The organism is Actinomadura sp. KC06 (assembly GCF_004348735.1).
Taxonomy (GTDB): domain Bacteria; phylum Actinomycetota; class Actinomycetes; order Streptosporangiales; family Streptosporangiaceae; genus Spirillospora.
The window spans coordinates 1-49872 of record NZ_SMKT01000055.1; the positions used below are offsets into that span (position 1 = coordinate 1).

Consider the following 49872-nt stretch of genomic DNA (forward strand, 5'->3'; position numbering starts at 1 on the left):
CCCGAGGCGCGCGGCGCCGACGTCGCCGGCACGCGCGTCCACTCGGTCCGGCTGCCCGGCTTCGTCGTCGCCACCGAGGTCGTCTTCGGCGGCGACGGCGAACGCCTGGTCATGCGCCACGACCCCGGCCTCACCCCCGACCCCTACGCCGCCGGCACCCTCCTGGCGATCCGCCGCGTCGCCGAGACCCCCGGCGTCCGCCGCGGCCTCGACACCCTCCTGTTCCCCGCCGACGCCCCCGAATGACCCACCGGCCCGGCTAGAACCGATCCGGCGGGACGCGGCCCCCGGATCGGTACAGTGGGCGACCGCCCATCCGACCGCCTGGCCCACGGGGAAAGGGGGGCGCTGTGCCGACCGGGGTGCACATACGCGACGTGCGCGAGCAGCTGTTCGGCGCCGCCGACCGCGTCCTGCTCCGCGCGGGGCCGAGCGCGCTGACCAGCCGCGCCGTCACCACCGAGGCGGGCTGCGCCAAGGGCGTCCTGCACCGGCACTTCGCCGACTTCGACGACTTCCTCGCCGAGTACGTGCTGGCCCGCGCCCACCGCATGGACGCGCAGGCCGCCGCCCTGCGCCGCGCCGCCGGGACCGGCACCGTCACCGGCAACCTCACCGCCGCGCTCACCGCCCTGTTCGGCCCGGCCGCCGTCGCGATCGTCGCGCTCGTCACCTTCCGCGACGGGCTGCGCGCCCGCCTGCGCCGCACCTGGCCCGCCGGCGTCCCGGTCCTGACCGAGGCCGCCGGGATGATCGCGTCCTACCTCGACGGCGAGCGGGAACTGGGCCGCCTGGACCCCGCCGCCGACGTCGACACGCTCGCGGGCACGCTGATCGGGGCCGGGCACATGCTGTTCGCCGACCGGCGATCCGCCCCGCCGGACGCCGAGACCGTCCGCAAGACGGTGACCGCCGTCATCGCCGCGGCCCTGACGCCGCAGCCCCCGCCCTGACCCGGGGTGAGCGGCGGCCGCCGGGCGCCGGTACCCTGCTCATATATCGGATCATCGACCTGTCTCCCTGTCGCTCCGTCCAACGGAATGCCCACCCCGCAGACGCACCGCGACGAGGAAAGGTGACCGATGAACGAGCACGGCGCGCTGGCCGAGCGGTTCGAGGCGCACCGCGGGCGGCTGCGCGCGGCCGCCTACCGGATGCTGGGCTCGGCCGGGGAGGCGGACGACGCCGTCCAGGAGGCCTGGCTGCGCCTGTCGCGCACCGACCCCGCCGGCATCGACAACCTGGAGGCCTGGCTGCGCACCGTCGTGTCCCGGCTGTGCCTGGACATGCTGCGCGCCCGCACCGCCCGCCGCGAGGAACCCTACGGATGGCACACGCCCGTCCAGGCCGGCGACGGCGACCCCGAGCGCGAGGCCGAGCTGATCGACCAGGTCGGACGCGCCATGCTCGTCGTGCTCGACACCCTCGGACCCAACGAACGCGTCGCGTTCGTCCTGCACGACGTGTTCGCCGTGCCGTTCGAGGAGATCGCCGCCATCGTCGACCGCACCCCCGCCGCCGCCAAGAAGCTCGCCAGCCGCGCCCGGCACCGCGTCCGCGGCGCCTCCGCCGTGCCCGCCGCCGAACTCGCCCGGCAGCGCCGCGTCGTCGAGGCGTTCCTGGCCGCCGCCCGCCGCGGCGACCTGGACGCGCTCCTCGCCGTCCTCGCGCCCGACGTCGTCCGCCGCGCCGACGCCGCCGTCCTGCCGCCCGGCCGCGACCCGGTCGCCCGCGGCGCCGGCGCCGTCGCCCGCGAGATCCAGCTGTTCGGCCGCCGCGCCCGCCACGCCGAACCGGCCCTGGTCGACGGGCGCGCCGGCGCCGTCGTCGCCCCGCACGGCCGCCTCCTGCTCGCCCTGGCGATCACCGTCCGGGACGGCCGCGTCGCCGAGTACGAGCTGATCGCCGACCCCGGGCGGCTGCGGCGGCTCGACCTGGCCGTCCTCGACGACCACTGACCGGCCCGGCCGCGGTCAGGGCGGCCGCGGTCGGGGGGCGCCGCGGCTCCGGGTGCGGGCACTTCCGCCGGACGGGATCGGTGCGTGATGCTGGGGCGATGATGCACTTCGCGGACGCCGCCCAGTGGGAGGCGTGGCTGGCCGACAATCACGAGACCGAGGGCGGCGTCTGGCTGAAGATCGCCAAGAAGGGCGCCCCGGTCGCCGCCATCACGATCCGGGAGGCGCTGGACGTCGCGCTGTGCTACGGCTGGATCGACAGCCAGCGCAAGTCCTACGACGAGCACAGCTACCTGCAGCGGTACTCCCGCCGCCGCAAGGGCAGCCCCTGGTCGCGGGTGAACGTCGAGCGCGTGCAGGAGCTGACGGCCGAGGGGCGGATGCGTCCCCCCGGCCTCGCCGAGGTCGCCGCCGCCCAGGCCGACGGCCGGTGGGAGGCCGCCTACGCGCCCCAGCGCAACGTCACCGTCCCCGACGACCTGGCCGAGGCGCTCGCCGCCCGCCCCGACGCCGCCGCCCGCTTCGACGCGCTCGACAAGACCCGCCGCTACCAGATCATCCTGCCGCTGCTCAAGGCCCGCACCCCGGCCGGACGCCGCGCCCGCCTCGACAAGGCGATCTCCGAACTCCTGGACGACCGCCCGGCTTGACCATCTGGCCTGGCGACGCGCCTACCGTGTGGCGGCATGGACGCGGACACCTCGGCCTGCAACGGGCGCGGCCGGGAGCACAGGCACCCCGCCGACGAGGGCCCGGATCGCCGGGACGCCCCGCGACCCGCCCGGCGGGGCGGCGGACCGTGCCGGGTCGCGGCCCGGGTCCTCACAGCTGCCGCAGGGCGGCGTCCAGGCGGTCGTAGCCCTCGGCGACGCCCTGGGCCATCGGGGACTCGATGACCAGGTCGCGGATCCGCTTGGACTCGAACAGGAACGTCGTGGAGAGCGTCGTGGTCCCGTCCCGCTCGGTGAGGTCGTGGGCGACGAGCGCCTGCCCCGGATACCAGGCGTCGTCGAACGCCTCGGTGTAGACGAGCCGGGCCGGCGGGTCGATCTCGCGGTAGACGCCGCCGGCGGCCATGCCCGCCCCGTCCGGCCCCCGCCACACGAACCGCCAGGCGCCGCCGACCCGCAGGTCGATCTCGGCCGAAACCACGTCCCAGCCGTGCGCGCCGTACCAGCGCTCGACCAGGCCGGGCTCGGTCCAGGCCGCGAAGACCAGCGCGCGGGGCGCGGCGAAGTCGCGGGACATGACGATCGCCCGGTCGGAGGGGGTGGCGACCGTCACGGCCGCCATCGCGGATCCCTGCCGATGAAGGCCAGCAGCCGGTCCTGCGCGGACGCGTCCGGGCCGACCTTCACCTCCGGGCCGAAGACCTCCACGCCCGGGCCGAACGCGCCCGGCGTCCGCAGCATCCGCAGCGTCTCCTCCGGGATCGCGTCCATGCTGGACGAGGCCTCCTCGACGTCGGCCGGGTCGATCGTGTCGTCCTGCCCGGTGGCCTTGGCCAGGTCCCAGCCGTGCAGCGGCAGGTCCCGGCTGACGACCTGGTCGATGTGCTGCAGCGCGGTCAGCCGCCCGGACGGCGTGTCGCACTCCTGTCCCGACAGCGCGGGGTCGGCGAGCACGGCCTCGACGTCGGCGCGGGCCGCGCCGAACGCGGCCGCCGGGTCCTCGGCGACGCCGGGCGCGGCGCTGAGGCGGCGGCCGAGCGGGGTCAGCATCACCTCGTGCATGTCGACGATGTGCTGGACGACGTCCCTGGCCGTCCACTTCTCGCACGGCGACCGGTTCCCCCACTGGTCGCCGCGGACGGCGGCGACCTTCGCGCCGAACGCGTCCGCGCGGCGCCGGTAGCGCTCCGCGATCTCCTCGGCGCCGGACGCGTCGGCGCGCCGCCGGTACTGCTCCTCGAACTCACTCATCGCCGGTCCCCTTCAACTCCTCGAGCAGGACGTCCAGGTTCTGGAAGCGGTCCTCCCAGAAGGCCCGGTAGTTCTCCAGCCAGCCCGCCGCGTCCTCGAGCGGGCCGGGACGCAGCCGGCACGGCCGGCGCTGCGCGTCACGCCCCCGCGTGATCAGCCCCGCCCGCTCCAGCACCTTCAGGTGCTTGGACACCGCGGGCTGGCTCATGTCGAACGGCGCGGCCAGCTCCGACACCGACGCCTCGCCGCTGCGCAGCCGCGCCAGGATCGCCCGGCGCGTCGGATCGGCCAGCGCCGCGAACGTCGCGTCGAGCGCGCCCGTGGCGACATCGCTCATGACCACCTGCTTTCATGACCAGGGTTGTTAACCTAGTGGTTCTATAACCGTCCGGTCAAGTAGGGGGTGCGGCGGGCCGGGCGGCGCGGGCGGGGCGGCTGAAATCCCGGCAAAGGTTGCGGCCGCGCCGGGCCATGCGCGCCGGGACGGGCGGGCCCGCGCGGTTAGCGTGCGGGGATGCCGCAGACGCCGGGCGACAGCGCCGCCTACGCGCCCGCCGACGTCCCTCCCGACGCCCCCGCAGGGCCGCCCGCCGCAGGACGCGGCCGCGCCGGGCCGCCCGGCCGGATGCCGCCGTGGCTGCCGAAGGCGTTCCTGCTCGCCGGCGCCGTCGTGCTGCTGTTCCTGGCCGGGCTGTGGCTGCTGGAACGGCTGCGGGAGCTGCTGCTGCTCCTGCTGACGTCGCTGTTCCTGGCGTTCGCGATCGAGCCGGGCGTCAACTGGCTGGCCCGGCGCGGCTGGCGGCGCGGCCCCGCCACCGCCGTGATGTTCCTGGTCATCGCCGTGCTCGTCGGCGGGTTCCTCGGCGGCATCGGGTCGCTGCTGGCCACCCAGGCGATGAACCTGATCGACGGGTTCCCCGGCTACGTCCGGCACCTGATCGGCTGGATCAACTCCACGTTCGGGACGAACCTGTCGCAGGACACCCTCTTCCAGCGCCTGCCGACCGTCACCGACACCCTGACCCGGCACCTGTCGTCCCTCGCCGGGAACGTGTGGGGGATCGGCGCCACCGCGTTCGGCGTCATCTTCAAGGGCCTCGGGGTCCTGCTGTTCACGTTCTACCTGTCGGCCGAAGGCCCGCAGTTCCGCCGGACGGTGTGCTCCCTGCTCCCGCCGAGACGGCAGCGGCAGGTGCTGTGGGCGTGGGAGATCGCCGTCGAGAAGACCGGCGGCTACATCTACTCCCGCGCGCTGCTGGCGCTGCTGTCGGGTGTCGCGCACTTCATCGCCATGATCGGGCTCGGCATCCCCTACGCCGCGACGCTCGCGCTGTGGGTGGGCGTGGTGTCGCAGTTCATCCCCGCCGTCGGGACGTACCTGGCGGGCGCGGTCCCGGTGCTGATCGCGCTGACCGTGGCGCCGTCGACCGCGCTGTGGATGCTGCTGTTCGTCATCGGCTACCAGCAGCTGGAGAACTACCTGCTGCAGCCCCGCATCACCGCCCGCACCCTGGACATGCACCCGGCCGTCGCGTTCGGGCTGATCCTGGCCGGCGCGGCCGTCATGGGCCCCATCGGGGTGCTGCTCGCCCTGCCGGTCGGGGCGAGCGTGCAGGCGTTCGCGGGCGCGTACGTGCGGCGCTACGAGATCGAGGAGCACCCCCTCACCGAGCCGGACGCGCCCGCCGGCGCGATCTGGCGATGGCTGCGCCGCAAATGATCGTTTAACGTCGGGGCATGGTGCAGTTAGCGCGGTTGGCGGGCGTGGCGGAGTTCGCGCGGCGGAACCGGTGGCTGCTGCTCGCCGTCGCCGCCGCGGTGACCGCGTCGGCGGCCTGGCACGCCGCCGCGGGCCCCGACCGGGTCGACTGGCTGCCCCCGCGCACCACCGGCCAGGACTGGTACCCGGTCTGCGAGGGGACGGCGTTCACCCGCGCCGCCCCCTACCGCGGCCCGGGGCCGCACCCGATCGTCATCTACGGCGGGGGAGGGCCCGGCGGCGGCGCCTCGGCCGATCCGGACAAGCCGCCGTCGGACTGGCGGCCCACCGCGCCCGGACGGGTGCGGCTGGTGTCCTGCGCCGAACCGATCGACGACGGTGCCGGGCTCGGCGAGGAGGCGGCGCGCTGCCCCCGGTACTCGCGGGTCACCGTCCTGGAACGCCGCCGGACCGGCGAGGTCTCCCTCTACCGGACGCGCTATCTCGTCCGGCTGCTGGAGGCCCGCACCGGGCGGGAGGTCCGCCGGTTCGAGATCACCGGCGCCGACGAGGTCTGCCCCCTCTACGGGCCGCAGCCGGCGGTCCTGTATCGGTCGGGGATTCTGCCGTCGCAGTACCGGGCTGTGCTGGCCCCGTACGTCGAGGGCCCCGCACCCTGAGCGCACGCCGGCGGGCCGCCGTCCAGGCGGGGGTGCGGCGCGGGGCGCGGGCGGCGAGCGGCAGCAGCGTCACCGCCGTCCACGCCGCCGCGGCCGCCGGCGCCCACGCCACCGGCGCGCCGGTCACCGCGAACTTCACCAGCACCGCCGTGACCACGCCAAGCGCGCCGAGGACCACGGCCCACCAGCCGCGCCGGTCGCGGCGCGCCGGGCGGATCAGCGCGAGCGCCGTCACCGCCGCCAGGGCCAGCGTCCATGCCAGCCGCGGCCAGTACAGGGCCGGGTCCCGGCCGGTGCACGCCAGCGCCGCCACCCCCGCCGACACCGCCAGGACGGCGGTCAGCCGCAGCAGCGCACGGTCTCCGCTCACCCGTCCCGGCGCCCACGGCGGGAGCGGGTCGCCGGGCTGGTGGCCCAGCCCGGGGATCAACAGTCGCCCCGCAGCACGCACGGTGGCAGCGACGGCGTGAACCCCGGCGGCGACAGCAGCCGCGACGGGTCCAGCGTCGGGACCCGCGTGAGGGTCGGCGCCGGGTCGGGCGTGGGCGTCCCCGCGCGGGGCGCCACGGTCGGGACCACCTCGGCCGGCGGGGCGCCGCAGCCGCGCAGCGGCACCGACGCCACCGCCAGCACGCCCACCGCCGCCACCGCGACCCGGGCCGGCAGCCACCACCGCGGGACGCGCGCCGGCGCCGCCGGGGCGGGGCTGGTCAGGTCGGGGTCGGCGAGCGCGTCGGCGGCCTGGTCCGCGGTGGTGCGGCGGGCCGGGTCGGGCGCCAGCAGCCCCATGATCAGGCCGGTGAGGCGCGGCGGGCCGTCCGGCGGGGGAGGGGAGTGGGTGAGGACGGCGCCCAGCGCGGCCAGCGGCTCGCGGCGGCTGAACGGCGCCGTCCCGGTCAGCGCCGCGTACAGCAGCACGCCGAGCGCGAACAGGTCCGACGGCGGCTCGGCGGGCGCGCCGCGCAGCCGCTCGGGCGCGATGTAGCCGGGCGTCCCGATCGGCAGCCCGGTCCGGGTGATCCGCTCCTCGTCGTCCATCGCGGCGATGCCGAAGTCGGTGAGCACCACCCGCCCGCCGTCGCGGCAGAACACGTTGCCCGGCTTGACGTCGCGGTGCACCACGCCCTCCGCGTGCGCGGCGCGCAGCGCCCCCAGCACGCCGCGGCCGATCTCGGCGACCCGCCCGGGCGGCAGCGCGCCGTGCTCGCGGATCTCCACGTCGAGGCCGTGCCCCGACAGCAGCTCCATCACGATCCAGGGCCGCCCGCCGGAGGCGAACACGTCGTGCACGCGGATCGCGTTCGGATGGCGGACCCGGGCGGCGGCGCGCGCCTCCCGCAGCGCCCGCTCGACCATCACCGCGCGCCGCTCCGGCGACGTCCCGTCCGGCAGCAGCAGCTCCTTGACCGCCACCTCCCGGTCCAGGACCGTGTCGGCGGCGCGCCACACCGCGCCCATCCCGCCTCGGCCCAGCAGGGCCTCCAGCCGGTAGCGGTCCCGCAGCACGGTCACCAGATCTCCATCCTCAGCGTTCTGCGGCGCGCAGGTGCGCGGCCACCGCCCCGGCGGTGGCGATCAGCTCCGCGCGGACGGCCGCGGCCGGTTCGTCGAAGGGCTCGGTCCGCACGCTCAGCACCACGTTGGAGTCGCGGAAGACGACCTCCATGAGGCGGACGGGGCCGTCGGCGCCCGTCCGGTGGCCGTGGACCTCGCGGATGAACGCCTCGTCGGCGACGCCGCCCAGCGGCCGGGGACGGCGCGCCTTCCGCTCATCCCCGATACCGGACGAGCCGGACGCCGCCTCCCGGTAGGTGAACGGGTAGCGCTTCTCGTGCTCCAGATCGAAGCCGCTCAGGAACCGCAGCCAGCGGTGCGCCCCGCCGACCGAGGAGAACCGCAGCGCGGCCGGGCTGCCGTGCTCGCCCCGGTACCCCTGATACCAGCGCAGGCTGTACCGGCCGCCGGTGCAGGTGCGCACGCCGGACGCCTCCGCCGCCGCGGCCTCGAACGCGACCCGCCCGGCCTTCAGCGGGCACAGCGCGAGCCCCGCGCGGTAGGCGCCCGCGCCGCGCGGCCCGGTGACCGCGCCCGGCAGCAGGAACACCGCGGCGGCCACGGCCATCGCGGTCAGCCACGCCAGCTCCGGCAGCAGCAGCCCCCGCAACCGGGGACGCCGCGACCGGCCGTCCGCCACCCGCCGCAGCGCCCGCTCCACATCGCCGGGATCCGGGCGATCGGCCGGGTCCTTGCGCAGCAGCGCCGCCAGCACCGGCCGCAGCGGGCCCGCCCGCCGGGGACGCGGCGGCGCCTCGGTGAGCGTCGCCGCCAGCGCCGCCGCGTCCGGCGCGCGGTCGAACGGCCCGCGCCCCTCCACCGCCGCGTACAGGGCCGCGCCCAGGGAGAACAGGTCGCTGCGGCCGTCCACGACCCCGCCGTCCAGCCGCTCGGGGGCGATGTAGCCGGGGCTGCCGATCACCGTCCCGGTCCGGGTCAGCGCCGGGTCCCCGGCCATCTCGGCGATGCCGAAGTCGGTGAGCACCACCCGCCCCACCCCGCCCGCCGGATCTGGGGCGAGCATGATGTTGCCCGGCGTCACGTCCCGGTGCAGCACCCCGGCGGCGTGCGCGGCGCGCAGCGCGCCCAGCACCGCCGCGCCCACCCGCGCCGCCTCCACCGGCGGCAGCGGCGCCGCCTCGCGCAGCGTCACGCCCTCGACCAGCTCCATCACGATCCACGGCCGGCCCCCGTCGACGAGGACGTCGTGCACCACGACGATCGACTCGTGCTCCAGCAGCGCCGCCGCCCGCGCCTCCCGCACCGCCCGCGCCATCAGCCGCCGCCGCTCCTCCGGCTCCAGGCCCTCGGGCGGCAGCACCTCCTTCACCGCCACCGGACGCCGCAGCACCCCGTCGACCGCCTCCCACACCCGGCCCATGCCGCCGCGCCCCAGCTCGCGCACCAGCCGGTACCGGCCGCCGATCTCCACGGTGCCCAAGCTAACCGCCGCGCCCGGACCAAAGTGATCATTGCCCTGTATCGGCCACGCGGCCGGTCCCGGCGCGGCCGCGGGTGGTGGACGGGCGCGCGGCGCGGGGTTAACTTGCCAGGGACAACCTTGATCGTCGGGACTGCTCGGGGGACGGGAGGGAGCCGACATGTACCGTCCCCGCACACGCCTTCGATGGCTCGCCGGGCTCACCGCCGGGACGCTCGCCGCCACCGGCCTCGCCGCCCTGGCCGCGCCCGCCGCGCAGGCCGACACCGGGCAGACCGGCGGGCACGGAAGGAACCCGCACCTGATGCGCGTCCTGCGGTCGATGACGCTGGAGGAGAAGGCCGCGCAGCTGTTCGTCCTGCAGATCTACGGCAAGAGCGCCGACACCGCCGACCCGGCCGCCGTCGCCGCCAACCGCCGTCTGTACGGGGTCGACAACGCCGCGCAGGTCATGGCCCGCTACAACCCGGGCGGGTTCATCTACTACGGCGAGAACGTCACCGACCCGCACCAGCTCGCCGCGTTCTCCAACGGCATCCAGCGCGCCGCCCTCGCCCAGCGCCACCGGATCCCCGCGACGATCGCGATCGACCAGGAGGGCGGCATCGTCGCCCGCGTCCAGCCGCCCGCCACCCAGTCGCCCGGCGCGATGGCGCTGGCCGCCGGGCGCAGCACCGGCGACGCCCGCGCCCTGGCCCGCATCACCGGACGCGAACTGCGCGCCATCGGCGTCAACCAGGACTACGCGCCCGACGCCGACGTCAACGTCAACCCCGCCAACCCCGTCATCGGCGTCCGGTCCTTCGGGTCCGACCCGGGGCTGGTGTCGTCCATGGTCACCGCGCAGATCGGCGGATACCGGTCCGGGGGCGTCACCCCGACCGTCAAGCACTTCCCCGGGCACGGCGACACCACCACCGACAGCCACACCGGCGTCCCGGAGATCGACCACACCCGCGCGGAGTGGGAGCGGCTCGACCTGCCGCCGTTCCGCGCCGCCATCGCCCGCGGCGCCGACTCGATCATGACCGCGCACATCGTGGTGAAGTCGCTGGACGCCTCCGGCGACCCCGCCACCCTGTCGCGGCCCATCCTCACCGGCATCCTGCGCGACCGGCTCGGCTACCGCGGCGTCGTCGTCACCGACGCGCTGGACATGGACGGCGTCCGCGCCAAGTACGGCGACGAGCGCATCCCCGTCCTCGCCCTCAAGGCCGGCGTGGACGTCCTGCTCAAGCCGCCCGCCGACGCCGGCGGCACCGGCGTGTTCCCCCGCCAGCTCGCCGCCGTCGTCGCCGCCGTGAAGTCCGGCGAGCTGACCGAGAGGCGCATCGACGAGTCGGTGTACCGGATCCTGGAGCTGAAGCACAAGCGCGGCCTGTTCCGCGACCCCTACGCCGACGAATCCGAGATCGACGACGTCGTCGGGACGCCGGAGCACCTGGCCGCCGCGCAGCGCGCCGCCGACCGCACCACCACCCTGGTCAAGAACGGCGCGGGCGTCCTGCCGCTGCGGCCGGGCACCCGGAATGTGCTCGTCACCGGGTGGGGCGTGTCGACCACGGCGGCGCTCGGCACCGAGTTCGCCCGGCGCGGCGCCACCGCCACCGTCCGGCAGACCGGCCTCAGCCCCGGGCAGGCCCAGATCGACCAGGCCGTCGCCGCCGCCGAGGGCCAGGACCTCGTCGTCGCCGTCACCAACCGCGCCTGGGACGTCAAGGACGAGCCCGGCCACAACGGGCCCGGCCAGATGAACCTGGTCAAGGCCCTCGTCGCCACCGGCAAGCCCGTCATCGTCGTCGCCGTCCGCGACCCCTACGACATCGCCTGGTTCCCCGAGGCCGCCACGTACCTGGCCACCTACTCCTACACCGCCGAGGCGCTGCGGTCGCTGGGCAAGGCGCTGTTCGGCGAGCTGGGCCCGCGCGGACGGCTGCCCGTCACGATCCCCGTCCGCGACGAGCCCGGCACCGCCCTGTACCCGTTCGGCCACGGCCTCGGCTACGGCCGCTGACCCCGGCCCACCCCGGCCCCCGCGACCGACCGGCGACCGACCGGCGGCCGACCGGTGCTGTCCGCCGCTGACCGGGCCCCCGCGACGGTCAGCGGCGGGCAGGGGTGGGCAGCGTCCCAGCCTGGCGGGCCTAGCCGAGCGCGGCGAGTTCGTCCAGCAGGGCGGCCAGCTCGCGCGGCTCGGAGAACATCGGCCAGTGGCCGGTGGGCAGCTCCCGGTACGTCCAGCCGGGGCCGGTCATCATGGCGAAGACCGGGTGGCCGTCCTCGCCCATCTGCCGGGCCGCGGCCAGCGGGATCGTGCAGGCGATCAGCGTGCGGGGCGTGTCCGGCACCGGGTCGGGACGCGCGGCGGGCTGCGTCGCCGTGCCGAACGGCTGCGGGGTGCCGCGCTCGCGCATCTCGGCGAGCCGCTCCCCGGTCAGCCCGGCGAGGTTGACCGGGTCGGCGGCCGGATCGAACGGCGGCACCGGGATCAGCCACCCCTCGCCCTCCTCGGCGACCTGCTTCTCCAGCGCCGCCCGCGCCTCTGGGTCGTGGAAGTCGATCCCCGCCATGCCCGACGGCATCGGCCCGGTGTCGACGTAGACGATCCGCGCGATCCGCTCGGGGATCCGGTCGGCCGCGGCGGTCGCGGCCATGTTCGCGCCGCTGTGCGCGACCAGCACGACCCCGGTCAGGCCGCCGCCCTCGATGACCTCGACGATGTCGGCGGTGTGGGCGTCGACGTCCACGTCCGGCGCCGCCTCCCCGGCCCGCTCCGCCATCCCCCTCAGCGTCACCGCGTGGACGTCGTGGCCCGCGGCGCGCAGCGGACCGGCCACCTCGTCCCACGCCCACGCGCCGAGCCAGTATCCGGGGACCAGTACGAACGTCGCCATGTCAGCCGTCCTTTCTCGGTGGTGTCACCACACGCTACGGTCGATACCGGACAGAAACCGCCCGGATTAGGTGAGCGACCCGTGTCACATCCCCTGCCGTCCGGGTCGTCGCATCCGACGACCCGTGTCCTGGCCATGCTCGAACTGCTGCAGGCCAACCACCGCATGCGCGGCGGAGAGCTGGCCCGGCGGCTCGGCGTGGACGAGCGCACAGTCCGCCGGTACGCCGCGCGGCTGGAGGACCTCGGCGTCCCCGTCGTCGCCGAACGCGGCCGCCACGGCGGGTACCGCCTCATGCCCGGCTACAAGCTGCCGCCGCTCATGCTCACCGACGACGAGGCCACCGCCGTCGTCCTCGGGCTGCTCGCCGGGCGGCGGATCGGGCTGCCCGCGCAGGCCACCGAGAGCGCCCTGGCCAAGGTCCAGCGGGTGCTGCCCGCCGCGCTGCGCGACCGCGTCCAGGCGCTGCGCGACACCCTGGAGTTCACCCTCGCCGTCCGCGACCCGGCCGCGCCCGACACCGGCGCGGTCCTCACCCTGGCCGCCGCGGCGCGGGAGCGGCGCCGCGTCCGGCTGCGGTACCGGTCGTGGCGGGACGCCGAGACCGAACGGGACCTGGACCCCTACGGGCTGGTGTTCCACTCCGGCCGCTGGTACGTCACCGGCCACGACCACCGCAGCGGCGAGATCCGCACGTTCCGGGTCGACCGGGTCGTGTCCGCCGAGCCGGGCACCGCCCGCTTCGAGGTCCCCGGCGGCGTCGACCCCGTCCAGCACGTCACGCGGTCGCTGGCGCGCGTCCCGTACGCGCACGAGGTCGAGGTGCTGCTGGAGACCACCCTCGACCAGGCGCGCCGCCGCGTCCCCGCCACCACCGCCACGCTCACCGAGCAGGACGGGGGAGTGGTGATGAACGCGCGGGCCGAGCGGCTGGACGGGATGGCGCGGATGCTCGCGGGGCTCGGGTTCCCGTTCGTCGTCCGCCGGCCCGCCGAACTGCGCGGCCACATTCAGGACCTCGCGCGGACGCTGGAGGAGCAGGCCCGGCGCTGACCCGGCGCCCGGGGGTCAGGAGGAGGCGGTGCGGGCGTCCCACTCGTGCCGCAGCATCGCGTACACGACCTCGTCGCTCCACTCGCCCTTGACGATCTCGTTCTGCACCAGGTGCGCCTCGCGGCGCATCCCGAGCCGCTCCAGCACCCGGGCGGACGCGGCGTTGCGGCCGTCCAGCCGCCCGCACACCCGGTGCAGGTCCATGCCCTCGAACCCCAGCCGCAGCACGACCTCCGCGGCCTCGGTCGCGAAGCCCTTGCCGTGGTAGGCGGGATTGAAGATGTAGCCGATCTCGCCCTGCCGGTGCTCCCTGCTGCGCCACTGCAGGTTGACCTCGCCGATCAGGTCGCCGGTCTCGCGCCACACCACCGCCAGGACGAGCCAGTCGCCCTCCTTCTCCACGGTGGACGCGCTCATCTTCTGCTTCAGGAACTCCCGCGACTCCTGCAGGTTCCGCGGCTCCCAGTACAGGAACCGCGCCACCTCGGGCAGGGACTGGTAGGCGTACAGGCCCTCCAGGTCGCCCTCGCGGAACGGCCGCAGGGTCAGCCGCTCGGTCTCGATCGGGTAAGCCGGACGCAGCATGCGATGATCCTATTCACCGTGTCCGGTCTTGTGCGACCCGTGATGTCCGCAGATTAGGCCCGGCGGGCGCCGTGGCCCGTGCTGGCCCCGTCGCCGGTGCGGCTCCCATCCTCGGTGCGGGGCCCGTCGCCGGAATCCTCCGCGATGCCCGCCGCGCGGCGCTCGTCGTCGTCGAACCCGCGGGTGTCGCGGAACTCCACGTACGGCTCCTCGCCGGGACGCTGCCCGCCGGCGATGGCGCGGCCGCGCTCCAGCTCGGCGTTCAGCTCGGCGCCCAGCAGGATCGCCAGGTTCGTGATCCACAGCCACACCAGGAACACGATGATCCCCGCGAGGCTGCCGTAGGTCTTGTTGTAGGACGAGAACCCCGACACGTACAGCGCGAACAGACCCGACGCCGCCAGCCACAGCACGATCGCCAGGACGCCGCCCGGCGTCACCCACCGGAACCGGCGCTTGGCGTTGGGCGCCGCCCAGTACAGCAGCGAGAACAGGAACGCGATCACCACCAGCAGCACCGGCCACTTGGCGATGTTCCACACGGTGACCGCCTGCGAGCCGAGCCCGAGCAGGTCGCCGGCCTCGCGGGCCAGCGGACCCGACACCACCACCGCGATCACCGACGCCGACAGCAGCACCAGCGTCACCAGGGTGATCATGACGCGGAGCGGGACGGTCTTCCAGAACGGCCGCCCCTCGGGGATGTCGTAGACGACGTTGGACGCGCGCATGAACGCGCCCACGTACCCCGACGCCGACCAGATCGCCGCCGCCAGGCTCACCAGCGCGATGATCCCGGCGCCGGCGCGGTTGCCCTGCAGCTGGGTGATGGAGCTGATCAGCAGGTCCTTCACCGAGCCTGGCGCCATGTCGCCGGCGCTGGCGATCAGGTCCTGTGTCACCGACGTGCCGGCCAGGCCCACCAGGGACACCACCACCAGTATCGCCGGGAAGATCGACAGGATGGAGTAGTAGGTGAGCGCGGCGGCCCAGTCGGACAGGTTGTCGTTGCGGTACTCGCCGGCCGTGCGTTTCAGGGCCCGTCCCCACGAGGTGGCGGGCAGGTCGGTGGGTGCGCCGGGTGCGCTCATGGCCGGGCTCCCTCCCCCTTCAGAGGATCGATCGGCGGCCGCGCCGGATGCGGACGGCCCGCCGCTGCCCGGCACGGAACCGCATCCGCACTGGCGCGCCCCGTCCCCACGGCGCCTTCGACTTGCCGCCCCATGGCGTCTTCGACGTGCCGCTCCAGGGCATCTTCGACTTGGACGCGCGGCCCCAGCCGGGCTTGGACGGGCGGCCCCAGCGCGTCCCGGACGAGCGGCGCCGCCGCAGCCACACCGCCCCCAGGGCCACCGCGCCCGCCGACGCGACCACGATCCCGCCGCGTTTCGCCTGCTCCGTGCCGCCGGCGTCGCGGGCCCGGGCGGCGGCGTCGCGCGCCCGCTCCTTCGCCTGCGCGGCCTTCTCCCTGGCCATCGCCTTCACGTCGGCCTTCGCCGCGAGTTGCTCGACGGTCTCGCCGAGGTCGTGGCGCGCCCGGTCGACCTCCTGGCGCAGCTCCTCGGTCCCGGCGGCGGCGCCGTGCTTGCCCCGCGCCGTCCCGTGCTTGTCCTGCGTGGTCATCGGTGCGTCGCCCTCTCCTTCAGCTCGGCCACGGTCTGCCGGGCGCCGTCCATGGCCTGCTCCGGCTTGGGCGGCGTGGCCTGCCTGGTCTGCGACCGTCCCAGCACCGCCAGGACGCCCGCGACCAGCATGAGGAACCCGCCGACGATCAGCGCCGCCGCCCACACCGGCAGCGCCAGCGCGATCGCCGCGACCACCGCCGCCAGCAGCACCGCCAGCCCGTACAGCGCCACCAGCGCGGCGCCGCCGAACATCCCGGCGCCGGTGCCGGCGTGGCGGCCCTTGTCCTTCAGCTCCGCCACCGCCAGCCGCAGCTCGGCGCGCATCAGGTCCGACACCTGCTGGGTGGCCTGCTTGACCAGTTCGCCGGTCCCCGGTTCGCGGCGGTGGCCGTCGAACTCGGGGGCGCGCCCATAGTCGTGCCGGTGCGCGCCCGCGGTGACGGGCGCGTTCTCGGGCGCGGTCTCGGATCCGGCCTCGGTTTCGCCGTTGTGTGCCGGCCGCACGATGCTCATGATCTCCGGCCCCCTCCGCGTGTCCGCTCGTCTAGAAGCCTGGGTTAAGCCGTTCCCCGTGCGCGCCGCCTAAACTCAGGCGGTGGTGAGCCAGTGGACGCGGTGGGCCTCGGTCGGGTCCGGGGTCTCCCAGCGGCGGACGAGCCGGTCGATCACCGCGTCCGGCACGGGCGCGGACCGTCCCCGGTTGCGGTCGCGGACCACGCGCGGCGGCGCCTCCAGCGCGACGACCTCGACCCGTCCCCGGTAGCCGGCGATGAGGCCGGTGCACGCCTCGCGCTGCGTCCGGGACACGTTGGTGGCGTTCCACACGAACGACCGCCCGGCGCGCAGGTGCTCGCGGGCCAGGTCGTGCGCGGCCGCGGCCACCGCGCGCTGGTCCCCGGCCGGGGACACGCCCAGTTCGGCGCGCAGCCGGTCCAGGCTGACGACCGGCACGTCCGGGCGGTTCGCGGCGATCCAGTGGTCCTTGCCGACGCCCGGCAGCCCCGACAGGACGGTCGCGGTCAGCCGCGTGTCGTCGTAGGCGGCGTAGCCGGGGTCGCGTCCCGGCTTGCGGAAGTACCAGAACCGGGCGTGGTCGGACGGGAACGCCCGCGGGCCGTCTAGGCAGCCCTGCTCGGCGCAGTACTCCCCGTACAGGCCGACGTTCTCCAGCAGCTCGGCGGTGTCGGGGCACACGCGGCCGAGGATGTCGGCCGACGCCAGCAGCTCCAGGTCGTCGTTGCGGGCCAGCAGGCTGACGCGGAAGGCGATCTGCTGCAGGTCGGGGCGCTCCAGCGCCCAGAACGGCACCTGGTGGTGGCGGATCAGCGCGGCGACGTGCTCGCGCCACTCCACGGGCGCGTCCAGCTCCCACAGGATCCGGCGCACCATCAGGTCGCCGCGCCGCGAGTGGCCGCGCGCGGTGATGCGGCCGTCGCCGTCGATGGCGGTGCAGTGCGGCTTGGCGATGTCGTGCATCAGCACGGTCGCGAACAGCCGCACCCGCTCGGCGTGCGGGCGGGCCCGCCACCGCGGCAGCGACGCCAGCGCCTCGCACGCCATCCGGGTGTGGGTCTCCACGTCGCCCTCGCCGTGGAAGACGGCGTCCTGCGGGACGCCGGCCATGTCGCGGACCCAGTCGAACGCGTCCCGGATCCGCGGCCAGTCGAGGTCCCAGTGCGGCGGCGCCGGGCACAGCTCATCGAACACCCGCATACAGCACCTCCGGGTCGGCGAGGCCGTTGGCGACGATGGGACGCTCCTGCCAGTGGGTCCCCGCGTCCAGGATCGCGGTCAGGAAGCTCGGCCGGACCCACTTGTAGCGGTCGACGGTCTTCCCGCCCTCCTCCACCTTGATGTAGAGGCCCTCCATGTCGTCGGAGGCGTCGCTCTCCCCGGCGACGCGGGCGGGGTCGGCGCCGCCCGCCTCCGCTGCCGCGCGCAGCGCGTCCCGCCAATCGGTGGTGCGGCAGGTGGACGGTCCGGCGAGCGCGGTCAGCGCCGCCACGTCGGGCAGCGGGCCCTCGTGGAGGACGGGCACCGGCACCACCGGCGTGCCGTCGAGCAGCTCGCGGCGCGCCGCCGTGGACAGGAACGTCCCGTCGGACTGGTCCAGGACGTCGAACTCGCAGAAGTAGTGGGGGAGCGCGTCGTAGAAGACGGTGTGCTTGGCGTACAGCCACTCCCCGTACAGGACGTACCGGTCGCCCAGCCGTTCGCGCAGGACGTGCTGGACGGACGCCGCCCACGCCTTCAACGGCCCGAACTGGCGCTCGCGCGGCCCGCCGGTCAGGTAGTGGCCGCGGCTCTGCAGCCGCAGCTCGCCGTCCGGGCCGAAGCTGATGCCGGCGTTGGCGCCGTCGAGCTTCTCCTCCACGACCAGGTACCGCCCGGCGATCGCGGCGAACGGCACGGAGGCGAGGTCGTGGTCGCCCGGCTGCAGCCGGGAGCCCTCGATGTGCCGGGTCCGGGGGTACTTGCGGAGCATGCCGACCGTTCTAACGAACGCCGCCGACCGTGCCAACCGGTTTTCGCCCCTGGCCGGGCGGTTCCGGGCGGGTTCAGCTGACGGTGACGCGGGCGAGCGCGCCGGTCTCCAGCGCCACCCACAGCGCGCCGTCCGGGCCGAGCGCGATGCCGTGCGGCTCGCAGCCGGGGGTCGGCAGCGGGTGCTCGTCCATGCGGCCCTCGGGCGTGATCCGGGCGACGTGCGCGGTGCCCCACTCGGTGAACCACAGGTCCCCGCCGGGGCCGGCGGCGATGGCGTGCGGCCGGGCCGCGGGATCGGGCAGCGGGAACTCGGCGACCTTCCCGTCGGTGGTGATCCGCCCGATGTGCCCGGTGCCGATCTCGGTGAACCACAGCGCGCCGTCCGGGCCCGCGGTGATGCCCACCGGCGCGGACCCCTCGGTGGGCAGCGGATGGACGGTCACCTCCCCGTCCATCCCGATCCTGCCGATCGCGTTGCCCTGGTTGAGGGTGAACCACATCGCCTCGTCCGGGCCCAGCGCGATCATCGACGGCAGCGCGTCCCGGGCGGGCAGCCGGTGGTCGGTGACGTGCCCGTCGACGGTGACGCGGCCGATGCTCCCGGCCTGCATCCGGGTGAACCACAGCGCGCCGTCGGGCCCGGCGGCGATCCCGCACGGGCCGCCGCCGCCCGGGACCGCGAACCCGGCGACCTCGCCGCCGGAGGTGATCCGGCCGATCGCGCCGCCGCCGTAGGCGGTGAACCACAGCGCGCCGTCGGGGCCCGCCGTGATCGTCGTCGGCCCGGCCGGGACGGGCCCGTGGACGGTGAGGTCCCCGTCCGGCGTCATCCGGCCCACCCGCCCCGCGTGGACGAGCGTGAACCACACCGCGCCGTCCGGCCCGGCGGCGACGCCGTACGGGCCCGCGTCCGGGCCGGCGACCGTGAACTCCCTGATCGTGGCGTGTGAACCCTGCGGCATGGATCGTCCCCCCTCGTCCCCCATCTGCTGTTTCCGTCCGACGGCGAGGTTAACGCAACCGGTGTTGCGTTACGATCGGGACGTGAGATCCCGCAGGCAGGGCAGGCAGCGCGAGTGCAGGCGGGGCGCGTGACCGCCGCCGGGCCCGGGAGCGTCCGACCCGGCGGCCGCACCGCGCGGGTGCGCGAGGCCGTCCGGCGGGCCACGCTCGCCGAGCTGTCCGAGCACGGCTACCGGGGGCTCAGCGTCGAGAACGTCGCCGCCCGCTCCGGCGTCCACAAGACCACCGTCTACCGGCGCTGGGGCGGCGCCGACGGGCTCGTCGCCGCCGCGCTGGACGCCGCGGCCGGCGAACCGTGGCCCGTCCCCGACACCGGCAGCCTGGACGGCGACCTGCGGGCCATCGCGCGGCTCGTCCTGACCGGCTTCACCGACCCCCGGCAGGGGCCCGTCACGCGGGCGTTCGTGTCGGCCGCCGCGCAGAGCACCGAGGCCGCCCGCGCCCTGCACGCCTTCTTCGCGCGGCGGCACGAGCAGGCCGCGGCCGTGGTGCGGCGCGCCGCCGAGCGGGGCGAGGTCCCCGCCGGGACCGACGCCGCCGACGTCGTCCGCGCCGCCGTCGCGCCCCTGTACCACCGGCTGTTCATCACCGGCGAGCCCGTCGACGAGGCCTGCGCGGACCGCGCCGCGGCCGCCGCCGTCGCGGCCGCCCGCGCCGGCGTCTTCCACGAGCACGCGACCAGTGCGGGCGCGACCAGCGCCCGCGTGTCCGGTGCGGGCGCGTCCGGTGCCGGTGTCAGGGGGACAGGCGCGCCGCCCGCGAGTTGAGGTACCGCTGCTCGGGGACGCTGTGCGTGCGCCCTGCCGCCGCCAGGTAGGACTCGCGCGCGGCCGCCGCGTCGCCCGACATCTCCAGCAGGTGCGCGCGGACCGCGTGCAGCCGGTGATGCCCCGAGATCCGCCGGTCCGAATCCAGCTCCTCCAGCAGGTCCAGCCCGGCGGCCGGGCCGCGCGCCATCGCCACCGCGACCGCGTGGTTCAGCGCGGCCATCGGGTTGTCGGACATGCCCAGCAGCACCTCGTACAGCGCGGCGATCTGCGGCCAGTCCGTCTCATCCGCCGACGCGGCCTCGTCGTGCAGCGCCGCGATCGCCGCCTGCACCTGGTAGGGGCCGGCGGGGCCGCGGGGGAGCGTCGCGGAGACCAGCTCCAGGCCCTCGGCGATGTCGCCGTCCCGCCACAGGCTGCGGTCCTGCTCGGCGAGCGGGACCAGGGCGCCGTCCGGGGCCGTCCGGGCGGGACGGCGCGCGTCGGTGAGCAGCATCAGCGCCAGCAGCCCGGCCGCCTCGCCGTCGCCGGGCAGCAGCCGGTGCACGATCCGCGCCAGCCGGATCGCCTCCGCCGACAGGTCGGGACGGTACAGGCCCGGCCCCGCCGTGCTCGCATACCCCTCGGTGAAGATCAGGTACAGGACGTGCAGGACGGCGGCGACCCGGTCCGCGCGCTCGTCCGGCGCGGGCGGCCGGAACGGGACGCGGCTGTCCCTGATCCGCCTCTTGGCGCGGCTGATCCGCTGGCCCATCGTCGGCTCGGGGACGAAGAACGCGCGGGCGATCTCCCCGGTGGTCAGCCCGCCCACCGACCGGAGCGTCAGCGCGATCCGCAGGTCCGGCGACAGCACCGGATGGCAGCACATGAACAGCAGGATCAGCGTGTCGTCGGCGTCGCGCGGCGGGCTGTCGGCGGCGGGTGACAGCCACTCGTCCGGCAGCCGGAACGCGGCGGCGGCGTCCTCGCGGCGGCGGCGCGCCTGCTCGGCCCGCAGCAGGTCGGTCAGCCGCCGGGACGCCACGGTGATCAGCCAGGCGCGCGGGTCGTCGGGCACGCCGCCGTCCGGCCACTGCGCCGCGGCGGCGATCAGCGCCTCCTGGACGGCGTCCTCCGCGGCGTCGAAATGCCCGTACCGGCGGACCAGCGCCCCGAGGACCTGCGGCGCCAGCGGGCGCAGCAGGTCCCCGAACCCGGCCCCGTGCCGGCCGCCGGTCATGGCGCGGTCATCCCTCCAGGTCGGCGCGGCCGTCGACGATCGGACGCAGGTCGGCGTAGGCGCTGCCCTGCGCGCCCGCGGGGACCGGGCACTCGCCCAGCCGCGCGGTGATCTCCGACGCGCGGTCGAAGCTGTCGCACTCGATGATCGTGTACCCGGCGAGGACCTCGGCGGTCTCGGGGTAGGGGCCGTCGGTGACGACCGGCACCCCGTCCCTGGAGTGGAACCTGCGGGTGTGGACGGGCGCGGCCAGGCCGTTGGCGTCCACGAACTCGCCCGACTCGACCAGGTCCTGGTTGAACCTCTCCATGAACGCGCCCATCGCGGCCAGGTCCTCGGCCGTCCAGAGCGCCTCGCCCTCGGGCACCTTGCCCGCCATCTCGTCGTAGTCCCGCTGCGACGCGTACAGCATGATCATGTACTTCACGGCCGTTCTCCCTCTCGTCCCGGCGCCCCTTTTCGGCGCCTCTCACCGGAGACGTCGGAGCCGCCGCGCCCCGTTCGACACCTTCACAGCCTGCACCTCGAATTTTTCGTCCCGACGCCCGCACCGGGGCGGAAGGGTTGCATCCGGGACCGTGGTACAGGGTTACCGTCGAATCATGGACGTGAACCAGGCCTGGGCGCCCGAGGGGCCGCGGGCGTGCACGCTGCCGACGGCCCAGCGGCCGCTGCGGGAGGCCGAGTTCGACAAGCTGTTCGCCGAGGCGGCGACCGGCGTGGAACGCGCGGGACCGGGCCGGACGCGGGTCCGGCTGCGGCCCGGCCCGGAGACGGCGGGACGCGCCGCCTCCCTGGCGGCCCGCGAGAACGCCTGCTGCTCCTTCTTCACCTTCACCCTGACCATCTCCGGCGGGGACGGCCTGACGTTGGACGTCACCGTCCCGGCCGCGCACACCGGCGTCCTGGACGCGCTGACCGCCCGCGCCGAGAGCGTGATCGACGGCGGGCAAGCCCGGCGCGGGGAGCGGGCGTGACCGGCGGCGTCGCGGCGGGGCTGCGCAGCGGGCAGGTCGCGGCGGCCGCCGGGGTGAACCCGCAGACGCTGCGGTACTACGAGCGGCGCGGCCTGCTCGACGACCCCGTCCGCACCCCGGGCGGGCACCGCGTCTACCCGCCGGAGACCGTCACCCTGCTCCGCGTGATCAAGACCGCGCAGCGGCTCGGCTTCACCCTCGACGAGGTCGCCGGGCTGCTGGCGGCGGGCGCCGGTGGACGGGCCGCGCCGGGCGCGGGGCTCGCGGGACGGGCGCGCGCCAAGCTCTCCGGCATCGAGGCCAGGATCGACGAGCTGGCCGCCGTCGCCGCGACGCTGCGGGCCGCGCTGGCCGCCGGCTGCGACGACCTGGTGACCTGCGCCGCCGAGCCCGACTGCCCGCTGCCCTTCCCCGCGGAGTAGGCGCCACCGACCGGCGCGGGGACCGGTCAGGCGAGGCCGGCGTCGTGGGCCAGCAGGGCGATCTGGGTGCGGTTGTCCAGGTCGAGCTTGGTCAGGACGCTGGAGACGTGCGCCTTGACGGTCGCGACGCCCATGAACAGCTCGGCGGCGATCTCGGCGTTGGAGCGCCCTTGGGCGATCGCGAGGACGACGTCGTGCTCGCGCGGGGTGAGCCGGGCGAGCGCCGCGCGGGCCCGCTGGTGCGCGCCGGCCTCGACGGCCGCGCGGTCCATGAGCCGCCGGGTGATCCGCGGGGACAGGATCGGGTCCCCGGCCGCGACCCGCCGGACCGCGTGGACGATCTCCTCCGGCGGGGTGTCCTTGAGCAGGAACCCGCTGGCCCCGGCGCGCAGCGCCCGCAGGATGTTCTCGTCGGAGTCGAACGTCGTCAGCACGACGACCTCGGGCGGGTTCGTCCGGGACCGGAGCCTGCGGGTGGCGGTGATGCCGTCCACGCGCGGCATCCGCAGGTCCATGAGGACGACGTCGGGCGCGTGCGCGTCGGCCGCAGCGGGCACCTCGTCGCCGTCGGCGGCCTCGCCCGCCACGGTGATGCCTGCGGTGCCGTCCAGCATCATCGACAGCCCGGCGCGGACGAGCGCGTCGTCGTCCACGATCAGGACGCGCAGGGGCCGGGTCACGCCGGCCATGGTAGCCAGGCGCGCAGCCGGAACTCGTCCGCGGTGGCCTGGTGGTCGAGGCGGCCGCCGGCGAGCCGGACCCGCTCGGTCAGGCCGACCAGTCCCGTCCCGCTGCCGGGCGCGGCGGGCCCGGCGCCCGGGTCGCTGGGCAGCGGGTTGCGGACGTCGATGACCAGCCGGGTCCCGGGCCGCCCCCGCAGCTCGACGCGGACGGGGCGGCCGGCCGCGTGCTTGCGCGCGTTGGTCAGCGCCTCCTGGACGACCCGGTACGCGGTCCGCCCGGCGGCGGCGGGCAGCGCGCCGGGGTCGACGACCTCGTCGCGCAGCTCCACCCGCCCGCCCGCGTCGCGCGACTCCTCCACCAGGCGGGACACGTCGTCCAGCACGGGTTGCGGGCGGCCCTCCTCCGCCTCGTCCTCCCGCAGCAGGACGATCACGTCGCGGAGCTCGTCGAGCGCCTGGTGCACCCCGTCGCGGACCACCCCGGCGGCGTGCGCGAGCTTCTCCGGCGGCGCGTCCGGACGGTACTCCAGCGCGCCCGCGTAGGTGGCCAGCAGCGACAGACGGTGGGCCAGCACGTCGTGCATCTCCCGCGCGATCCGGGCGCGCTCGGCCATGCGCGCCTCGGCGACCCGGCGGCCCTGCTCGGCCTCGGCGCGGCGGGCGCGTTCGCGCAGCGACTCCAGCAGCGCCCGGCGCGCCCGCGCGAGCGCGCCCCAGCCGATCAGCGCGCCGTATCCGAGCGCGATCAGCAGCAGCCACCAGCCGAACGAGATCCCGGCCGCCGGCTGCCACCACCCCTGCACGGCGTGCGCGCCGACGCCCGCCACGGCTATCCCGGCGGCGACCGGGAACGGGCGCCGCTGGGCGACCTGCAGCGCCGCCAGCGTCGCCGGCGGGGTCGCGGCCGGGGACACCGCCGCCAGCGCGGTCAGCGCCACCGCGACCGCCACCGGACGCCACAGCAGCGCGGGCGACAGCAGCCACGCCGCCACCCCGACCGCGACCTCCAGCGCGAGCCGCCTGTCCGGCACGTCCGCGCTGTACCGGCCCCAGATCGTCAGCGAGACCAGCGCGCCGGTGACGGCGAGCACGATCGCGACGGTCGCCCGCCTGCCGCGCCGCCCGCACGGGGCGGCCTGTTCGAAGCTCTTCTCGTTCACGTGCGAAGGCTAACCCCGCAGGTCACAGCGCCGACACCGACCAAAGTCGGTGCCCGCCCCGCCCGCGGACGGAGCCGCCGCGCCCCGGGGGCTTTCGGCTATCGCGGCTTCATGCGGAGAACGACCGACCCCTTCGAGGCCGAGACCACGGAGATCACGACCCCGTTGGCCTTGACCTGCGCGCCGGGATGCGCGGTGATCTTCGCGTTCCCGGACGACCCGGCCGCGGGGCCGACGACCATGGTCTGGCAGCGGGGATCGCCCTCGCAGTTGAAGTCGAACGCGCCCGAGGAGGGGAGGCCGACCTCGAAGGAGATCGCGTCGCCTTCGAGCGAGGTCACCCTGATCGTGCTGACCTCGAGCTTCTCCTCGTCCATCGGGATGGTGACCCGCCGGGTCACCTTCACCTCGCAGGTGCCGTCCTTGCAGGCGCGCAGGTTCGTCCCGTCGGCCGGCGGTGCCGGGCTGGGCGGCGGTGCCGGTGGCGTGGTCGGAGCCGTCTTCTTGGCGGTGGGCGATCCGCTCGCGGATGCGGCGCCGTCGTCGTCGCCACCGCAGCCGGCGAGGCCCAACGCGGCGGCCGCGGCGAGCCCGGCGGCGGCGTGAAGGCGGAAACCAGCGCGTGGACGAGCCATGACGGGACTCCTTTGCTCTGCGCGCACGTCCGATCCGTGCAGCCGGGATCCTCAAGATAGGGACCGGGCACGGGACGGGTCCCGCCAATCGCCCGATAGGCCCGGCCCGTTCCGGAGACCGCGGATATCCGTGCGTGTGAAATGCGGCAGTTCGTCAGCATTCGGCGCGTGGACTCCGTTCCTGGACGCGGACCGCCTCATCGTGCGGCCCGCCGAGCCGGAGCTGCGCCCCGTCCGCGTGCTGCGTGCGCCGGAGCCGCCGGACGCGCCGGACGGCCTCGGCGACACCGGCCGTGACGAGCGCGGCCGCCACCAGCAGCGCGCTGAGCCACAGCGGCGACCGGTAGCCGAGCCCGGCCGCGATGGCGGCACCGCCGAGAGCGGGCCCGGCGGCCGCGCCGACATTGAGCGCCGAGGTCGCGAACGCCCCGCCGAGGGAAGGCGCCCGCGTCGCCGCGTACAGGACCCGCGCGATGAGCGTCGAGCCGACGGCGAACGACAGCGTCCCCTGGACGAAGACGAGCAGGAACGCTATGACCTGGTTTCCGGCCGCGGCCGTGAAAAGCGTCCACCCGGCGAGCAGGGCGATCCCGCCCGGTACCAGGACCAGCATGGGCCGCGTGTCGGACATCCGCCCGCCGATGGTCGCTCCGGCGAACGACCCGAGACCGAACAGCGCCAGCACCGCCGGCACCCAGTCCTCGGAGACCCCGCCGACCTCGGTGATCAGCGGACCCAGATAGGTGTAGGTGCAGAACGTCGCGGCGTTCACCAGTGCCGCCAGCAGCAGCACGAGCAGCAGCCGAGGGCTGCGCAGCGCCCGCAGCTGGCTCCGGGCGCCGGCCGGGCGACCGTCCGCGCCGCCGTCCGCGGGGCCGTCAGGAGTGCCGGTCGCCGGGGCGCCGCCGGGTACCGAGCGCAGGACGGCGAAGACGGCCGGCAGGCAGATCAGCGCCACCGCCCAGAACGCCGACCGCCAGCCGAGGGCCTGGCCGAGCGCGGCGCCGGCGGGCGCCCCGGCGACGCATGCCAGCGTGATGCCGCCCAGCAGGACGGAGGTCGCGCGTCCCTTGGCGTCCGGCTTGACCATGCCGGTCGCCGTCGCGAGCCCCACGGCGAGGAAACCGGCGTTGGCCAGCGCGCCGAGCGCCCGGGTCGCCAGGAGCACGGTGAAGCTGGAGGTGACCGCCCCGACGACGTGCACGAGCATGAAGGCGACCAGGAAGACCAGCAGCGCCCGGCGGCGCGGCCAGCGCAGGCTGAGCACCGCCATCAGCGGCGCTCCGACGATCATTCCGGCGGCGAAGGCGGACGTCAGCGCGCCGGCCGCGGAGATGGAGATGTTCAGTTCGCGGGCGATGTCCGGGTTCAGTCCGGACAGCATGAACTCGGACGTTCCCTGGGCGAAGACCGCCAGTCCGAGGACGTAGATGGCGAAGGGCATGGGAGAGGAACTCCACGGTCGTGTCGTGAGGCATCGAAGAAGAGGCGCGGACGCACCGTCGCGACGTCCCGGACCAGCCGTGCACGACGGCGAGCATGGCGGGACGCGGCGAGTGCGGTAGCGCGCGTGGGAGCCCGAGAGCCCCGGCAGCCCGAGCAGGGCAGCGCAAGGCGGCGGAACTCCGGGGAAGACTCAGCCCGAGTGACGATGATCAATGGCCACCGAGGAACCGGTGGCTAGCGTCTTGATGCCTCAGGACTGGACACGGGCCACACGATAGACAAGCGCCGCGAAACCCGTCCACCGCATTTCACGCCCGTCGACCCGCCCACGGACGACCTTTTGCCGTCCCGGCAAAGAGTTTTGCTTCCGCGCCCGCGCGAACGCATAGTCGGCGTGGAGGTGGTCACGATGACCGATCAGCTGAGAGGCGGCTATGACGTGGTAGTGATCGGCGGTGGCGCCGCGGGCTTGAACGGGGCGCTGATGCTGGCCCGCGTCCGGCGGACCGTCGCGGTGATCGACGCGGGCGCGCCGCGCAACGCGCCCGCCGACGGTGTGCACGGGCTGCTGGGCCGGGAGGGGATCAGCCCGGCCGAGCTGCTGGAGCGCGGCCGGGCCGAGGTCCGCCACGACGGCGGCTACGTGGTGCGGGGAGAGGTCGCCGCGGCGGTCCCGGACTCGGGCGGGTTCACCGTGACGCTGGACGGCGGCGCGACCGTCCGCGCGCGCCGCCTGCTGGTGACGACCGGGGTGGTGGACGAGCTGCCGGACCTCCCCGGCTTGCGGGACCGGTGGGGACGCGACGTCGTGCACTGCCCGTACTGCCACGGCTGGGAGATCCGCGACAAGGCCATCGGCGTGCTCGCCGGCGGTCCGATGGCGGTTCACCAAGCGCTGCTGTTCCGGCAGCTGAGCGACGACGTCGTCCTCTTCTCCCACACCATGCCGCCGCCGACCGGCGAGGAGGCCGAGCAGCTGGCCGCCCGCGGCGTCCGCGTGATCGACGGCGAGGTGGCGTCCCTGGTGATCGTCGGGGACCGCATCGCGGGAGTGCGGCTGGCCGGCGGGACGGTGGTCGACCGCGAGGCGCTGGCCGTCGCGCCGCGGATGACCGTGCGCGCCGCCTTCCTCGACGGGCTCGGGCTGCGGCCGGTCGAGCATCCCGCCGGGGTCGGCGAGCACGTCCCGTCCGACGCGGCGGGACGCACCGACGTGCCGGGGGTGTGGGTCGCGGGCAACGTCACCGACCTGATGGCCCAGGTCGGCGCCGCCGCCGCGGCGGGCGCAGCCGCGGGCGCCCAGATCAACTCCGACCTGATCGCCGAGGAGACCCGCCAGGCGGTCGCCGCGCACAGGCCGGGGCCCTCGTCCGCGTCCGAACCCGCGGCGTGAACGCCTGGCGGACGACCGGTCCCGGCGGCCGGCCTACGGTGCGCGGCCGGGCCAGGCGACGTCGTCGACCGCCAGCCACGGCTCGGCCGCCACCGCCGCCGGGGTCGCGCCGGTGAACGCGACGACATCGCGATGCAGGTGGGGCTGGTCGGCGTAGCCGGTCTCGGCCGCGACCCGGGCCGCGTCCTCGCCCGCGGCCAGCCGGTGGGCGGCGTGGTCGAAGCGGACGAGCCGCGCGGCGCGCTTGGGCGGCAGCCCGATCTGCGACTGGAACCGCGACCACAGGCGCTTGCGGCTCCACCCGACCTCGGCCGCCAGCTCGTCGACCCGGACCAGGCCACGGCCGCCGACCATCCGGTCCCAGGCCCAGGCCACCTCCGGGTCGACCGGGGTCCCCGTCTCGCGCCGCCGGGCGAGGAATGCGTCCATCAGCGCGAAGCGTTCGTCCCACGAGGGGGTCTCGCTCAGCCGCTCGCCGAGCCGGGAGGCGTCCGGGCCCCACAGGTCGTCGAGTGCGACCACGGCGCCGTCCAGCCCGGCGGGGGAGACGCCCAGGATCTGATGCGCGACCAGCGGCGACAGGCGCACCTGCACGGCCTCGAAACGCTCGCCTCGCACCCACATCGCACCGGAACCGAACCCGAGCCCGGCGACCACGCTTCCCCGCCGCCTGCGTCCGGCGGCATCGTCCACGATCAGCGGGCCTGCGCCGAGCTCCAGCGCCAGCGACACCGCCGGGTGCGGGACCGCCCGATGCCCGGCCGCGGACCCGCCACGGTCACGGAACCCGGCCATGCTGACACCGGCCACCCGGCTGGGCCGCTCCGGCCGCGCGACGTCCCACACCAGCACATCGGCACGCTCGCGCACGGTGGACCGCATCCTCATATCGTACGGCGGGCACCCGCCGGGAACATTCGTTCAAGCCACCGCCCCGCCCGGACGGCGACAGTGGCCCCATGACGACAAAAGACCGCCGCCGGGTGTCGCGGCAGGAAACCGAAGCCACCGGAAGCTCGACCCTTCCTTTGGACGGCGGGAGCGTTCACGTCCGCCAGGACGGCCCCGGCGACGCCCCGGCGCTCGTGCTGATCCACGGCCTCGCCGGATCGACCCGCTGGTGGGACTCGCTGGTTCCGATGCTGGCGGAGTCCTTGCGCGTCATCCGGATCGACTTGCTCGGGCACGGCCGGTCGGCCAAACCGTCCGGCGGAGGGTACGCGATCCCGGAGCAGGGACGCCGGGTCGGCGAGGCACTGGACCGGCTCGGCGTGCGGCACGCCATCGTGGTCGGCCATTCCACCGGCGGGTCGGTCGCCACCGCCCTGGCCGAGCGGCGCCGCGATCTGGTGACCGCGCTGGCGCTCATCGACTCCGGCCCCCGCCTGGACGCCTTCATCTCCGACGGGTTCGTCGGCCGGCTCCTGTTCGTCCCCGGCGTCGGGCGCCTCTTGTGGCGGCTCCGCACCGACAAGATCATCCGCCGGGGGCTGGACACCGCGTTCAGCCGCCCCGGCTACGAGATCCCGCAGCAGCTCGTCGACGACGTGCGCGGCGTCACCTACCACGCGCTCACCGCGACATCACGCGCCGTCGACGACTACCTGGAGCAGCGCACGCTCCCCGATCGGCTCGCCGCCCTCGGCAAGCCACTCCTGGTGATCTTCGGGGAGGACGACCGGAGATGGCGAGCCTCGTCGGCCGCCGACTACCGCACCGTCCCGGACGCGAAGGTCGAGGTGCTGCCCGGCCTCGGACACTCACCCATGCTCGAAGACCCTCCAAGAACCGCCGCACCTCTCATGGCCTGGTGCGAGGAGCAGGCCTCAGCGCGGAAAGGACGCTGAACACCACTCGTCCGCGACGGGGCACCCCCGCCGGGAACCCGCACGGCGCGTCCGACTTGAAACCCGCAGGCAGGCACGCGACGTGGTGTTACCGCTTCCTCGGTGTGCATCGCGGCCGCGTCCCGATCTACGGCAGCGGGGCGCCACCGACGCGATGAGCGTGGACGAGCTCCTGATCGACGGCTCCACGGCGTACGTGTCCGAGGGCTACGACGCGGTCAAGCTGCGCGTCGGCGCGCGTCCGGCCGCGGAGGACGTGGAGCGCGTCGCCGCCGTCCTGGCCGCCTCGGTGACGGGATCCGGATCATGTGTTCGGCGGCGGTGGCCGGCGAGGATGCGGGTGAGGTCGGTGACCGGCGACGCCGCCAGCTTGTGGTTGGTGTCGTCGTATCCGCGGGTGGTGCGGGGGTCGGCGTGCCCGGCCAGGTCCTGGACCTTGGCGAGCGGGACGTCGTTGCCGAGCAGGGTGGTGATGACGGTGCGGCGGCCGCTGTGCGGGGTCAGCCGGTGGGCCGCGGGCAGCCCGGCCAGTTCCGCCTGCCGCCGCAGGATGTTGGTGACGTCGCGCTGGGTGAGGCGCTTGCCGCCGGGCTTGGCGGGGTCGTAGGGGTGCGGGGCGGTGACCAGCAGCGGGCCGGGAGGGCAGGTGCTGTCCGGGTGGCGGCGAGCGCGGACGGCGAGGTAGGCGTCCAGGACGCGGCAGAGCTCGCCGTCCAGCCGCACGAAGTCGCGGCCGCCGGGCCCCTTGCCTTTCACGCGGTGGCGCAGGACCCGGTAGCCGGCCTCGGTGTCCAGGTCGGCCAGGTCGGCCTGGGTGAAGGCCGACACCCGGAGCGCGGTGTAGAACAGCAGCCCGATCACGGCCGCGTCCCGCCAGGCGGTCTCCGTCCCGCGGTCCGCGGCGCGGGCCTCGGCGGTGTCGAGGAGCCGGGCGGTCTCGGGGACGCTGAGCGTTGGGGCCTTGCGCGCGGACGCCGCGATCTCCGCGCCGGAGGGGCGCCTGACCAGCAGGGTCGGGTTGCGGTCGGCGACGTCGTTGGACTGCAGGTAGGTGTACCACGACGACACCGCCGCCAGCCGCCGGGCCCGGGTGGCGGCACTGGGCGGACGGACCGCGCCGCCGGCGCCGACGGTCATCGATGCCGACCAGTCGTCGACGTCCGCGCGGCGGGCGGTGCGCGGATCAAGGCTGGTGCGGGCGCAGTAGTCCAGCCAGGCGGCGAGGTCGCGGTAGTAGGCGCGGCGGGTGGCGTCGCTGTTCTGACCGCGCAGCCAGGCCGCGGTCAACGCCCTGATGCCGTAGCGGTCGCCGTGCTCGTCGGCGGGCAGAGCGGGCAGCAGCCCCACAGACTCGGCGATCGGATCGAGCCCCGACGCCTGCCCTGAGAGGACACGCGACGCCGAAGCGGGGGCCGCGGGCATCACCTCCCCGGCCATCACCCCTGGCGACGGCTCCTGCGGTGTGCTCATGCACTGCCTCCTGTCGGGCCCCGGTGAAGCCAAGGTTCGGGAGATCACGAAGAGGCACCAGGATAACCGTCCTTATCCCGGAGCATCGCTGTGCCGTATTCAACGCGTTTCGCGCGTCGCGTAAATGATTTCGCGAGGAGAAACGCGATTCTGGATCGCCAGGGGAGTAGGGTGGGGCGTGTGAGCAGCGACGACACCGCCGCAGAAGCAGCGGCTACCGCCGTCCCGCAGGCGGACCGGGAAGGGGAGTGCGCGTTGGCCGGCTGCGCGCAGCCGCTGCCGCCGCCCGGACGCGGCCGTCCGGCCAAGTACTGCAGCAAGGCCCACGCCGACCAGGCCAGCCGGGACCGTCGCGCCGCCGACGCCGCCGCGCTGGACGAACCGCTCCGCCGCGCCGAATCCCTGGCCGGACGACTGCCCGAGGCCATCGGCGGGCTGCAGGAGCAGCTCACCGTCCTGACCGACGCCCTCGCCCAGGCGCAGGCGGGCGCGCTGGCCCGGGTGCAGCGGGCCGAGGCCGAGGCCGTCGCCGCCCGCCAGGCCGAGGCCGACGCCGACGCCCGCGCGGCGGAGGCCGACCGCGTGCGAGCCCGGGCGGAGGCCGCCGCCGCGGACGCCGTCCAGGCCCGGCGGGCCGCCGAGCAGGAGGCCGAGCGCGATCGCGCCGCGCTGGCGCAAGTCCGCGCCGACACCGCCGAGACGATCGCCGCGCACACCCAGCTCCGCGACGCCGCCCGCGAGGCCCAGGCCGCCGCGGAGGCCGCCCGGGACGCCAAGACCGCCGAGTTGCGCGAGGCCCGCCAAGCCCACGAGCAGGACCTGGCCCGCCGGGACGCCGCCATCCGCGCCCAGACCGACCAACTGGACGCCGCCCGGACCGATCTCGCCCGCACGATCGAGGCCCTGACCGCCGCGCGAGAGGCGCTGGCCACCGCCAGCGGCGAGGCCCGCACCCAGCGAACCCGCGCTGAGGCCGCCGAGCACGCCCGCGACGCCGCCCTGCGCGAGCTGCAGACCACCGAAGCGCGAGCCGCCGCGCTCGACCGCCGTGTGCATGAGCTGCAGACCGCCGCCGACCAGGCCGCGGGCGAGGCAGCCGACACGCGGGCCGCCCTGAGGGCCTGCGAGGCCGTGTCCGACCGCCTCGAAACCGCGCTGGAAGCCGCCCGCGCGGAGGCCGCCGAGCAACGCGAACGCGCCGCCCGCGCCGAGGCCGCAGCAGCCGCCGCCGAGGCCGCCGAGGCCGCCGCGGCGGCGCAAGGCCCCGGCGACGACCGGCACGACCAGGACGACGGGCAGACTCCCCGGCCCGAAACCCGGCCCGACAACCCTCGCTCTCCCCAGCAACCCACCTGATCCCGGCCCACCTTCGGCCCGCCGGACCTGAGTTCGCGGTAACCGGCTCAGCGTCGGCGGTGGGAGTCGCGGCGAACGTGCCAACGGTGCGTGGCCCAGCGATTCCTTCGCCTTCAGTCCGGGGGCGGCGCGGGCCTCGTATGGATCCGGGATCAGCCTCTCGGCCCGGCCCGGGCGGTTGAGCGGCCTTCGGACGGTCTGTCGTGTCGGCTTCGAGGGCGGCGGTCTTCGGGTCGCCGCCGGGCCGTAACTCGGTTGCGCGGACGCGGGGGGCGTGGCTGTACTGGGGGCAGAAGCCGGAAGAACGAGGAACAGGGGAAGCGATGCGCCGCACGTTCATGTCCACCCAGCAGGTCATCACCACCAGCTACGCAAGGGGCATGAACGTCAGTGCGAACACTGAACCTGGGGATTCTGGCGCATGTCGACGCAGGTAAGACGAGCCTGACCGAGCGGCTGCTGTACGCCGCCGGAGTCATCGACGAGCTCGGCAGCGTGGACGACGGCAGTGCCCGGACCGACTCGCTGGCGCTGGAACGGCGGCGCGGGATCACCATCAAGTCCGCCGTCGTGTCCTTCGTCGTCGACACGGTCGCCGTCAACCTGATCGACACTCCCGGCCACCCGGACTTCATCGCCGAGGTGGAACGGGTGCTCGGCGTGCTCGACGGCGCGGTGCTGGTGGTCTCGGCGGTGGAGGGCGTCCAGGCGCAGACGCGGGTGCTGATGCGGGTCCTGCGCCGGCTGGGCATCCCGACGCTCGTCTTCGTCAACAAGGTCGACAGGCCCGGGGCGCAGGACGAGGACCTGCTGCGCAGCATCTCCGAACGGCTGACCACGGGCGTGATCGCGATGGGCTCGGTCGCCGGGCTCGGTACCCGCGACGCCCGCTGCACCCCCTACGGCGAGGCCGACCCCGGCTTCTCCGCCCGGCTGCTCGAACTGCTCGCCGAGAACGACGACGGCCTGCTCGACGCCTACCTGGAGGAGCGTCCGCCCGCCTACCCGCGGCTCCGCGCGGAACTCGCCGCGCAGACCCGGCTGGGCCTCGTCCATCCGCTCTACTTCGGTTCGGCGATCACCGGTGCGGGCGTCCCCGACCTCATCGGCGCCCTCACCGAGCTGCTGCCCGCCGCCGAGGGCCGCTCCGACGGGCCGGTGTCGGGCACCGTCTTCAAGATCGAGCGCGGTCCGGACGGAGAGCGGATCGCCTACGCGCGCCTGTTCTCCGGCACGGTCCGCGTCCGTGACCGGCTCCCCATCCGCCACGCCGAGCCGACGGCCGAGGAGGGGAAGGTCACCGCGATCGAGGTGTTCGACCAGGGGGAGGCCGCCGCACGGTCCGAGGCCGGGGCCGGGCTGATCGTCAGGATCCGCGGCCTGGACGGGGTCCGGGTCGGCGATCCGATCGGGACCATCGCGCCGCCGAACCCGCGGGCCCGGCAGTTCGCTCCGCCGACCCTGGAAACGGTCGTCGTCCCGGGGGAGCGGGCGGACCGGGGCGCACTCCACCTCGCCCTCTCCCAGCTGGCCGAGCAGGACCCGCTGATCGCGCTCCGGGAGGACCCGGTCCGGCGGGAGATCTCCGTCTCGCTCTACGGCGAGGTCCAGAAGGAGGTCGTCCAGGCCACGCTCGCCGACGACTTCGGCATCGAGGTGACCTTCCGGGAGACGACGACGATCTGCGTCGAGCGTCCGCGGGGGAGCGGGTCCGCACTGGAGATCATCGACACCGGGGCCAATCCGTTCCTCGGCACCGTCGGCCTGCGGGTCGACCCGGCGCCGCCCGGCTCGGGCGTGGAGTTCCGGCTCGGTGTGGAGCTCGGGGCGATGCCCTACACCTTCTTCCGCGCCGTCGAGGAGACCGTCCGGGAGACCCTGAACCAGGGCCTGCACGGGTGGCGGGTCACCGACTGCCTGGTGACCATGACCCACTCCGGCTACTGGCCGCGCCAGAGCCACGCCCACGGGACGTTCGACAAGAGCATGTCCAGCACGGCCGGCGACTTCCGCAATCTCACCCCGCTGGTCCTGATGGCGGCGCTGACCGAGGCAGGCACCGAGGTTCTCGAGCCCGTCCACCGGTTCCGGCTGGAGGTCCCCGCCTACGCCTATGGCGCGGTCCTGCCCGTTCTCGGACGCCTCCGCGCCGTGCCCGGGGAACCCGTGCCCATGGGCGACGTCTATCTGATCGAGGGCGAGATCCCGGCCGCCCGCGTCCACGACCTGGAGCAGCGGCTACCCTCCCTGACCAGTGGTGAGGGTGTCCTGGAGTCGGCCTTCGGCCATTACGCACCCGTCCAAGGTCCCGCCCCGACTCGTCCCCGGACCGACCACGACCCGCTGAACAGGGAGGAGTACCTGCTGCGCGTCCTCCGCCGTGTCCGCTCCGACGGGTCGAGCCACTGACGCGGGACCGGAGTCCGCCAGGGGTCAGGGTTCGCTGAGGGCCCGTGAGCGGGACGCGACAGCGGCCCGGCCTGGCCTACGCGGCCAGCTTCTCGAGGCCGGTCCGGACCCAGCTGAGGCCCAGTTCGTCGGCCAGGTTCCGAGCGGTCTCGATGAGCGTGGCGCGTTCAGGATCGTCCTCGGGCAGCTCACCGGCGAGCAGCAGTTGGGCCGCAGCGATCTGCGGACGGATGCCGGCCGCGGAGCGCAGGTGAAGCGAGCGCCGCAGCATGCGCAGCCCCTCGTCACGATCGCCGTCGTTGATCACATGCCAGGCCAGGTGGCGGAGCACGATGGACTCGAGGATCAAGTCGCCTTCCTGGTGGGCGGCCTGTAGGGCCTTGGCGTAGTGCGCCTTCGCGGCAGCGCTGTCTTCGCGGACGTTGTCGAGGAGCGCACCCCAGTGGAACTGGGCCCATCCGTGCGTCGTCGGGTCGGCGGCGGCGAAACGGTACCCGGCCTCTGCGGTCTCGTAGTCCCCTTGCAGCGGGTCCAGCTGGAAGAGCAGACGGGTGTAGGCGAGCCGGGCGGTGAGTAGACGAGCTTGCAGCGATTCCGGATCGAGGGCCGCTATCGCGTCGGCTGCGGCTTCGATTCCGTCGACTCGGAACAAGAACCGCTCGTACAGGATCTCGGCCTTCAGTTCGAGCGCTTCGGTGCCCTGTTCTTCGGCCAGCAGCGCGGCGGCGTGATCCCAGTCACCGAGCACGAAGAGGCGGCGGGCCACGTCAAGGTGTGTGTAGGCGTCATTAGCGATCATGCTGCCTACATTAAGAGCCGAGAATGTAGGCGGTCAAGCACACTACGACGACTACATGCGCGACCGGGGTTGGACGGCCAGGCAGGTCGGATCAGCGACGTAGGCAACGTTGCGCACTTGACCACCTACCTCTGACGCCCGCATAGTAGGCGGTATGAGGACGAATGCCGCCTACACGTCCGGTGAGGATGCCGCGCGGGCCAAGAAGAGTTCCTTTCTCGCCGACATCGACTTGGGGCAGGGGCTGCGGCTGCGCACCTTGACGGCACATGACGTCGCCCTCGTGGTCGAGGCCACCGGCGCCGAGACGGCACAGGCCCTCTGGGGGCCGCGTCCGGCCGGTCCCTACACAACTCGCGACGCGCGCGAGGCGCTGACCGCCTGGGATCCAGAGGCGGGACGCCAAGCGTCCTACGGAATCCTCAAGCACAACCGCCTGCTCGGTGCCCTGGGGCTGATGATCGACGGCCCGCAGAGCGCAGAACTGGCCTACTGGGTGCGTCCGGAAAGCCGACGCCAAGGCCTGGCCCTGCGCGGTATCCGAGCGCTGACCCGCTGGACGCACGACGAACTGGGCCTAAGCCGGATCTGGCTTGAGATCAACCCCGCCAACGCTCCCTCGCTGCGTCTGGCCGACCGCGCCGGCTACCGGTACGAACAACGCCTCCCACACCACTGCCGTACCTGGACCACAGCCGACCCCGACCACGACACCTGGCACGACTGCATGATCTGGGCGCACACCAACCCCATGACGCCACCAGCCAGCTGAACCCAATCCACCACCGACGCCTGGTCTATCGCGTTGTCGGTACCGGGACCAGTTCCGGCTGCAGGTCGACGGTCCTCTCGGACGGAATGCCGGGAACGGAGAACAGTTCCGACATCGAGGGCCAGCTCCGATAGGGCCCTTCCTGAGCCCGTCGAACCTCGAGCTCTCGCCGCCGCGATCGCCGCGACCGAGAAGGCGGCGTGCTTCCCGAACTTGTCGTGCACGCCGGGGGCAGCCAGGCGCGACCCATGACCTGCGGTTCGCGTCCGCCTCTGTTCGGCGCTGCAAAGGAGCGGTGGCCGGGACCGTCCGGCTGCTGCCTTGTCTACTCGGGGGACGGGCGGCTCGGCGGCGTGTTCCGCGCCACGCCTCCTGGCCAGTCTCGGCAACTGCGATGGCTGTTTCCTGAGTAGGGTCTTCGGTCTGGTGTTCTGGGGAGCCGGTCTGTGCGCGTGCCGGCGGGCCTCGTCCGGTGCGGGCACCCTGGGCGGTGACGGCCCGAACGAAGTCCTGGAAAACTCAGCGCTCTTCCGGTGTCGAGAATGTGGCGCCGGCTCCGTCCTAGGTGCATCAGCGGCCGCAGGGGCCGCACGACGAGGAAGGAATCGCCATGACGATCCGGCGGATGGACAACGTGCTCATCGTTGTCGAAGATCTTGAGGCCGCTATCGCGTTCTTCGCCGAACTGGGCATGGAGCAGGAGGGCAGGACGGTCGTCGAGGGGGACTGGGCCGGGCGTGTCATCGGGCTCGAGGGCGTCCGTACCGACATCGTCATGATGCGGACCCCGGACGGCCACGGGCGGGTCGAGCTATCGAAGTTCCACACGCCGGCGGCGATCAGCAGTGAGCCACGGAACGCTCCGGCGAACACGCTGGGCATGCGACGCATCATGTTCCTCGTCGAAGACCTCGACGACGTCATCGCCCGCCTGCGCACGCATGGTGCCGAGCTCGTCGGCGAGGTGGCGCAGTTCGAGGACAGCTACCGGCTCTGTTTCATCCGCGGCCCCGAGGGGCTCATTCTCGGGCTGTCCGAGCAGCTTGGCTGACGCCCCGCTCGCAGCCGGCCCGCGACCAGCCAGAAAACGACCCGCTGGACGGACCAAGGAACAACGACGAAAAGGGCTGACCGTGCAACCGAACGAGATCACCGAAGTTCTCAACCGGCCGCTCGCGCAGGAGCTGCTGGCCCGCGACGTGACCCGCATGGCCTACGTCGCCAAGGACGGCACACCCCGCAACATCCCGATCATCTTCGCCTGGAACGGATCGGAGATCGTCGTGTGCACGCCGAAGAACTCCCCGAAGCTCCCTGCCTTGAAGCAGAACCCGATGGTCGCCTTCACCATCGACACCGAGGCGCACCCGCCCAAGATCCTGCTCATCCGCGGCCGGGCCGAGCTGGACTACGTCGACGGCATCCCGGACGAGTACCTCCAGTCGACCAGCACCTATGACATGTCGCCCGAGCAGCGGGTCGAGTGGGAGGCGGAGGTGCGTTCGCTCTACCGGGACGGCATGGTCCGGGTCGTCGTGACCCCGACGTGGGCGAAGCTGATCGACTTCGAGACGACCCTGCCGAGCGCGGTCGAGGAACTGATCCAGCAGCGGGCGGAACGCCAGCGCGGCTGACCGGCGCACAGCCCCGCAAAGGGAATCCCCGCGCCTCGGCCCCCACCGCGGTACACGGAATCTCCAAAATCCGCCGAAAATGTCGCGACGGGATGTCGAGGATCCGCGTCCGGTTCCGTCCCCGCAGTGAACACGGCCGGCACGGGCCGTACCGCACCAAGGAGAACCTGATGGCCAAGTACCTGCTGCTCAAGCACTACCGGGGCGCGCCGGCGCCGGTCAACGACGTGGCGATGGACCAGTGGACGCCCGAGGAGATCTCGGCGCACATGAAGTACATGGAGGACTTCGCCGCCCGGCTGGAGACCACCGGCGAGTTCGTCGAGGCCCAGGCGCTGGCCCCGGAGGGCGCGTTCGTCCGCCACGACGGCGAGGGGCGGCCGCCCGTCACCGACGGCCCGTTCGCCGAGACCAAGGACCTGATCGCCGGCTGGATGGTGATCGACGTCGACAGCTACGAGCGGGCGCTCGAGCTGGCCGGGCAGCTGTCGGCGGCCCCGGGCGCGGGCGGCGAGCCGATCCGCGAGTGGCTCGAGGTGCGCCCGTTCATGGCCGCGCCCCCGACCATCACGGAGTGACGTACGTGGACGAAGCACGGCTGCGGGCCCTCACCCCCGCCGTGATCGGGATCCTCGGCCGCCGCGGAGCAGACTTCGCGGCGGCCGAGGACGCCGTGCAGGACGCGCTGGTCGAGGCGGTGCGCGTGTGGCCGCGGGATCCGCCGCAGGACCCCAAGGGCTGGCTGGTCACGGTGGCCTGGCGCAAGTTCCTGGACGCCGCCCGCGCCGACACCGCCCGGCGGCACCGCGAGGAGCGCGTCGAGGCCGAGCCCGTGCCCGGCCCGGGTGAGGCGGTGGACGACACGCTCCAGCTGTACTTCCTGTGCGCGCACCCGTCCCTGACACCGGCCTCGGCCGTCGCGCTCACGCTACGCGCCGTCGGCGGACTGACCACGCGCCAGATCGCGCAGGCCTACCTCGTGCCGGAGGCGACCATGGCCCAGCGCATCAGCCGGGCCAAACGGACGGTGGCGGGCGTCAGGCTGAACCGGCCCGGGGACGTAGCGACGGTGCTGCGCGTGCTGTACCTGATCTTCAACGAGGGCTACTCGGGCGACGTCGACCTCGCGGCCGAGGCGATCCGGCTCGCCCGCCAGGTGGCGTCCAAGACCGGCCATGAGGAGGCCGCGGGGCTGCTGGCGCTCATGCTGCTGCACCACGCGCGGCGCCCGGCCCGCACCGGCCCCGACGGCAGGCTCGTCCCGCTGGCCGAGCAGGACCGCGGCCTGTGGAACACGTGCCTGATCAGCGAGGGCGTCGGCATCCTGCAGGCGGCCCTCGCCCGCGACCGCCTGGGCGAGTACCAGGCCCAGGCCGCCATCGCCGCGCTCCACGCCGACGCCCCGGCGGCCGAGGAGACCGACTGGGTGCAGATCGTCGAGTGGTACGACGAACTGGTGCGCATCACCGCAAGCCCGGTGGCCCGCCTCAACCGGGCGGTCGCGGTCGGCGAGGCGGACGGCCCGCGCGCCGGTCTGGCGGCCCTGGCGGAGCTCGACCCCTCCCTGCCCCGCCACACCGCCGCCGCGGCCTACCTCCACGAGCGCGCCGGCGACCCGGACACCGCGGCACGGCTCTACGCCGAAGCCGCCCAGTCAGCGACAAGCCTCCCCGAACGCGGCCACCTCACCCGGCAAGCCGCCCGCCTCAACGCCCAACGACGCGCCTGACCAGCCGAACCCACCCCATCCGCCGAAACCGCGGCATTCGAAGGCGGACGCCGATGTCCCCGGTGGCCAGCGATTGCTCACCGTCCAGCACCGCGCGTCCCGGTCCCAGGAACCGCCTCGTCCGAAAGACGACGTCGCCGTGCGAGCGCCGTCCGGCGGACGGGTCAGCGCAGGGCGGTGAAGAAGGCGCGGATGTCGCCGGCCGGGAGGGCGGGCCGTTCCATCGCGGCGAAGTGGCCGGCGCGGTCGAACGCCGTCCAGTGGACGGCGACGCCGCGCGTCGTGCGCGATGCGGGGCTCGCGGGGGTGGAGGTCTCAGGCCTGGGTGCTGCTGCGCGCGCTCCGATCGAGGCGCGCCGAACGGCTCACGCCTGCGGCGGGCCTGCTGCAGAGCCTGGACGAGGAGACGGCCGTGCTGGAGACGGGCGGTGACTCGCTGCACGATCTGGCCGGGTGCCTGGGCAGCCTCGATGTGGAGTTCACCGTCCTGGAGCCCGCGGAGCTACGCGGCCACCTGCGCGTCCTCGCCCGCCGTCCCGCCTCTGGACCGGGCTTGCGGCGGCGCGCGGGCGGTCTGGGTGGTGCGGACACGGCGGGGTCTCGTGATAGGTCTCGACCGAGGCTATTCTCGGGCCCTCGTCTGAGAGGCACGGGAGGCTGCGGTGGCCGGGACGACGGTGAACGAGACGACGGTGGCCGAGGTGATGGCCGAGCTGGCCGCGCTGGAGGACCCGAGGATCCGCGAGGTGAACGAGAAGCACGGCGACGACCACGGCGTGAACCTCGGCAAGCTGCGCGCGGTGGCCAAGCGGTTGAAGACGCAGCAGGAGCTCGCGTGCCGGCTGTGGGAGACGGGTGACAGCTCGGCGCGGCTGCTGGCGCTGCTGATCTGCCGTCCGAAGGCGTTCGGGCGGGACGAGCTGGACGCCATGATGCGCCAGGCGCACAGGCCCAAGGTGCACGACTGGCTCGTGAACTATGTGGTGAAGAAGAGCCCGCACGCCGAGGAGCTGCGCCTGGTCTGGTTCGCCGATCCGGATCCGGTGGTGGCGAGCGCCGGCTGGGCGCTGACGACCGCGCGGGTGGCGAAGAGGCCCGAGGGCCTTGACCTCGCCGGGCTGCTCGACATCGTCGAGGCGGAGATGAAGGACGCCCCCGACCGCCTGCAGTGGGCGATGAACGAGTGCCTGAGCACCATCGGGATCGAGCACGCCGGGCTCCGCGCCCGCGCCGTCGAAATCGGCGAGCGGCTGGAGGTGCTCAAGGACTATCCGACGTCGCCGGGCTGCACGTCGCCGTTCGCGCCCGTCTGGATCGCCGAGATGGTGCGGCGGCGCGGCGCGTAGGGGGTCCGCGGTCGCGCCGGCGGGATAATCTCAACGTTGAGATTGTGGATCGAGGAGGACCCATGGCCGACGCGGTGGACGCGATCCTGGCGCAGTGGGAGCGCGAGCGGCCCGACCTGGACTCGTCGCCGATGGGCGTCATCGGGCGGATCTCGCGGGCGCAGCAGCTGCTGGGCCGGGAGCTGAAGGACTTCTTCGCCGCGCACGGGCTGGAGCGCTGGGAGTTCGACGTGCTGGCGACGCTGCGCCGCCACGGCGCCCCCTACGAGCTGACGGCGGGCGGGCTGCTGCGGGCGGCGATGGTCACCTCGGGCGCGATCACCAACCGGATCGACCGTATGGAGGCCAGGGGGCTGGTCGAGCGGGTCCGGGACGCCGGTGACCGGCGGTCGGTGCGGATCCGGCTGACGGCGCGGGGGCTGGAGGTGGTGGACGAGCTGGTGGGCCTGCACGTCGCCAACGAGGAGCGGCTGCTGGCGGGGCTGGACGCGGCCGAGCGGGAGCGGCTGGCGGGGTCGCTGCGCACGCTGCTGGAGTCGCTGGGCGACACCTCCCTCGGCTGATCCCCGGGCCCGCGGACCGGCCGCGCCCGGGGGCCCGGGCCGCCGCCGGGCCGCCGCCGGGGCGGCGGTCAGGGCCGGGTGAAGAGGCGGATGGCCCGGGTGGCGCGGGTGGCGATGGCGGCGAGGTGGTCGGCGAGTTCGGGCGGGTCGAGCAGCGTGTAGTCCACGGTCAGCAGGGTGACGCGGTAGGCCAGGAACCGCAGCGAGTCCGACTGGGTGTGCAGGAGGCAGGTGCGGTCGTCGACCGGTTCCAGGACGCCCTGCCAGGCGGTGACGTGCTGGGCGGCCTCCTCGGCGGGCAGGTGGAGCCGCAGCCGGGCGCGGATCGTCCCGGAGCCGCCGGCGAGGGCGTCCATCGCCCAGGTGACGGCGTCGGCGCCGCCGGGCAGCTCGCGTTCGGGCCCGCGGACGCCGGTGCGGTGCGGGCCGGTGATGCGGTCGGCGCGGAAGGTGCGCCAGTCGGCGCGGTCCTCGTCGTAGGCGACCAGGTACCAGCGGCGGCCCGCGGCGACCAGGCGGTGCGGCTGCGCGTGGCGGCGGGTCTCGCGGCCGGCGGCGGCGGTGTAGGTGAAGCGGACCTTCTCGCGGGTGACGCAGGCGGCGGCGAGCTGCGCCAGGACGCCGGGGTCGGCGGCGGGCGGGGCGGCGTCCTGCGGCGGGAGGGACACCGCGGCGGCCGACAGCGCGGCGACGCGGCTGCGCAGCCGGTGGGGGAGGACCTGCTCCAGCTTGGCCAGGGCGCGCAGCGAGGTGTCCTCGATGCCGGTGACGGCGCCGGCGGCGGCGGTGCGCAGGCCGATCGCGATGGCGATGGCCTCGTCGTCGTCCAGCACGAGGGGCGGCATCGCGGCGCCGGCGGTGAGCCGGTAGCCGCCGGTGTTGCCGTGCGTGGCGTGGACGGGGTAGCCGAGCTCGCGGAGCCGGTCGACGTCGCGGCGGATGGTGCGGGCGGTGACGCCGAGCCGGTCGCCGAGTTCGGCGCCGGACCATTCGCGGGGGGTCTGCAGGAGGGACAGCAGCCGCAGCAGCCGTCCGGACGGATCGCGCATATTTCCCATCCTGCCGCCCTAATAGGACGTTCGTTGACCTATTGGCGGGATAGCGTCGTAGACGTCGGGCCGGGAAGGAGATCCCGGCCCCGGTGAAGGAGGCAGGACATGCTGCGTGGATTCGCCACCCTCAACTTCTGGGCCGACGACATGGAGGCCGCCAAGGACTGGTACGCCGAGCTGCTGGGCGTGCAGCCGTACTTCAGCGTCCCGGGCCCGGGCGGCGGGGTCGCCTACTACGAGTTCCGGGTCGGGGACTACGAGCACGAGCTTGGCCTCATCGACGCCCGGTTCCGTCCCGGCGGCGCGGACGCGGCGGGCCCGGGCGGCGCGATCATGTACTGGCACGTCGACGACCTGCAGGCGGCGGTGGCGCGGCTGCTGTCGCTGGGCGCGACCGAGCACGAGAAGATCACCGAGCGGGGCGAGGGGCGCGGGTTCGTCACCGCGTCGGTCGTCGACCCGTTCGGCAACATCCTGGGCGTGATGTCCAACCCGCACTACGTGGAGACGCTCGCCACGACCGGGCGGGGCTGAGACCCGGCGGCGTCCGGGCCGCGGGCGGGGGCTACCGTTGGGCTTCCCGATCAGGAGGAGGCCGCGATGCTCCCGCCCGCCCGCACGCCCGAGCAGCGCAAGCACGACGTCCTGGACCGGCTCGGCCGCGACGTGGACGCGTGGGTGGCCACCGCCGACCCGCGCACCGGCGCCCCCTACATGGTGCCGCTGTCGTTCCTGTGGGACGGCTCGTCGCTGCTGGTCGCGACACCGTCGCAGAGCGCGACGGGGCGGAACCTGCGGTTGTCGGGGACGGCCCGCGTCGGGGTGGGCGGCACACGCGACGTCGTCATGATCGACGGGGCGGTGGAGGCGCTGGAGGCCGCGGAGCTGCAGGCCGGCACGGCCGACGCGTTCGCCGCCAAGACCGATTTCGAGCCGCGGTCCGAGTCCCAGCACTACTTGTACTTCCGGGTGCGGCCGTCGCGGATCCAGGCGTGGCGTGAGGTCAACGAGCTGCCGGGCCGCGACGTCATGCGCGACGGCCGCTGGCTCGTGGCCGAATGAGCGCCGTCCACCGAACCGGGGGCTGCGGGCCTTCGCGTCCGTTCGATAGATTAGGCCGTAAAGAGATCCGTCTCGGCGCGCTGTTTCATGGCCTAAGGAGATGCTAGGTGGTCGTCTTCGCGGGGCAGGGCGACGCTCGCCGCTCGATGGACCTGCTGTGGCACGGCGGCCCCGGCGAGGCCGGTGAGCCGGAGGGGGCGCGGCCCGGGCCGCGGCCGGGGCTGAGCGTGGCGGTGATCGTGGACGCGGCGATCGCGGTCGCCGACGCCGAGGGCATGGCGGCGCTGTCGATGCGCGCGGTCGGCGAGCGGCTCGGCCGCACCGCGATGGCCCTGTACACCTATGTGCCCGGCAAGAGCGTGCTGGTCGACCTGATGTACGACCGGGCGCTGGGGGAGCTGCCCGGCGGCTATGACGCCTCGGCGGGCTGGCGCGCGGCGCTGGAGGCGTGGGCGGAGGACTCCTGGGCGTTCTACCTGCGGCATCCGTGGATGCTGCAGGTGTCGCAGGCGCGTCCGGTGCTGGGGCCGGGGGAGTACCGGGCGCTGGAGGCGCTGCTGGGCGTCCTGGCCGGGACGGGCCTGGCGGCGCCGCGGGTGCGGCGGGCGGTGGCGGCGCTGTCGAGCGTGGTGCGGGGCGCGGCGCTGACGCTGGCGGAGTCGCGGCAGGCGGTGCGGGCGACGGGCCTGTCGGAGGAGCGGTGGTGGACGGGGCGCGCGGGCGTCCTGCAGGACCTGGTCCCGGGGTTCGCCGAGCGGTTCCCGCTGGTGGCCTGGCTGCAGGCCGAGGACACCTCCACCGGCGCCGCGGGACAGGGCGGGGACGTGGGGGAGGTGCCGTTTCTGGAGCGGGCGGCGCGGGAGGCGTTCGAGGGCGGGCTCGTCCTGGTCCTGGACGGTATCGAGGCCGCCGTCGCCGCCCGTCCCTGACCCCGCCGGCGGCCTCCACGGGCAGGACGGCGGGTTGGTGTGAGTTGGGTCTCTTGCCGCGCCGGGACGTCACATCCGGGGGGTCGGAAGTGCTCTTACTTGTATGGAAGCATTCGCGATTCAGCCGCGCGAGATGACCTGCCACACGATCCTGCGCGCCGCGCACGAGGCGTTCCTGCGGGACGTGGACCGGCTCGCGGCGGCGGTGGCGGCGGGCAAGGGCCGGGCCGCGCACGTCCGCGCGGGCTGGGAGAACTTCAAGGACCTGTTCCGCGCGCATCACGACCTGGAGGACCGGGTGCTGTGGCCGCGGGTGGAGCGGGCGGTCGGGGGCCGCCGGGTGGAGCTGGCGGTGCTGGCGGAGGTCCGCGCCGAGCACGCGAGGCTCGAGCCGCTGATCGTCCGGGTCGACGCGGTGATGGAGCAGGACGGCGGGGATCTGCGCCCGGCGGTGGCCGAGCTGCGCGCGGCGCTGGAGGTGTACCTGCGGCATGAGGAGACCGGCGCGCTGCCGCTGGCGGAGTCGGTGCTGGCCGACGAGGAGTGGCGGGCGCTCGCCGAGGAGGCCAGGCGGCGCTGCGAGGCCAGGACGCCGATGTTCGTGCCGTGGGTGGTGGACGGGATCGCGCCGATCGAGCGGAGCCGGTTCCTGACGGCGCTGCCGGCGCCGCTGCGGGACCTGAACCGGGTGATGTGGGAGCCGCACTACCGCAAGCGCCGCCTCTGGAGCGTCTGACCCCGGCGGCGGCGCGCCTTCCGCCGCCCCTGGGTGGGGTCAGAAGCGGGCGGTGAGCAGGGCCAGGACGGCGACGCCGGCGGTGAGCCAGGCGGCGTAGTCGCCGATGTGGCCCGAGTGCAGGGCGCGCAGGCGCGCGGCGGTGCCGGCGGCGGCGCGTCCGGGGAGCCGTCCGGTGCGAAGGCGCCGGGGGGCGCGGTGGACGGAGGCGGCGGCGACGGCCGCGGCGAGCAGGAGCGTGACGGCGGATCCGGCGAGGCCGGGCAGGGTCCACGGGTCGGCGGGCGGGAGGTGCGGCGGCGGGTGCGCGACGTGGCCGTCCAGGACGAGCCCGGCGTAGGCGTCCCGGCTCGCGAACGCCTCGGCCGCGGCGGCGACGGGCCCGCCGGGCGTCAGCCCGAGCAGCAGCCCGGCGGCGAGCAGGACGATGCCGGGGGCGAGCATCGTCCAGGGGAGGGAGCGCAGCGTGACGGGCGTCTCGGGGTCCTCGTGCCCGTCCTCCGGCGCGGAGGATCCGGGGCCGCCGGGTTCGGGGGCGCCGGGTTCGGGGGCGCGGCGCCACACCACGAGCCACACGCGCAGGACGGCGCCGGCGGTGAGCGCGGACGCGGCGACCGACAGCGGCGTGTACCACCACCATCCGATCGCGAGGGCGGCGTGCTCGGTGACCGCGTGCCCGGCGAACAGCCCCGACGGCGGCAGCCCGGCCAGGCACAGCGCGCCGGTCAGGAACGTGACCCCGGTGACGGGCATGCCGCGGCCGCGTCCGCGCAGCTCGCGGGCGTCGACGGTCTCGTGCCGGTTGAGCAGGGCCCCGGCGCCGAGGAACAGCGCGCCCTTCACCCCGGCGTGCCCGGCCAGGTGGTAGGCGGTGCCGGCGAGCGCGTCGGGGGTCGCGGCGGCGACGCCGACCAGCAGCAGCCCGGCGTGGCTGATGGTGGAGTAGGCCAGCAGGCGCTTGACGTGGTGCTGCAGGACGCACATGACCGCGCCGAGCAGCGCGGCGGCCGCGCCGAGGACGGCGATGGCGCGCAGTGGGACCAGGCCGGGGAACACCGCCCAGTAGGTCCGCGCGACCCCGTAGACGCCGAGTTCGACCATGACGCCGGAGAACAGGACGCAGACGGGGGTGGGGGCGACGGCGTGGGCGTCGGCGAGCCAGAAGTGGAACGGGACGGCGGCGGCCTTGACCAGGTATCCGGTGCAGATCAGCACGAACGCGGCGGTGACCAGCGCGTCGGCCTCCCCCGAACCGGTGCCGGTGCCGGTGCCGGTGAGGTGGCGTCCGGCGGCGGCGAGGCCGAGCTGCCCGGTGCGGCCGTAGACCAGCGCGATGCCGGCGAGGGTGAGGTAGGCGCCGATCGACTGGACGATCCCGAAGTTCAGCGCGCCGTGGACGGTGGCGGGCTCCTCGGACCGGTACCCGGTCAGCGCGAACGCCACGACGCTCATCAGCTCGAAGAACACGAACGCGTCGAACAGGTCGCCGGTGTAGGTGAACGCGCACATCGACGCCAGGAACAGCAGCACCAGCGCGTGGAAGATCGCCTGGATCTCGGTGAAGTACCGCCAGGAGAACGCCAGCGCGGCCAGGGTGAGCGCGGCGGCGGTGCAGGCGAGCGCGGCGGCGAGCGGGTCGGCGGCCAGCGGGATCCCGACGCCGGTGCCGGGGCCCCAGCCGCCGAGCCACACGACCTGCGGGTCGCGGCCGGAGCGGGCGAGGGTGAGCGCGGTGAGCGCGGTGACGGCGGTGGCGGTGGCGAGGGCGGCGACGTCGACGGCCAGGCGCGGCAGCCACCGCCCGGCGGCGGCGAGCAGCGCGGCGACCAGGACGGGCAGGGCGACGGTGAGCTGCAGGATCACGGTTCGAGGGACCGCAGGGCGCCGGGGTCCAGGGTGCCGCGCCGCTTGGCGACCTGGACGGTCAGGGCGAGCAGCAGCGCGGTGACGGTGGCGCCGACGACGATGTCGGTGAGGGCCATGGCCTGGACGACGGGGTCGGTGACGGGCCCGCCGGCGGGCGGCGGTGGCCGGTCGGAGAAGACGGGCGCGGTGGCGCCGGACCGGTACCCGATGGCCAGCAGCAGCACGTAGGTGCCGGACTGGGTGACCGACAGGCACACCACGGCGTGGATGAGGTCGCGGCTGGTGACGATCCCGTAGACGCCGACGAGCATGATCCAGCCGGCGGTCAGGTAGGGCAGGACGCTCACGGCCGCTCCCGGGAGTCGGCGGGGCCGGTTTCGGGGGCGGGGTCGCGGACGAGGAGGGCCTGGTCGAAGAACCTGCCGAGCAGCAGGACCAGGGCGCAGCCGACCTCGGCGCCGACGGCGCCGTTGAGGGCGGGCACCCGCCCGGTCGCGGCCCACGCGCCGGCGGCCAGCACGATCGCGACGAACACGGCGGCGGCGACGGCCTCGGCGGTCTCGAACAGCGGGATGGGGCGCAGCCGCTGCAGCGCCGGGTAGTCGCCCGCCAGGTAGAGCAGGTGGATGGCGGTGCCGAGGACGACGCCGCCCTGGAATCCGCCGCCGGGGGACTGGTGCCCGTGCGCGACGATGTACACGCCTGCGGTGAGGGTGACGGGCAGCAGCAGGTATCCGATGATCCGCAGCGCGTCGGGCACGTCGGCGGGCCCGTGCCGGTGGGAGCCGCCGGCGTCCTCCTCCTCGCTGCGCACGGCGCGCAGCAGCACGACGGCGGCGATCGCGGCCGACAGCAGGATGATCTCCTCGCCGAGGGTGTCGAAGGCGCGCTGGTCGAAGGTGACCGACGCGACGGCGTTGGGGGTGCCCTGCGCGACGGCGTGGCGGACGGCGCGGTCGGCGTAGGGGTGCAGGGCGCCGCCGAAGGCGGGCAGGCCGAGGGTCCCGGCGGTGAACAGGGCGGCGGTGCCGGCGGCGCCGGACGCGAACAGCGCGACGCGGGTGCGGGCCTTCACCGGCGTCCCTCCGTCTCCCCGTCCCGCCGTCCGCCCGCGGTGCCGCGGGCTTCGTTGTTCGGGCCCGCGGTGTTCCGGGTTTCGGGGGCGCGGTGGCGGCGGGCGGCGTGCAGTGCCAGGACGACGATGAGCGGCAGCAGGACCGTCCCGACGCCGATCTGGGACATGGCGACGTCGGGGGCCTGCAGGATGAGGAACAGCAGGCCGAGGACCAGCCCGTATCCCGACAGGACGATCGCCTGCCGGACGGTCTCGCGCGTCAGCACGACCGCGGTCGCCATGAGCGCGGCGAGGGCGAGCGCGAGGCAGATGAGGGCGTCGGCGAGCGGCCCGGACAGCGCGTCCGGTGTCACGGCGGGGCCTCCCCGCGTTCCTCGGGCTCGGGCTTGTGGGCGGCGCGCTCGACGGCCTGCGCGGCGGTGACGACGGTGGCGGGCCCGGTCGCGGCGAGCAGGACGGCGATGACGGCGAGCTTGGCGACGTCGTGCCAGGACGACCAGGGCCGCAGCGCCGTCCCGGCGATGAGCAGCGGCGCGGCGAGCACGGTGACGGGCGCGGCGGCGTGCAGGCGGGCCGCGGCGTCGCGGGTGGCGGCCAGCCGCAGCCCGGCGGCGCCGGCGACGGCGACTCCGGCCCAGGTCAGCGCGCCGGCGAGCAGGTCGAGCAGGTCGAGGGGCATCGGCGTCCTCCGGGTCACAGGGTCCGGCTGAGGAACCGCGCGAACACCAGCGACCCGGCGAACGACAGCAGTGCCAGCACCAGCGCGACGTCGAGGTAGGCGGGACGGCCGTAGGCGGCGGCGAGCAGGACGAGGACGAGGGTGACCAGCGGCCCGGTGACGATGAGCCCGGCGAGCCGTGCGGCGGGGCGGCCGTGGAGGGTGGCCGACAGCGCCGGGAGCAGCGCGCCGGCCATGAGGATCAGGGCGGGCACCGCGGTGCCGAGCGCGTCGGTCTTCACGGCGCCTCCCCGGCGGGGTCGGTGATGAGCCCGGCGTCGCGCAGGCGCCGTTCGGCCGGGGACGCGCGGCGGGCGAGGCGGTGCACGCGCAGCAGCCCGCGCCCGGGGTCGACGGCTCCGGCGTAGGCGCCGGGGGAGGCGGACATCAGCAATGTCGCGGCGGCGCGGCCGGCGGGTCCGGGCGCGACGGCCAGGTCCGTCCAGCGCCCGCCGGCGGCGCCGCGCACGGTGATGCGGGCGGTGTCGGCGGCGATCTGGCCGGGCAGCAGCGCCAGCGCGGGCAGGAGCCGGGCGGGCGGGACGGTCCGCCGGTGTCGGTCCTCGGCGTCGCGGGCGGGGAGCAGGGCGCGGCGTCCGGCGACGGCCGCGGCGGCGCCGGCGGCGGCCGTCAGGGCCCCGACGGTGATCTCGGTGGGGGTGATGCCGGACGCCAGCGCGAGGTACCCGGCCAGCAGCGCCGTCCACCAGGCGAGAGGCTCGGCGGCGCGCCGCGCGGGCCCGGGGCGCGGCCGTGGAGCCGGGCGTGCGGGCGGGTTGTCGGGCATGGCCTCCGGCATACCCGGCGGGACGGTTCCAACCGTGCCCGCCGCCCGACCAGCGCGTCCGGCCAGCGCGTCCGTGCGGGGGCGTCCGGGGAGCTGTGT

56 protein-coding genes and 1 pseudogene are annotated in these 49872 nt (G+C 74.8%); 27 read left to right on the forward strand and 30 right to left on the reverse strand.

The window, feature by feature from the left end; all coding sequences use genetic code 11:
* From E1287_RS19040 to E1287_RS19055, 4 genes are all read left to right on the forward strand, one after another.
* The coding region (locus E1287_RS19040; protein WP_279505604.1) for a dihydrodipicolinate reductase C-terminal domain-containing protein at positions 1 to 246 on the forward strand (246 nt) is incomplete at its 5' end.
* 104 nt (positions 247 to 350) lie between these two features.
* On the forward strand, positions 351 to 953 hold the full coding sequence (locus E1287_RS19045; RefSeq protein ID WP_131966312.1) for a TetR/AcrR family transcriptional regulator: 603 nt from the start codon (positions 351 to 353) through the stop codon (positions 951 to 953).
* A gap of 129 nt (positions 954 to 1082) precedes the next feature.
* The gene (locus tag E1287_RS19050) at positions 1083 to 1958 is read left to right on the forward strand and encodes a sigma-70 family RNA polymerase sigma factor (protein ID WP_131966313.1); all 876 of its coding nucleotides are present in this window, start codon (positions 1083 to 1085) and stop codon (positions 1956 to 1958) included.
* Positions 1959 to 2056: 98 nt separating this feature from the next.
* Entirely contained in the window at positions 2057 to 2608 is a 552-nt protein-coding gene (locus E1287_RS19055) for a YdeI/OmpD-associated family protein (protein ID WP_207934310.1), read from the forward strand.
* Positions 2609 to 2780: 172 nt separating this feature from the next.
* On the opposite strand, the gene E1287_RS19060 is transcribed toward E1287_RS19055, so the two are convergent.
* From E1287_RS19060 to E1287_RS19070, 3 genes are read right to left on the reverse strand one after another with little or no spacing between them, the layout of a single operon-like run.
* The gene (locus E1287_RS19060; protein WP_131966315.1) at positions 2781 to 3251 is read right to left on the reverse strand and encodes an SRPBCC domain-containing protein; all 471 of its coding nucleotides are present in this window, start codon (positions 3249 to 3251) and stop codon (positions 2781 to 2783) included.
* Positions 3239 to 3880 carry a TIGR03086 family metal-binding protein gene (locus E1287_RS19065; protein WP_131966316.1) on the reverse strand — a complete coding sequence of 214 codons (642 nt, stop codon included), beginning with the start codon at positions 3878 to 3880 and terminating at the stop codon, positions 3239 to 3241. Before E1287_RS19065 ends, E1287_RS19060 begins: the two co-directional genes overlap by 13 nt.
* Positions 3873 to 4217 (reverse strand): metalloregulator ArsR/SmtB family transcription factor, encoded by a 345-nt coding sequence (locus tag E1287_RS19070; RefSeq protein ID WP_131966317.1) that lies wholly within the window; start codon positions 4215 to 4217, stop codon positions 3873 to 3875. The genes E1287_RS19065 and E1287_RS19070 overlap by 8 nt, the downstream gene beginning before the upstream one ends.
* 177 nt (positions 4218 to 4394) lie before the next feature.
* On the opposite strand from E1287_RS19070, the gene E1287_RS19075 reads away from it, so the two are divergent.
* The 3 genes from E1287_RS19075 to E1287_RS19085 are packed head-to-tail and all read left to right on the forward strand — an operon-like array spanning position 4395 to position 6729.
* Entirely contained in the window at positions 4395 to 5600 is a 1206-nt protein-coding gene (locus E1287_RS19075) for an AI-2E family transporter (protein ID WP_131966318.1), read from the forward strand.
* A gap of 17 nt (positions 5601 to 5617) precedes the next feature.
* Positions 5618 to 6259, forward strand: coding sequence for a hypothetical protein (locus E1287_RS19080; RefSeq protein WP_131966319.1), 642 nt, complete (start codon positions 5618 to 5620; stop codon positions 6257 to 6259).
* A 32-nt stretch (positions 6260 to 6291) separates the two neighbouring features.
* Positions 6292 to 6729 carry a hypothetical protein gene (locus E1287_RS19085; RefSeq protein WP_131966320.1) on the forward strand — a complete coding sequence of 146 codons (438 nt, stop codon included), beginning with the start codon at positions 6292 to 6294 and terminating at the stop codon, positions 6727 to 6729.
* Here E1287_RS19085 and E1287_RS19090 read toward each other — a convergent pair.
* Entirely contained in the window at positions 6686 to 7771 is a 1086-nt protein-coding gene (locus tag E1287_RS19090) for a serine/threonine-protein kinase (protein ID WP_131966321.1), read from the reverse strand. The two genes, E1287_RS19085 and E1287_RS19090, sit on opposite strands and share 44 nt — an antisense overlap.
* Before the next feature lie 13 nt (positions 7772 to 7784).
* Positions 7785 to 9245: a serine/threonine-protein kinase gene (locus tag E1287_RS19095; RefSeq protein WP_165969088.1), complete on the reverse strand. Its 1461-nt coding sequence runs from the start codon at positions 9243 to 9245 to the stop codon at positions 7785 to 7787.
* Positions 9246 to 9414: 169 nt separating this feature from the next.
* On the opposite strand from E1287_RS19095, the gene E1287_RS19100 reads away from it, so the two are divergent.
* Positions 9415 to 11268, forward strand: coding sequence for a glycoside hydrolase family 3 protein (locus E1287_RS19100; RefSeq protein WP_131966323.1), 1854 nt, complete (start codon positions 9415 to 9417; stop codon positions 11266 to 11268).
* A 130-nt stretch (positions 11269 to 11398) separates the two neighbouring features.
* On the opposite strand, the gene E1287_RS19105 is transcribed toward E1287_RS19100, so the two are convergent.
* The gene (locus E1287_RS19105; RefSeq protein WP_131966324.1) at positions 11399 to 12148 is read right to left on the reverse strand and encodes an alpha/beta fold hydrolase; all 750 of its coding nucleotides are present in this window, start codon (positions 12146 to 12148) and stop codon (positions 11399 to 11401) included.
* A gap of 81 nt (positions 12149 to 12229) precedes the next feature.
* Here E1287_RS19105 and E1287_RS19110 point away from each other — a divergent pair, with 81 nt between their 5' ends.
* The gene (locus E1287_RS19110; RefSeq protein ID WP_243719193.1) at positions 12230 to 13201 is read left to right on the forward strand and encodes a YafY family protein; all 972 of its coding nucleotides are present in this window, start codon (positions 12230 to 12232) and stop codon (positions 13199 to 13201) included.
* A gap of 15 nt (positions 13202 to 13216) precedes the next feature.
* Here E1287_RS19110 and E1287_RS19115 read toward each other — a convergent pair whose 3' ends face one another.
* The 7 genes from E1287_RS19115 to E1287_RS19145 form a co-directional block, all read right to left on the reverse strand.
* A complete protein-coding gene (locus tag E1287_RS19115) occupies positions 13217 to 13786 on the reverse strand; it encodes a GNAT family N-acetyltransferase (RefSeq protein WP_131966325.1) in 570 nt (189 codons plus the stop codon).
* 53 nt (positions 13787 to 13839) lie between these two features.
* The gene (locus E1287_RS19120; protein ID WP_131966326.1) at positions 13840 to 14877 is read right to left on the reverse strand and encodes a YihY/virulence factor BrkB family protein; all 1038 of its coding nucleotides are present in this window, start codon (positions 14875 to 14877) and stop codon (positions 13840 to 13842) included.
* 19 nt (positions 14878 to 14896) lie between these two features.
* Entirely contained in the window at positions 14897 to 15409 is a 513-nt protein-coding gene (locus tag E1287_RS19125; protein WP_131966327.1) for a DUF3618 domain-containing protein, read from the reverse strand.
* Positions 15406 to 15924, reverse strand: a complete 519-nt coding sequence (locus E1287_RS19130) for a phage holin family protein (RefSeq protein ID WP_131966328.1) — start codon at positions 15922 to 15924, stop codon at positions 15406 to 15408. The genes E1287_RS19125 and E1287_RS19130 overlap by 4 nt, the downstream gene beginning before the upstream one ends.
* Positions 15925 to 15999: 75 nt before the next feature.
* Positions 16000 to 17124, reverse strand: coding sequence for an AAA family ATPase (locus E1287_RS19135; RefSeq protein ID WP_131966329.1), 1125 nt, complete (start codon positions 17122 to 17124; stop codon positions 16000 to 16002).
* Positions 17108 to 17896: an RNA ligase family protein gene (locus tag E1287_RS19140; RefSeq protein ID WP_131966330.1), complete on the reverse strand. Its 789-nt coding sequence runs from the start codon at positions 17894 to 17896 to the stop codon at positions 17108 to 17110. Before E1287_RS19140 ends, E1287_RS19135 begins: the two co-directional genes overlap by 17 nt.
* Positions 17897 to 17969: 73 nt before the next feature.
* On the reverse strand, positions 17970 to 18860 hold the full coding sequence (locus E1287_RS19145; RefSeq protein ID WP_131966331.1) for a virginiamycin B lyase: 891 nt from the start codon (positions 18858 to 18860) through the stop codon (positions 17970 to 17972).
* A gap of 129 nt (positions 18861 to 18989) precedes the next feature.
* On the opposite strand from E1287_RS19145, the gene E1287_RS19150 reads away from it, so the two are divergent.
* Entirely contained in the window at positions 18990 to 19688 is a 699-nt protein-coding gene (locus E1287_RS19150) for a TetR/AcrR family transcriptional regulator (RefSeq protein WP_131966332.1), read from the forward strand.
* Here E1287_RS19150 and E1287_RS19155 read toward each other — a convergent pair.
* Both E1287_RS19155 and E1287_RS19160 read right to left on the reverse strand, forming a co-directional pair.
* Positions 19657 to 20907 carry a DUF6596 domain-containing protein gene (locus E1287_RS19155; RefSeq protein WP_131966333.1) on the reverse strand — a complete coding sequence of 417 codons (1251 nt, stop codon included), beginning with the start codon at positions 20905 to 20907 and terminating at the stop codon, positions 19657 to 19659. The genes E1287_RS19150 and E1287_RS19155 overlap by 32 nt on opposite strands.
* 7 nt (positions 20908 to 20914) lie before the next feature.
* Complete coding sequence (locus E1287_RS19160; RefSeq protein ID WP_243719201.1) at positions 20915 to 21325, reverse strand: YciI family protein; 411 nt, start codon at positions 21323 to 21325, stop codon at positions 20915 to 20917.
* Positions 21326 to 21509: 184 nt separating this feature from the next.
* Between E1287_RS19160 and E1287_RS19165 the strand changes: the two genes are divergently transcribed.
* Positions 21510 to 21884 (forward strand): hypothetical protein, encoded by a 375-nt coding sequence (locus E1287_RS19165; RefSeq protein WP_131966335.1) that lies wholly within the window; start codon positions 21510 to 21512, stop codon positions 21882 to 21884.
* Positions 21881 to 22306, forward strand: a complete 426-nt coding sequence (locus E1287_RS19170) for a MerR family transcriptional regulator (RefSeq protein ID WP_243719195.1) — start codon at positions 21881 to 21883, stop codon at positions 22304 to 22306. The genes E1287_RS19165 and E1287_RS19170 overlap by 4 nt, the downstream gene beginning before the upstream one ends.
* Before the next feature lie 26 nt (positions 22307 to 22332).
* Here E1287_RS19170 and E1287_RS19175 read toward each other — a convergent pair whose 3' ends face one another.
* The 4 genes from E1287_RS19175 to E1287_RS19190 all read right to left on the reverse strand — a co-directional run bounded on the left by E1287_RS19175 (position 22333) and on the right by E1287_RS19190 (position 26228).
* Positions 22333 to 22995: a response regulator transcription factor gene (locus E1287_RS19175; RefSeq protein WP_131966336.1), complete on the reverse strand. Its 663-nt coding sequence runs from the start codon at positions 22993 to 22995 to the stop codon at positions 22333 to 22335.
* Positions 22983 to 24149 (reverse strand): histidine kinase, encoded by a 1167-nt coding sequence (locus E1287_RS19180; protein WP_131966337.1) that lies wholly within the window; start codon positions 24147 to 24149, stop codon positions 22983 to 22985. Before E1287_RS19180 ends, E1287_RS19175 begins: the two co-directional genes overlap by 13 nt.
* Before the next feature lie 98 nt (positions 24150 to 24247).
* Positions 24248 to 24784 (reverse strand): hypothetical protein, encoded by a 537-nt coding sequence (locus E1287_RS19185; protein ID WP_131966338.1) that lies wholly within the window; start codon positions 24782 to 24784, stop codon positions 24248 to 24250.
* Between the two features lie 154 nt (positions 24785 to 24938).
* Entirely contained in the window at positions 24939 to 26228 is a 1290-nt protein-coding gene (locus E1287_RS19190) for a Cmx/CmrA family chloramphenicol efflux MFS transporter (protein WP_131966339.1), read from the reverse strand.
* A gap of 411 nt (positions 26229 to 26639) precedes the next feature.
* On the opposite strand from E1287_RS19190, the gene E1287_RS19195 reads away from it, so the two are divergent.
* A complete protein-coding gene (locus E1287_RS19195; protein WP_207934311.1) occupies positions 26640 to 27623 on the forward strand; it encodes an NAD(P)/FAD-dependent oxidoreductase in 984 nt (327 codons plus the stop codon).
* Positions 27624 to 27656: 33 nt separating this feature from the next.
* Here the strand turns inward: E1287_RS19195 and E1287_RS19200 are convergent, their stop codons facing one another.
* Positions 27657 to 28505, reverse strand: a complete 849-nt coding sequence (locus E1287_RS19200) for a helix-turn-helix domain-containing protein (protein ID WP_131966341.1) — start codon at positions 28503 to 28505, stop codon at positions 27657 to 27659.
* A 77-nt stretch (positions 28506 to 28582) separates the two neighbouring features.
* On the opposite strand from E1287_RS19200, the gene E1287_RS19205 reads away from it, so the two are divergent.
* Positions 28583 to 29470 (forward strand): alpha/beta fold hydrolase, encoded by an 888-nt coding sequence (locus tag E1287_RS19205; RefSeq protein ID WP_131966342.1) that lies wholly within the window; start codon positions 28583 to 28585, stop codon positions 29468 to 29470.
* A gap of 207 nt (positions 29471 to 29677) precedes the next feature.
* Here the strand turns inward: E1287_RS19205 and E1287_RS19210 are convergent, their stop codons facing one another.
* Positions 29678 to 30940, reverse strand: coding sequence for a site-specific integrase (locus tag E1287_RS19210; protein ID WP_131966343.1), 1263 nt, complete (start codon positions 30938 to 30940; stop codon positions 29678 to 29680).
* A gap of 180 nt (positions 30941 to 31120) precedes the next feature.
* On the opposite strand from E1287_RS19210, the gene E1287_RS19215 reads away from it, so the two are divergent.
* Both E1287_RS19215 and E1287_RS19220 read left to right on the forward strand, forming a co-directional pair.
* Entirely contained in the window at positions 31121 to 32296 is a 1176-nt protein-coding gene (locus tag E1287_RS19215) for a hypothetical protein (RefSeq protein ID WP_131966344.1), read from the forward strand.
* A 390-nt stretch (positions 32297 to 32686) separates the two neighbouring features.
* On the forward strand, positions 32687 to 34705 hold the full coding sequence (locus E1287_RS19220; RefSeq protein ID WP_131966345.1) for a TetM/TetW/TetO/TetS family tetracycline resistance ribosomal protection protein: 2019 nt from the start codon (positions 32687 to 32689) through the stop codon (positions 34703 to 34705).
* Positions 34706 to 34781: 76 nt separating this feature from the next.
* Here the strand turns inward: E1287_RS19220 and E1287_RS19225 are convergent, their stop codons facing one another.
* Positions 34782 to 35504: a hypothetical protein gene (locus E1287_RS19225; protein ID WP_131966346.1), complete on the reverse strand. Its 723-nt coding sequence runs from the start codon at positions 35502 to 35504 to the stop codon at positions 34782 to 34784.
* Positions 35505 to 35658: 154 nt separating this feature from the next.
* On the opposite strand from E1287_RS19225, the gene E1287_RS19230 reads away from it, so the two are divergent.
* The 7 genes from E1287_RS19230 to E1287_RS19260 all read left to right on the forward strand — a co-directional run bounded on the left by E1287_RS19230 (position 35659) and on the right by E1287_RS19260 (position 41548).
* Entirely contained in the window at positions 35659 to 36276 is a 618-nt protein-coding gene (locus tag E1287_RS19230) for a GNAT family N-acetyltransferase (RefSeq protein ID WP_131966347.1), read from the forward strand.
* Between the two features lie 625 nt (positions 36277 to 36901).
* Entirely contained in the window at positions 36902 to 37327 is a 426-nt protein-coding gene (locus E1287_RS19235; protein ID WP_207934315.1) for a VOC family protein, read from the forward strand.
* A gap of 82 nt (positions 37328 to 37409) precedes the next feature.
* Positions 37410 to 37910, forward strand: a complete 501-nt coding sequence (locus tag E1287_RS19240) for a pyridoxamine 5'-phosphate oxidase family protein (RefSeq protein WP_131966349.1) — start codon at positions 37410 to 37412, stop codon at positions 37908 to 37910.
* 170 nt (positions 37911 to 38080) lie between these two features.
* Positions 38081 to 38488 carry a YciI family protein gene (locus tag E1287_RS19245; protein WP_207934316.1) on the forward strand — a complete coding sequence of 136 codons (408 nt, stop codon included), beginning with the start codon at positions 38081 to 38083 and terminating at the stop codon, positions 38486 to 38488.
* 5 nt (positions 38489 to 38493) lie between these two features.
* Positions 38494 to 39639, forward strand: a complete 1146-nt coding sequence (locus E1287_RS19250; RefSeq protein ID WP_131966364.1) for a DUF6596 domain-containing protein — start codon at positions 38494 to 38496, stop codon at positions 39637 to 39639.
* A 704-nt stretch (positions 39640 to 40343) separates the two neighbouring features.
* A complete protein-coding gene (locus E1287_RS19255) occupies positions 40344 to 40985 on the forward strand; it encodes a DNA alkylation repair protein (RefSeq protein ID WP_207934317.1) in 642 nt (213 codons plus the stop codon).
* 62 nt (positions 40986 to 41047) lie between these two features.
* Complete coding sequence (locus tag E1287_RS19260; protein ID WP_131966352.1) at positions 41048 to 41548, forward strand: MarR family transcriptional regulator; 501 nt, start codon at positions 41048 to 41050, stop codon at positions 41546 to 41548.
* A gap of 68 nt (positions 41549 to 41616) precedes the next feature.
* Here the strand turns inward: E1287_RS19260 and E1287_RS19265 are convergent, their stop codons facing one another.
* The gene (locus E1287_RS19265) at positions 41617 to 42597 is read right to left on the reverse strand and encodes a YafY family protein (RefSeq protein WP_131966353.1); all 981 of its coding nucleotides are present in this window, start codon (positions 42595 to 42597) and stop codon (positions 41617 to 41619) included.
* A gap of 108 nt (positions 42598 to 42705) precedes the next feature.
* Here E1287_RS19265 and E1287_RS19270 point away from each other — a divergent pair, with 108 nt between their 5' ends.
* The 4 genes from E1287_RS19270 (at position 42706) to E1287_RS46375 (ending at position 45327) form a co-directional block, all read left to right on the forward strand.
* Entirely contained in the window at positions 42706 to 43134 is a 429-nt protein-coding gene (locus E1287_RS19270; RefSeq protein ID WP_131966354.1) for a VOC family protein, read from the forward strand.
* 66 nt (positions 43135 to 43200) lie between these two features.
* Positions 43201 to 43662 carry a pyridoxamine 5'-phosphate oxidase family protein gene (locus E1287_RS19275; RefSeq protein WP_131966355.1) on the forward strand — a complete coding sequence of 154 codons (462 nt, stop codon included), beginning with the start codon at positions 43201 to 43203 and terminating at the stop codon, positions 43660 to 43662.
* Positions 43663 to 43769: 107 nt separating this feature from the next.
* The gene (locus E1287_RS19280; RefSeq protein WP_131966356.1) at positions 43770 to 44591 is read left to right on the forward strand and encodes a TetR/AcrR family transcriptional regulator C-terminal domain-containing protein; all 822 of its coding nucleotides are present in this window, start codon (positions 43770 to 43772) and stop codon (positions 44589 to 44591) included.
* A 103-nt stretch (positions 44592 to 44694) separates the two neighbouring features.
* A complete protein-coding gene (locus E1287_RS46375) occupies positions 44695 to 45327 on the forward strand; it encodes a hemerythrin domain-containing protein (RefSeq protein ID WP_131966357.1) in 633 nt (210 codons plus the stop codon).
* 39 nt (positions 45328 to 45366) lie between these two features.
* Here the strand turns inward: E1287_RS46375 and E1287_RS19290 are convergent, their stop codons facing one another.
* From E1287_RS19290 to E1287_RS19320, 7 genes and pseudogenes are all read right to left on the reverse strand, one after another.
* Positions 45367 to 47190, reverse strand: a complete 1824-nt coding sequence (locus E1287_RS19290) for a complex I subunit 5 family protein (protein WP_207934312.1) — start codon at positions 47188 to 47190, stop codon at positions 45367 to 45369.
* On the reverse strand, positions 47187 to 47540 hold the full coding sequence (locus tag E1287_RS19295) for a sodium:proton antiporter (protein WP_131966358.1): 354 nt from the start codon (positions 47538 to 47540) through the stop codon (positions 47187 to 47189). Before E1287_RS19295 ends, E1287_RS19290 begins: the two co-directional genes overlap by 4 nt.
* On the reverse strand, positions 47537 to 48268 hold the full coding sequence (locus E1287_RS46380; protein ID WP_131966359.1) for an MnhB domain-containing protein: 732 nt from the start codon (positions 48266 to 48268) through the stop codon (positions 47537 to 47539). The genes E1287_RS19295 and E1287_RS46380 overlap by 4 nt, the downstream gene beginning before the upstream one ends.
* Positions 48265 to 48621 carry a DUF4040 domain-containing protein gene (locus tag E1287_RS19305; protein WP_243719197.1) on the reverse strand — a complete coding sequence of 119 codons (357 nt, stop codon included), beginning with the start codon at positions 48619 to 48621 and terminating at the stop codon, positions 48265 to 48267. The genes E1287_RS46380 and E1287_RS19305 overlap by 4 nt, the downstream gene beginning before the upstream one ends.
* Positions 48618 to 48947: a monovalent cation/H(+) antiporter subunit G gene (locus E1287_RS19310; protein WP_131966360.1), complete on the reverse strand. Its 330-nt coding sequence runs from the start codon at positions 48945 to 48947 to the stop codon at positions 48618 to 48620. Before E1287_RS19310 ends, E1287_RS19305 begins: the two co-directional genes overlap by 4 nt.
* Before the next feature lie 14 nt (positions 48948 to 48961).
* Positions 48962 to 49228, reverse strand: a complete 267-nt coding sequence (locus E1287_RS19315) for a monovalent cation/H+ antiporter complex subunit F (RefSeq protein WP_207934313.1) — start codon at positions 49226 to 49228, stop codon at positions 48962 to 48964.
* Positions 49225 to 49872 (reverse strand): annotated as a pseudogene (locus tag E1287_RS19320) (hypothetical protein); the annotation flags it as partial. The pseudogene E1287_RS19320 and the gene E1287_RS19315, both read right to left, overlap by 4 nt.

What these genes read in the sequence shown, in the direction of transcription:
- E1287_RS19050 (WP_131966313.1), top strand. Translation starts at nt 1,083, where the DNA reads ATGAACGAGCACGGCGCGCTGGCCGAGCGGTTCGAGGCGCACCGCGGG.
- E1287_RS19055 (WP_207934310.1), top strand. Translation starts at nt 2,057, where the DNA reads ATGATGCACTTCGCGGACGCCGCCCAGTGGGAGGCGTGGCTGGCCGAC.
- E1287_RS19060 (WP_131966315.1), bottom strand. Translation starts at nt 3,251, where the DNA reads ATGGCGGCCGTGACGGTCGCCACCCCCTCCGACCGGGCGATCGTCATG.
- E1287_RS19065 (WP_131966316.1), bottom strand. Translation starts at nt 3,880, where the DNA reads ATGAGTGAGTTCGAGGAGCAGTACCGGCGGCGCGCCGACGCGTCCGGC.
- E1287_RS19070 (WP_131966317.1), bottom strand. Translation starts at nt 4,217, where the DNA reads ATGAGCGATGTCGCCACGGGCGCGCTCGACGCGACGTTCGCGGCGCTG.
- E1287_RS19075 (WP_131966318.1), top strand. Translation starts at nt 4,395, where the DNA reads ATGCCGCAGACGCCGGGCGACAGCGCCGCCTACGCGCCCGCCGACGTC.
- E1287_RS19080 (WP_131966319.1), top strand. Translation starts at nt 5,618, where the DNA reads ATGGTGCAGTTAGCGCGGTTGGCGGGCGTGGCGGAGTTCGCGCGGCGG.
- E1287_RS19100 (WP_131966323.1), top strand. Translation starts at nt 9,415, where the DNA reads ATGTACCGTCCCCGCACACGCCTTCGATGGCTCGCCGGGCTCACCGCC.
- E1287_RS19105 (WP_131966324.1), bottom strand. Translation starts at nt 12,148, where the DNA reads ATGGCGACGTTCGTACTGGTCCCCGGATACTGGCTCGGCGCGTGGGCG.
- E1287_RS19115 (WP_131966325.1), bottom strand. Translation starts at nt 13,786, where the DNA reads ATGCTGCGTCCGGCTTACCCGATCGAGACCGAGCGGCTGACCCTGCGG.
- E1287_RS19120 (WP_131966326.1), bottom strand. Translation starts at nt 14,877, where the DNA reads ATGAGCGCACCCGGCGCACCCACCGACCTGCCCGCCACCTCGTGGGGA.
- E1287_RS19125 (WP_131966327.1), bottom strand. Translation starts at nt 15,409, where the DNA reads ATGACCACGCAGGACAAGCACGGGACGGCGCGGGGCAAGCACGGCGCC.
- E1287_RS19130 (WP_131966328.1), bottom strand. Translation starts at nt 15,924, where the DNA reads ATGAGCATCGTGCGGCCGGCACACAACGGCGAAACCGAGGCCGGATCC.
- E1287_RS19135 (WP_131966329.1), bottom strand. Translation starts at nt 17,124, where the DNA reads ATGCGGGTGTTCGATGAGCTGTGCCCGGCGCCGCCGCACTGGGACCTC.
- E1287_RS19140 (WP_131966330.1), bottom strand. Translation starts at nt 17,896, where the DNA reads ATGCTCCGCAAGTACCCCCGGACCCGGCACATCGAGGGCTCCCGGCTG.
- E1287_RS19145 (WP_131966331.1), bottom strand. Translation starts at nt 18,860, where the DNA reads ATGCCGCAGGGTTCACACGCCACGATCAGGGAGTTCACGGTCGCCGGC.
- E1287_RS19155 (WP_131966333.1), bottom strand. Translation starts at nt 20,907, where the DNA reads ATGACCGGCGGCCGGCACGGGGCCGGGTTCGGGGACCTGCTGCGCCCG.
- E1287_RS19160 (WP_243719201.1), bottom strand. Translation starts at nt 21,325, where the DNA reads ATGATCATGCTGTACGCGTCGCAGCGGGACTACGACGAGATGGCGGGC.
- E1287_RS19165 (WP_131966335.1), top strand. Translation starts at nt 21,510, where the DNA reads ATGGACGTGAACCAGGCCTGGGCGCCCGAGGGGCCGCGGGCGTGCACG.
- E1287_RS19175 (WP_131966336.1), bottom strand. Translation starts at nt 22,995, where the DNA reads ATGGCCGGCGTGACCCGGCCCCTGCGCGTCCTGATCGTGGACGACGAC.
- E1287_RS19185 (WP_131966338.1), bottom strand. Translation starts at nt 24,784, where the DNA reads ATGGCTCGTCCACGCGCTGGTTTCCGCCTTCACGCCGCCGCCGGGCTC.
- E1287_RS19190 (WP_131966339.1), bottom strand. Translation starts at nt 26,228, where the DNA reads ATGCCCTTCGCCATCTACGTCCTCGGACTGGCGGTCTTCGCCCAGGGA.
- E1287_RS19195 (WP_207934311.1), top strand. Translation starts at nt 26,640, where the DNA reads ATGACCGATCAGCTGAGAGGCGGCTATGACGTGGTAGTGATCGGCGGT.
- E1287_RS19200 (WP_131966341.1), bottom strand. Translation starts at nt 28,505, where the DNA reads ATGCGGTCCACCGTGCGCGAGCGTGCCGATGTGCTGGTGTGGGACGTC.
- E1287_RS19205 (WP_131966342.1), top strand. Translation starts at nt 28,583, where the DNA reads ATGACGACAAAAGACCGCCGCCGGGTGTCGCGGCAGGAAACCGAAGCC.
- E1287_RS19210 (WP_131966343.1), bottom strand. Translation starts at nt 30,940, where the DNA reads ATGAGCACACCGCAGGAGCCGTCGCCAGGGGTGATGGCCGGGGAGGTG.
- E1287_RS19225 (WP_131966346.1), bottom strand. Translation starts at nt 35,504, where the DNA reads ATGATCGCTAATGACGCCTACACACACCTTGACGTGGCCCGCCGCCTC.
- E1287_RS19230 (WP_131966347.1), top strand. Translation starts at nt 35,659, where the DNA reads ATGAGGACGAATGCCGCCTACACGTCCGGTGAGGATGCCGCGCGGGCC.
- E1287_RS19235 (WP_207934315.1), top strand. Translation starts at nt 36,902, where the DNA reads ATGGACAACGTGCTCATCGTTGTCGAAGATCTTGAGGCCGCTATCGCG.
- E1287_RS19245 (WP_207934316.1), top strand. Translation starts at nt 38,081, where the DNA reads ATGGCCAAGTACCTGCTGCTCAAGCACTACCGGGGCGCGCCGGCGCCG.
- E1287_RS19255 (WP_207934317.1), top strand. Translation starts at nt 40,344, where the DNA reads ATGGCCGAGCTGGCCGCGCTGGAGGACCCGAGGATCCGCGAGGTGAAC.
- E1287_RS19260 (WP_131966352.1), top strand. Translation starts at nt 41,048, where the DNA reads ATGGCCGACGCGGTGGACGCGATCCTGGCGCAGTGGGAGCGCGAGCGG.
- E1287_RS19265 (WP_131966353.1), bottom strand. Translation starts at nt 42,597, where the DNA reads ATGCGCGATCCGTCCGGACGGCTGCTGCGGCTGCTGTCCCTCCTGCAG.
- E1287_RS19270 (WP_131966354.1), top strand. Translation starts at nt 42,706, where the DNA reads ATGCTGCGTGGATTCGCCACCCTCAACTTCTGGGCCGACGACATGGAG.
- E1287_RS19275 (WP_131966355.1), top strand. Translation starts at nt 43,201, where the DNA reads ATGCTCCCGCCCGCCCGCACGCCCGAGCAGCGCAAGCACGACGTCCTG.
- E1287_RS46375 (WP_131966357.1), top strand. Translation starts at nt 44,695, where the DNA reads ATGGAAGCATTCGCGATTCAGCCGCGCGAGATGACCTGCCACACGATC.
- E1287_RS19310 (WP_131966360.1), bottom strand. Translation starts at nt 48,947, where the DNA reads ATGCCCCTCGACCTGCTCGACCTGCTCGCCGGCGCGCTGACCTGGGCC.